This window comes from Streptomyces sp. NPDC059009 (genome assembly GCF_042740175.1).
In the GTDB taxonomy this organism is placed as follows: Bacteria; Actinomycetota; Actinomycetes; order Streptomycetales; family Streptomycetaceae; genus Streptomyces.
Map to the genome: position 1 here is coordinate 125,416 of NZ_JBHYJB010000016.1, position 55,349 is coordinate 180,764.

The following is a 55,349-nucleotide window of genomic DNA, read 5'->3' on the forward strand; positions in this document are numbered from 1 at the left end:
CCTTTTTTTGGGGTCCCCCCCCTTGCCCCCTTTGCGCCTTCCGCGCCTTGTCCCTACCCCGCGGCGGGGGGGGGGGGGGGGGGGGTTTGGGGGTCGGGGGGGTAGGGGGGGGGCGGCGCTGCACACCTCGTCCACGGGCATCGGACGGGCTCAGTCCTCTACGCTCACCACCTTCGACTTGCCCTTCGCGTCGAACACCTTCACCTTCAGCAACTTCCCGTCCGGGCCCGGGTCGTCGTCGTCCTGCACGAACCACCTGTCCGTGGCGCCCTTCGCCCTCGACAGAGGAGGCTCCGCCGTGCCTCCGTCGTACTCGAATGAGACGTCCTTCACCTTGGGACCCACATGCCCGACGGTCAGATGGCGGCCCTCTACCGTGACCCGCGCCGCCTCATATCCCAGGCCGTCGTCTCCCTTCGTCTGCTTCTCCTGGAAGCCGAAGGATGTCGGCTGCCTCTTGCCGTCGACGGTCACCATCACGACGTGCCAGGACCGGCCCTCGGCGGCCGTCGGATCCGTCTCGCGTGCCGTCCAGACGCCCGCCTGGATCATCCGCTTCTTCTGCTCCTTCGCCTCGGCGTCGGTCAGCGGTGCGCCCCAGACCTGGAGCTCCGCCTTGCCCTCCTCCTCCGCGTTCTCGTCGTAGAGGTCCGTGAGGATGGTGAACTGCGGGATGTACACATGCCGCTCCTCCGGCGTCCCGTCCCGCGACGCCACCTGCGACTGCTCCCGCCCGTCCACCACCGCCAGCGCGATCGTCCCCGTGGAGCCCGCGAGGGCAAGCGCCGTCGCCGCCCCGACCGCCCAGCGGCGCGCCCTGCGGCGGCGGCCGCCCCGCATCACCGCGGCGTAGGGGGGTATGCCGACCTCCACCTCGTCCGCCGCCTCGGCCAGGCGGAGGGCGATGTCGTGGTGTGCCATGTCCTGTTCACTGATCATCGGTTCACCGGTCATTGGTTCACTTCTCCCCTCGGGCGGCGACCGTCGCGGTCAGTACCGGTATGGCGCGGAGTTTGGCGATCCCCTTCGCGGCGTTGCTCTTCACCGCGCCGACCGAGCAGCCCATGGCCTCGGCGGTCTGGGTCTCGCTCAGGTCCTCCCAGTAACGCAGGACCACCGCTTCGCGCTGGCGCAGCGGGAGTTGGGACAGGGCCTGGAGCAGGGCCGCCCGGACGTCGGACTGGGCCATGCGGTCGCCCTGCTCGGGTCCGTCGGCCGCCTCGAATATCGGGGCCGAGTCCTGGAAGGAGAGGAACTCCTTCAGCTTTCTGCGGTGTTTGCGCGCATGTGCGTTGATCATGATCCGGCGCACGTACGCGTCCGGGTCACCGGCCGCGGTCACCTTGCGCCAGGACACGTACGTCCGCTCCAAGGACGACTGCACCAAGTCCTCGGCGGCGTGCTGCTCCCCCGTCAGAAGGAATGCCGTGCGCATCAGCTGTGGCCAGCGGTGCACGACGAACCCCTGGAACTCTTCGTCCAGAGTCTGCTTTCGCTCCCCCATGAGTACCTCCTTGCATAGGGGAGTCCATGGGGGTCGAAAACCGTTGCCTCGAATCCCGGGGAGGGAGAAGGAAACCCAGGGGAGAGAGCCGAAATCGGCGAGCCGGGCCGTTCAATTCCCTTGTCAGGGGCGAGAGTTCACCTTTTGTCCGGGCATCCACACCAGCAGCACCACAACCGCCACCAGCAGGATGAATCCACTCGTACGGAACGCCATCGCGTACCCGGCCGTCAGCGCCTCCGGGCTCGTCGAGCCCGCCATCTTCGACGCCGCCACCGTGGAGAGCACCGCGAGGCCGAGCGCGCCGCCCATCGTGCGGGACGTGTTGACCAGGCCCGAGACCAGGCCCGCGTCGCCCGGGGCCGCGCCCGACGTGGCCAGGGAGGCCAGCGGGGTCGTGGCGAAGCCCGCGCCGAACATCATCACGATGCCGGGGAACAGGATCGACGTGACGTAGGAGCCGTCGGCGGTCATCGTCGACTGCCAGCCGAAGCCGGCCGCCGCCACCAGGACGCCGAGCACCGAGACGTTCTTCGCGCCGATCACCGGCATCACGCGCGGCGCCAGCTTCGAGCCGAGGACGATCGTGAGGGAGGAGGGGATGAGCGCCAGGCCCGCCTTGAGCGGGGAGTAGCCGAGGACGTTCTGCGCGTACAGCGTCATGAACATCCACATCGCGAACATGCCGCCGCCGCACACGAACATCGCGGCGTTCGCCGCCGACACCGAGCGCACCTTGAACAGCTTCAGCGGCATCAGCGGCGCCTTCGTCCGCGCCTCCACCAGGAGGAAGAGGGCGAGGAGGAGCAGGCCCGCGGTCAGGGGGAACAGGGTCTTCGCCGCCGTCCAGCCCTCCGCCTCCGTCTGCACGATGCCGTACGCGAGGGTGGCGAGCCCGGCCGTCACCAGGACCGCGCCCGGCAGGTCGATCCGGTGCCGCTCGCCCGCGCGGCCCTCCGTCAGCCACAGCGCCCCGGCGGCCAGGACGAGCGCGCCGATCGGCACGTTGATCAGGAGCACCCAGCGCCAGGAGAGCAGGTCCGTGAGGACCCCGCCGACCAGGCCGCCCGCCGCGCCGCCGCCCGCGCCGACCGCCGCCCAGGTCCCGATGGCCCGCACCCGCTCCGGGCCCTCCGGCACCGCGGAGGTGAGGATCGTCAGCGTCGACGGCGCGAGCACCGCGGCGCCGAGCCCCTGCACGGCGCGCGCCAGGAGCAGCTGCCACTCGGCCTGGGCGAGGCCGCCCGCGAGGGACGCCGCGGTGAAGAGCCCGAGGCCGACGAGGAACATCCGCTTCCGCCCGAAGAGGTCGCCCGCGCGGCCGCCGAGCAGCATGAACCCGGCGAACGCGATCGAGTAGGCGTTGACCACCCATTGCAGCCCGGTCGCGCTCATGCCCAGGTCGGCGCGCATGGAGGGAAGTGCCGTGTTCACCACGGACACGTCCAGGACGACCAGGAACTGGCCGGCGCAGGCGGTGAGGAGGACGGCCCACAGCGGCGCGGCCTTGCGGGCGGCGGCGCCGGGCGTGGGTATGTACGTGTCGGTCGAGCTTGAGGGCATGACGGACATCCTCTCAGCCACCGGATGCCCCGTACATGGGATTTTGGCCCGAGGGAGCTCGGCCGCCAGACCTAGGTCGGCTACGACCTGTCCGGCGGATCTTGCCGCGGTCGCGGGCTGTGGCACGCCGATCTGCGGCGGACGGCACAGCTCGGAATCATGCGGCCTGATCCGCCGGACAGGCCCTAGGCGAGCGGACCGAGAGGGCCGCCCTTGCGCGCGATCATGTACGCCTGCTCCGTGCGCTCCATCGGCCCCGCGGGTGCTCGTACCAGCCGGGAGTCCACCGTGAACCCGGCCTCGGCCAGCTGTCCCTCGAGGCGCTCCGGCCGCATCCGGTGGAAGTCGATGCCGATCTCGTGCCCGAACGCCTCCGTCAGGTGGAGGGACTCGTCGCCTACCTGGAAGGCGAGCAGGAGCAGCCCGCCGGGGGCCAGGACCCGGGCGAATCCGGCGAGCACGTCCGGCACCTCCGCCGGCGCGATGTGGATCAGCGAGTACCAGGCGACGATGCCTGCGAGCGAGCCGTCCGCGAGGCCGAGCGACGTCATCGAGCCCTCGTCGAAGCGCAGCCCCGGGTGGTCACGGCGCGCCTCGGCGAGCATCCCCGGCGACAGGTCCACGCCGAAGACGTCCACACCGAGCCCGTCCAGGTGCGCCGTCACACGCCCGGTCCCGCACCCCACATCGGCCACCCGTGCGCCGGCGCCGGCGCCGTCGAGGAGCTCGGCGTACGTGGCGAGCACGGCCCGGTCGTACGGGCTGGCGACGGGCTCGGCGCGGAAGTTGAAGTGGTCGTTGTAGTGGGCGGCCATGACGTCGTACGCGGCGCGGGCGGTCTGGATGTAGGCGGCTTCAGTCATGGACCGGGACCCTAGCCGCGCCCACTGACAACGGCGGCGTCAGCCCCACCGGCTCTCCACCGGCTCCCCGCCGGCACCGGCGGGATCAGCCCCGCCGCAGCAGCGTCACCACCGCCGCGCCCCCCAGCCCGATGTTGTGCGCGAGCCCCACCCGGGCCCCCGCGACCTGCCGGGCGTCTGCCTCGCCGCGCAACTGCCAGGTCAGCTCGGCGACTTGGGCGATGCCGGTGGCGCCGAGCGGGTGGCCCTTGGAGATCAGTCCGCCGGAGGGGTTCACCACCCAGCGGCCGCCGTACGTCGTCGCGCCGCTCTCCACGAGCTTGCCGGACTCGCCCGGCGCGCACATGCCGAGCGCCTCGTAGGTGAGGAGCTCGTTGATGGAGAAGCAGTCGTGCAGCTCGACGACGTCGACGTCCTCGATGCCGAGCCCCGACGCCTCGTACACCTGGCGCGCGGCCGCCCGGGACATGGGCCGGCCGACGACGTCGATGCAGGAGCCGGAGTCGAAGGACTCGCCGGTGTCGGTCGTCATGGCCTGCGCCGCGATCTCCACGGCCTTCGCCTCCAGGCCGTGCTCCTCCACGAACCGCTCCGAGACCACCACCGCCGCCGCCGAGCCGTCCGAGGTCGGCGAGCACTGGAGCTTGGTGAGCGGCTCGTGGATGGGCTTGGCGGCGAGGATCTCGTCGACGGTGTACGCGTCCTGGAACTGGGCGTACGGGTTGTTCACCGAGTGCCGGTGGTTCTTGGCGCCAACGGCCGCCAGCTGAGCGGCTGTTGTGCCGTACTTCTCCATGTGCTCGCGGGCCGCGTTGCCGAAGATCTGCGCGGTGGGCGGGGACATCTCGAAGCCGTGCTTCGCCGCCATGACGCCGTAGTGGCGGGCGACGGGCGAGGTCTTGAAGTCGCCGCCGTCGCTGCCGCCGCCCAGTGAGCCGCGCGCCATCTTCTCGAAGCCGAGCGCCAGCACGCAGTCGTTCAGGCCGCCTTCGACGAACTGACGGGCCATCATCAGTGCGGTCGAGGCGGTCGCGCAGTTGTTGTTGACGTTGTAGACGGGGACGCCCGTCAGGCCCAGTTCATAGGCGGCGCGCTGTCCGGCGGTGGACGCCTGGAAGCAGTAGCCGACCGGGACCTGCTCCACCTTCTCGTACGAAATCCCGGCATCCTCAAGGGCGTTGGTGCCCGCCTCCTTCGCCATGTCCCAGTACTGCCAGTCGCGCGTCTCGGGCTTCTCGAACTTCGTCATGCCTACGCCGACGATGTACGCCTTCATGGTGTCCCTTTCCGTGATGGGTCAGTCGCGGGGCAGGCCGAGGATGCGCTCGGCGACGACATTGAGCTGGACCTGGGTGGTGCCGCCCGCGATGGTCAGACAGCGGGACATGAGGAATCCGTGCAGCGCCCGCTCCCCCGTGCCCTCGCGCACCGCGCCGTCCGGTCCGAGCAGCTCCAGGGCGAGTTCGGCGACCTTCTGCTGGTGCGGGGTCTGCACGAGCTTGCGGATGGAGGCGCCCGCGCCCGGCTCGGCGCCCGCCACCTGCTGGGTGGTGGTGCGCAGGCCGATGCAGGCGAGGGCGTGCGCCTCGGCGGCGAGGGCACCGATCCGGGCGCGGGTCGCGCCGTCGAGGTCGGCGGCGCGGGCGATGAGCGCTTCGAGGCCGGTGTCGAAGGTCAACTGGTCGGCCATGTGGACGCGTTCGTTGCCGAGCGTGTTGCGGGCCACGCGCCAGCCGTCGTCGACCGTGCCGACGACGGAGTCGGCGGGCAGCAACACGTCGTCGAAGTAGACCTCGTTGAAGAGGGAGTCCCCGGTGATCTCCTTCAGCGGCCGGATGTCGATGCCGGGCCCCTCTGTGGAATGCGCGGCCTTCATGTCGACGAGGAAGTAGGTGAGCCCCTTGTGCTTGGGGGCTTCGGGGTTGGTGCGGGCCAGCAGGATGCCGTGGTCGGCCCACTGCGCGGCGCTCGTCCACACCTTCTGGCCGCTGACCCGCCAGCCGCCCTCGGGGGTGCGCTCGGCCTTGGTGCGCAGCGAGGCGAGGTCGGATCCGGCGCCGGGCTCGCTGAACAGCTGGCACCACAGGAGTTCACCGCGCAGGGTGGGCCCGAGGAAGCGCTCCTGCTGCTCCTGGGTCCCGTACGCGATGAGGGACGGCACCACCCAGGTGGCGATGCCGAGGTCGCTCAGCTTGACCCCGGCGGCCGCCAACTCCTGCTGCACGGCGAGCTGTTGGACCGGTCCGGCGCCGAGCCCGTAGGGCGGCGGCAGGTGCGGGGCCGCATAGCCGGTGGGGGCGAGGGCGGTGCGGGCGGCGGCGGGGTCGAGGCCGCGCGCCTTCTCGATGACCGCGCGCGCCTGCTCCCGGTACGTCTGCGCCTCCTCGGGCAGTTCGATGCGGAGCTCGCGGCGCGCGCCGTCGGCCGCGAGCCGCACGGCGCGCAGCCGGTGCGCGTCCCCGGCGCCGAGGAGCTGCCGGGCGACGACGGCCCGCCGCAGATACAGATGGGCGTCGTGCTCCCAGGTGAAGCCGATGCCGCCGAGGATCTGGATGCAGTCCTTGGCGCAGGAGTACGCGGCGTCGAGCGCCGTCGCGGCGGCGAGCGCGGCGGTCAGCGCGCGCACGTCCGGCGTCACCGCCTCGTCGGCGGCGCGGGCCGCGTCCCAGGTGAGGGCGCGGGCCTGCTCGACGCGCACGAGCATGTCGGCGCACAGGTGCTTGACGCCCTGGAACTGCCCGATGGGCCGCCCGAACTGCTCGCGCACCTTGGCGTGTTCGGCGGCGGTGTGCAGCGCCCAGGCCGCAGTGCCGCAGGCGTCGGCGGCGAGCACGACGGCGGCCAGATCGCGGACGGCCGCGGAGTCCACGGCGAGGATCCGGCCGGCCGGGACCCGCACACCGTCGGCGCGCACCTCGGCGGTGGGCCGGGTCGGATCGGCGCTCTCGTGCGTACGGAGGGTCAGCGCGCTCGTGTCGACGGCGACCCAGACGGCGCCCTGGGCCGCCTGCGCCGCGAGGATCACCAGGTCCGCGTCGGCTCCGCCGAGCACGGGCGGCGCGGTCCCGTCGAGGGTGAGGCCGTCCGCGTCCACGACGGCGGTGAGACTGCCGGGGCCGAGGGCGACGGCCCCGATACGCGCGCCGCTCGCGAGATCGGCCGCGAGCGCGCGGGCCCCGGCGCGGTGCAGCACGAGGGAGGCGAGGCCGCTGGCGAGGAAGGGCCCGGGCAGCGCGGCCCGCGCCGCCTCCTCCACGACGACGGCCAGGTCGACCAGGGTGCCGCCCCCGCCCCCGTACTCCTCGGGCAGGTGCGCCGCGAGCAGGCCCTGCTCGGCGAGCCCGTCCCAGTAGGCGGGGCGACCGCCGCCGGGCGGGGCGTCGAGCAGCTTGCGGACCTCTTCGGGGGGCATGGCGCGGGTGATCCAGCCGCGCGCGGCCGCCGCCAACTCCCGTTGTTCTTCGGTGATTCCGATCCCCATGCGCGTCCGTCCTCGCCGGTAGCAGCTTCCGGAACGGCGTCAGAGTAGAACACGTTTCAATCTGACGGAAGGTCAGATACATCGGACGCGGCCGGACGCGGCCTCCGGTTCGGCGGAGAATCGCTGCTCCCCACGGGCCCGCCAGGCGTCCTGGTTAACAAAAGGTCAAGACTTCCCCTGGTACGACACTCGTCGGAATAGTCGCCCGGGGAAACAAGTTCAACCTGCACGTACCCGTGCCCACGCACACCTGCCAAGAACCACTTCCGCACCGGAGGCCCCCCGTAATGTCGCAGTCGACGACCCCCATACGCGGCTCCCGCACCCGCGGCACCCGCGGAGTCGTCCCCGTACTCGCCTTCGCCGGGATCGTCGTCGCCGTCATGCAGACGCTGCTCGTCCCGGTCATCAAGGACCTGCCGACCCTGCTGAGCACGGCGCCGTCCAACGCCACCTGGGTCATGACCGCGACCCTGCTCGCGGGCGCCGTCGCCACCCCGATCATGGGACGGCTCGGCGACCTCTACGGCAAGCGGCGGATGCTGCTCACGAGCCTGGCCGTCATGGTCGTCGGCTCCCTCGTCTGCGCGTTCACCGACGACCTCCTCGTGATGATCGTCGGCCGCGCGCTGCAGGGCTTCGCGATGGGCGCCATCCCGCTCGGCATCGGCCTGATGCGCGACGAGCTGCCCCGCGAGAAGCTCGGCTCCGCGATGGCCCTGATGAGCTCCTCCATCGGCGTCGGCGGCGGCCTCGCCCTGCCGCTCGCGGCGCTCACCGCACAGCACGCCGACTGGCACGCCCTCTTCTTCGGCTCCGCCGGACTCGGCACCCTCTCGATCATCCTGACCCTGATCTTCGTACCGGAGAGCAGGGTGCGGGCGGAGGGCACCTTCGACGTGCTGGGGGCGCTCGGCCTCTCCGCGGGCCTCGTCCTCTTCCTCCTGCCCATCACCAAGGGCAGCGACTGGGGCTGGAGTTCGGGCACCACGCTCGGCCTGTTCGGAGCGGCGGCCGTCGTCCTCGTCCTCTGGGGCGTGCTGGAACTGCGCATGACGGCGCCGCTGGTGGACCTGCGCACCACGGCCAAGCGCTCGGTGCTCTTCACCAACCTCGCCTCGATCATGGTCGGCGTCGCCTTCTACGCGGTCTCGCTGGTCCTGCCCCAGCTCCTCCAGCTGCCGACCTCGACCGGCTACGGCCTCGGCCAGTCGATGGTCGTCGCGGGTCTGTGCGTGGCGCCGCTCGGCCTGACGATGATGCTGATCGCCCCGGTCTACGCCCGCCTCTCCGCGAAGTACGGCCCGAAGCTCACCCTCATCCTCGGCATGCTGGTCATCGCCATCGGCTACGGCGCGGGCCTCGGCCTGATGAGCGCCGCCTGGCAGACCGTGGTCATCGCGGTGGTCCTGGGCGCGGGCATCGGCCTCGCCTACTCCTCGCTTCCGGCCCTGATCATCGGCGCCGTCGACCCGTCCGAGACGGGCGCGGCCAACGGCCTCAACACCCTGATGCGCTCCATCGGTACGTCGGTGTCGAGCGCCGTCATCGGCATGGTCCTGGCGAACACGGCCAACCACGTCGGGCCGGTCGCGGTGCCCACGATGCACGGGTTCCGGGTGTCGTTCCTGATCGCCACGGGGGCGGTGGCGGTGGGGCTGCTCTTCGCGCTGCTGCTGCCGTCGCGGGGGCGGGCGGCGGCCACGGCGTCTCAGAAGCCGCAGCTGCGGGCGAGCAGCGAGGAGGACGCGGCGCTGGAGCGCGCCACGGAGGCGCTGTCGCCGGCCGGTTTCCACGGGCGGGTGCTCGACCCGGCCGGGGCGCCGGTCGCGCGGGCCAAGGTCACGCTGATCGACCCTCGCGGGCGGCAGGCGGGGGCTGCGCTCACCGACCACGAGGGGCACTACGCACTCGCCGTGCCGGGGGACGGGAACTATGTGCTGGCCGCGACGGCTTCGGGGCATGCGCCGCGGGCTTCCTCTGCGGTGCATCCCGGGGCGGATGCGGCGGTCGAGGTGGACTTGGCGCTGCCGGGGGAGAGTGGCGTTCCGGCCTGACTCCTTCTTTTCCCCAGTCCCGCCCCTTCCCGAATACGGCGACTCCGTCGGCCCTGGGGCACCCCCCTATCGCCGCTGACGCGGCTCGTCCTCAAGCGCCGGACGGGCTTCTCTATGGGCGGGTGGGCCGGCGCTTGAGGACGAGGCCGTCCAGGCCGAAAAAAGGGGGTCTAGGGGCGAAGCCCCAGGAAGCCCGCCCCAGGGCCGACGGAGTCGCCGTATTCGGGTAGGGGCGGGATTGGGGAAAGGAAAACCCGTACGGCACCATGAGCCGCCACGGCCCGCACATACGTACCCCCCCCCGGAGGAACCCCATGGAGCCCACCTCGGAACCCAAGCCCGAGACCCTCGCCGCCTTCGAGGCGGCGAAGGGCTTCATGCCGCTCACCGAGGGCCTCGCCCTCTACACCGCGGCAACCGAGGCCGCCCGCCTCGGCCTCCCCCTCCTCGAGGTCGGCACCTACTGCGGCCGCTCCACCATCCTGCTCGCCGCCGCCGCCCGCGAGGCATCCGTGAGCGCGCTCACCGTCGACCACCACCGCGGCAGCGAGGAGCAGCAGCCCGGCTGGGACTACCACGACCCCGAGACCGTGGACCCGGAAGTCGGCCTGATGGACACGCTTCCCACCTTCCGCCGCACCCTGCACAAGGCGGGCCTGGAGGAACACGTGATCGCGCTCGTGGGCCGCTCGCCGAAGGTGGCGGCGGCATGGGGCGGCCCCCTCGGCCTCGTCTTCATCGACGGCGGCCACACCGACGAGCACGCGACGGCCGACTACGAGGGCTGGGCCCCCAAGCTCGCCGAGGGCGGGCTCCTCGCCATCCACGACGTCTTCCCGGACCCGGTGGACGAGTGGACGGGCCAGGCCCCGTACCGCATCTATCTGCGGGCCCTGGCCTCCGGCGCGTTCACGGAGGTGTCGGCGACCGAGTCCCTCCGCGTCCTGCGGCGAACGGGAGCGGGCATCTGACCCGGCGGTTAGGCTCGCTGACGTGTCGTACGTAGGTCCGGAATTCGAGCCCGCGGATCCGTCAGGGTCCCCCCGCCGTCGCCGCTTCGGCGGCCGTCCCCTCACCGTGGCGGCCGCCGCGCTGGTCCCCGCATGTCTGGCGGGCTGGCTGATCTGGGACGCGACGGCGGACGACGGTGGCAAGGACTCGCAGGGCGCCCCGCCCGCGTCGAGCTCCTCGGCGTCCTCCGATCCGGACGGCAAGGGCGAGACGGGACCGGACAAGGAGAAGGAGAAGGGGAAGAACGACAAAGGGCACGGATCGAGCTCCAAGCCGTCCGATCCGTCCGCGCCGTCCACGTCCTCCAAACCTTCACACTCCTCCCGCCCCGCCGCCTCCGGCCCCCTCAAGGGCAAGGTCGTCGTGATCGACCCCGGCCACAACTCCGGTAACTTCCGCCACACCACCGAGATCAACCGACCGGTGGACATCGGGACGAACCAAAAGGAATGTGACACAACGGGCACATCCACCAACAACGGCTATACGGAAGCCCAGTTCACCCTCGACGTCTCCCGTCGCCTGCGCACCCTGCTCGAAAAAGAAGGCGCAACGGTCAAGTTCACGCAGGACGGCGACCGGCCCTGGGGCCCCTGTGTCGACGAGCGCGCGCAGATCGGCAACAAGGCCCACGCGGACGCCGTCGTCTCGGTGCACGCGGACGGCTCGGCCGCCGGAAATCGCGGCTTTCACGTCATTCTCCCCGCGAAGGTGCAGTCGGGTTCGGCCGATACCTCCGGAATCGTCGCCCCGTCACGGGAGTTGGGCGAACGCATCGCCGGGAAGTTCCTGCGGGTGACGGGCAGCGCGCCCTCCAACTATGTGGGCGACGGCACGGGTCTCGATGTCCGCAAGGACCTCGGCGGCCTCAATCTCTCGACCGTCCCCAAGGTGTTCATCGAATGCGGCAACATGCGGGACGCCAAGGACTCCGCCCAGCTCACGAGCGGCGCGTGGCGGCAGAAGGCGGCGCAGGGGATCTCTGAGGGAATCGTGGGGTTTCTGCGGGGGTAGGTCACAGCTGCCTGTGATCTCTTTATCCCGAGCAGACACCCCACCCGCATGGACGATATTGTCCTCCGTACGATGAGGGGCCACCCCCGCGCTTCGCGCACCGCGACACGACCGCGACTACGGCGACAGCGACGCCTCCACTGACGAGACGACTGACGAAGGACCTGAAGTGAATTTCCGCTCCCTCACTCGAGGCGACGGCGTGGTGATCGGAGCAGCGGTGTTGCTCTTCATCGCCTCGTTCCTCGACACCCTCGACATCGACGGCGCCCCCAGCGACAAGCTGCCCAACGCCTGGGAAAACGGCAACCTGCTGCTGAGCGTGTACCTGCTCGGCATCATCGGTGCCGCGCTGATCGTCTTCGGCCGCGCGCTGCCCGCGCAGACCAAGGTCGTGGGCCTCGACCTGGGGCAGGTCGGCGCCGCCTTCACCGTCGGCTCCGCGTGGAGCGCGCTCGGCGCGATCTTCGACACCGACCAGTCCTATGGCTTCTTCTTCGACAGCTCCGTCGGCGGCGGCAAGTCGCCGGACGCCGGTGTCGGCCTCATCCTCGGTCTGATCGGCGCCCTGGCGCTCGCCGCCGCCGCCGTCGCGACCAACCTCGTCCCCGCCCTCAAGGCCCCCCTCATGGGCGGCCCGAAGCCCGCGGCCCCGCAGCCCTACGGCGGTCAGCCGCAGGGCGGTTACGGCTACCCGGGCGCCCAGCAGGGTCAGCCGCAGCAGCCGTACGGCGCGCAGCCGGGCCAGCCGGGTCAGCCGCAGGGCGGCCAGCCGGGTCAGCCCTACGGTGCGCAGCCGCAGGGCGGTGGCCAGACCCCGCCGCCGCAGGCGCAGCAGCAGGCCGCCGCTCCGGCCGGGGACTTCTCCCCGTTCTGGTTCGCCGTGCCGGTGCCGCGTCCGCTGTACGCGGAGGACGGCTCGCCCACGCCGATCGCCGAACTGGCGCCCGGCACCTGGTACTTGGCCGTCGAGCAGCGCGGCCAGAGCCTGGTGGCCCAGACGCAGGACGGCCGTCGCGGCGTCCTGCAGGACACCACGGGGATCCAGCGCGGCTGAGGTCACGCCCCCGACAGCACATCGCACGGCCCCTCGCCCTTCCGGGCGGGGGGCCGTTGTCGTACAGTCGCCCTCCTGCCGGTAACTGACGTACTGTCAGATACGGGATACGGCGTCGGAAGATCTCTGGGAGGCACGCCATGCGGCTCGGACTCGCACTCGGCTACTGGGGGCGCGGACCGAGCGCCGAGCACGTGCCCCTCGCGCAGGAGGCCGAGCGCCTCGGGTACGACTCCGTGTGGACCGCCGAGTCCTGGGGCTCGGACGCCTTCACGCCGCTGACCTGGATCGCGGCGCAGACCTCAAGGATCAGGCTGGGCACGGCCGTTGCCCAGATGGCGGCCCGCTCCCCCACCACCACCGCCATGCACGCCCTCACCCTCGACCATCTGTCGGGCGGGCGCATGATGCTGGGGCTCGGGCTGTCCGGGCCGCAGGTGGTGGAGGGGTGGTACGGGCGGCCGTTCCCGAAGTCGCCGCTGACCGCGACCCGGGAGTACGTGGACGTCATCCGGCAGGTGCTGCGGCGCGAGGGGCCGGTGGAGGTGGCGGACGGGCGCTTCCATCCGCTGCCTTATCGGGGGGAGGACGGGACGGGGCTCGGCAAGGCGTTGAAGCCGATCACTCATCCGTTGCGGGCCCGACTGCCCGTCCTGCTGGGCGCGGAGGGGCCCAAGAACATCGCCCAGACCACGCGGATCGCGGACGGATGGCTGCCGTTGTACTGGTCGCCGACGCGGACCGACGTCTATGAGGCGTCGCTCACCGATCTGCCCGAGGGGTTCACCATCGCCCCCATGGCGCGGGTGAAGGTCTGCGACGACGTGAGTGAGGGGCTGTTGCCCGTCAAGGCGATGCTCGGGTTCTACATCGGGGGGATGGGGCACTCCGCGCGGAACTTCCACGCCGACCTGATGGCGCGCATGGGGTACGAGGCGGAGGCCCGCCGCATCCAGGAGCTGTTCCTGGAGGGGCGGCGGGAGGAGGCCGTGCTCGCCGTGCCGGACGCGTTCGCCGATGAGATCTCGTTGGTGGGGCCGCGTGAACGGATCGCCGAGCGGCTGGAGTTGTGGCGCAAGGGTCCGGTGACCGATCTGTTGGTGCTGTCGCCGGACCGGGAGACGTTGCGGGTGCTGGCCGAGCTCAACGGGTAGGGCGTGATCCACGCGACCGGCTCTAGCCCTTCGCCAGCTCTCCCGCCGACGGCACCTTGTCCTTGACCTCCGCGCCCGCGCTCTTGCCCGCGTCCTTCACCGAGTTGATGATCCCGTCGAAGGAGTTCACCACCGAGTCCGTGGAGTCGCCCTTGCGGAGCTTGGAGGGGAGGTCCTTCAGCGCGTCGATGCCCGCGGACAGCGGGGCCACCGCCTTCGCCAGGGTCGGGTCGCCCTGCGCGTTCTTCACCGCCGCCTTCAGGCGGTTGTAGGTGAAGGCGCCCGCCAGGCCCGCCTTGACCAGGGCGAACTTGCGGCCGTCCGCGCCGTTCTTGAACTTGCCCGCGCGGAACGGCTTCACGATCCACTGGTACGTCGCCCCGGCGGCGAGCCCCGCGTTGGTGACGAAGCGGGTCTTCGCGAACTTCTGCTTCTCGGCGGAGCTGGTGCCGCTGGGCGTGGCCGCCGAGTCCTTGTCGTCGTCATTGCAGGCCGTCGCGCCCACGAGCAGGGTGCAGCAGAGAGTGAGGGACACTCCGGCACGGCGGATGGATACAGCAGATATCGGTGTTGCCACGGCTGCGGCCTCCAGAGAGGTGGGCGGTTCTCACCGCAGCCTCACCCCCGCCACCGGGTGCCGCCACCCGGGCGAGCCCATCCGGGGACGGGCCCCGGAGTCACCCGGGGTTTCGACGCGCTCACGTCAGGTACCCGTACGCCATGTCTCCGACTTCTCTGCGACATCGCTACGGCAACAACGAAGCAGCCAAGGTCATCGTGGTCGTCACCGACGTGCTGGCCCTGATCCTGGGGCTGTGGATCCTGATGTACCTGCTCGACGCCAACCGAGCCAACGACCTCGTCCGGGTCGTCCACGGCGCGGCCCGGTGGCTGGCGAGCTGGTCCCACGACCTGTTCACGTTCGACGACGCCTGGGCCCGGGTCGTCGCGGGCTACGGCCTCGCCGCGGCGGTCTACCTCGTGGCCGGCCACCTGATCGCGGGCCGTCTGCGCCGCCTCAACAAGTAGGTAGGGCTAGGTGCAGCAGTCCGGGCGCAGGCCCGTCGGCAGCCGCTCCCCCGAGAACACCGCGCACGTCGCCTCGTCCCCGCCGAGCGCCGCCACCGCGAGGAGCAGTGAGCCCGCCGTCCAGGTGGTCAGCTCCTCCGGCCAGATCGCCTTGTCCTCGTAGACGTATCCCGTCCAGTAGAGGCCCGAGTCCGCGTCGCGCAGGTGCTGGATCGACTGGAGGATCTCCAGGGCGCGGTCGGACTCGCCCAGGATCCAGAGGGCGAGGGCGAGTTCGGCGCTCTCGCCGCCCGTGACCCACGGATTGGGGACGACGCAGCGCACCCCGAGTCCGGGGACCACGAAGCGGTCCCAGCCCTCCTCCATACGGGACTTGGCCGCCGTCCCGGTCAGGGCGCCGCCGAGGACCGGGTAGTACCAGTCCATCGAGTAGCGGTCCTTGTCCAGGAACCGCTCGGGGTGGTGGCAGACCGCGTGGGCGAGCGCGCCCGTCGCCAACTCCCAGTCGGGCTGCGGCTCTTCGCGCTGCTCGGCGAGGGCGAGGGCGCAGCGCAGAGCCTGGTGGACGGAGGACGAACCGGTGAGGAGCGCGTCCGTGACCGGGGTGCCGTCCGGCTCGCGCTTCCAGCCGATCTGGCCGCCGGGCTGCTGGAGCGCCAGGACGAACTCGATCGCCGCGACCACGACCGGCCACATGCGGTCGAGGAACGCCTCGTCGCCCGTGGAGAGGTAGTGGTGCCAGACGCCGACGGCGATGTACGCGCAGAAGTTGCTCTCCTGGCCCCGGTCGGTGACCGCCTCCGCGTCGCCGTCCGCGTAGGCCGCGTACCAGGACCCGTCCGGGTTCTGGTGGCGCGCCAGCCACTCGTAGGCGCGGGCGGCGGCCTGGTGCTCGCCCGCCGCGTCCAGGGCCATGGCCGCCTCGGTGTGGTCCCACGGGTCGAGGTGGTGGCCCCGGAACCACGGTATGGCGCCGTCGGGGCGCTGGACGGCCAGGATGCCGCGGACGGTGGCGGCGGCCTCGGCGGCGGTCAGCACGCCGGGCAGGACGAGACGTTCGGTCCGCTCGGGGCTCGTCACTTGGCGGCAGCCCGGGTCGTCTTCTTGGCGGCAGCGGTCTTGGTGGCGGCGGTCTTGGTGGTCGACTTCGCGCCAGCCTTCGCGGGCGTCTTGGCGGGCGCCTTCGCGGGCGCCTTCTTGGCCGCCGCCTCGGTCGCCGCCGCCTCGGTCGCCGCCGCCTCGGTCCGCGGCAAGTGCGGCTTGGTGGCGTACGCGACGAAGCTCTTGCCCACGACCGGGTTCAGGAGCTGCTCGGCGACCCGCGTGGCCAGGGGCTTCTTCATGATGTCCCAGACCAGGAGCTTGTGGTACGCGCGGACGGGCAGCGCCTTGTCGTTGTCGACGCCGAACGCGCACTTGAGCCACCAGTAGGGAGAGTGCAGCGCGTGCGCGTGGTGCGTGCCGTACGGCTTGAGCCCGGCTTCCTTCATCCTGCCGAGGAGCTCGTCCGCCCTGTAGATGCGGATGTGGCCGCCCTCGACCTCGTGGTACTCGTCGCTCAGCGCCCAGCAGACCTTCTCCGGGCCGTAGCGCGGGACGGTCACCGCGATGCGGCCGCCCGGCTTGAGCACGCGGACCATCTCGGCGAGCACACCCTTGTCGTCGGGGATGTGCTCCATGACCTCGCTGATGATCACGACGTCGAACGACTCGTCCGGGAACGGGAGGTTGAGGGCGTCGCCCTCCATGGCGGTGGCCGTCGCGCCCGCCGGGGCCTCGCCCGCCTCCTTCATCGCCGCGAACCACTTGGCGACCTCGCGGATCTCCTCGCCGTTCTGGTCCAGGGCCACCACCTGGGCTCCCCGCCGGTAGCACTCGAAGGCGTGCCGGCCCGCGCCGCAGCCCAGATCGAGCACGCGGTCGCCTGCGGCGAGCGGGAAGCGGGTGAAGTCGACGGTCAGCACGTGCTCCTGCTTTCGTGGTGGGGGCCTGCGGCTTCGACAGGTTCGGCGGGGCCTGCGGCTCCGGGGGCACCGTGGGGCGCGGAGCGGCCCGACTCGATGGCCGCCCGGTACCGGGCCACCGTGCCCTCCGCGGCTCGCGCCCAGGTGAACTTGGCAAGCACCCGCTCCCGCCCCGCCGAGCCGAGCCGGGCCCGCAGGGCAGGGTCACCCAGAAGCCGTCCGAGGCCGGCGGCCAGCGCGCCCGCGTCGCCGGGCGGCACCGCCAGGCAGGTCTCGCCGTCGGGGCCCGCGACCTCGGGGATGGCGCCGCCGGTCGTGGCGACCAGGGGCGTCCCCGTGGCCATCGCCTCCGCGGCGGGCAGGGAGAAGCCCTCGTACAGGGAAGGGACGCAGGCGACCTGGGCCGAGCGGACCAGGTCGACCAGCTCCTCGTCCGAGATGCCCTTGACGAACTCGACGGCGCCCTCGAGTCCGTACCGCTCGATGGCCGTCGCGACGGGGCCGTCCTCGGGGCGCTTGCCGACGACGACGAGGTGCGCGGCGGTGTGCTCGGTGCGCACCTTGGCGAGCGCCTCGACGAGGTGGACCAGGCCCTTGAGGGGGACGTCCGCGCTGGAGGTGGTGACGATGCGGCCGGGGACCTCCGCGACCGAGGGGTCCGGGGAGAAGAGGTCCGTGTCGGCGCCGATGTGCACGACGTCGATGCGGCCGGGGCGGACGCCGAGGTGGTCGATGATCTCCTGGCGGGACGTGCCGGAGACGGTGAGCACGGAGGGGAGGCGGCGGGCGACGCGCTTCTGCATGCGCGTGAACGCGTACCAGCGGCGGACGGAGGCGCGGCGCTTCCAGTCGGGCGCCGCCTCCAGCTCCAACTGCCGGTCCACGGTGATGGGGTGATGGATCGTCGTGACGAGCGGTGCGCCCAGGTCGCCCAACAGCCCGTAGCCGAGGGTCTGGTTGTCGTGCACGACGTCGAACTCGCCGCGCCGGGAGCGGAGATGACGGCGGGCGCGCAGGCTGAACGTGGCGGGCTCGGGGAAGCCGCCGGTCCACATCGTCGCCACTTCGAGGGCGTCGACCCAGTCGCGGTACTCGTCCCGCTTCGGCGTGCGGAAGGGGTCCGGCGAGCGGTAGAGGTCCAGGCTCGGCAGCTCGGTGAGCCGGAGACCTTCGAGGCCGGGGCCCTCGTCGAGCACCGGATAGGGCTGGGCGCCGATCACTTCGACGCTGTGGCCGAGCCGGGCCAGCTCGCGCGAGAGATGGCGGACGTAGACGCCCTGGCCCCCGCAGAACGGGTTCCCCTTATACGTGAGGAGAGCGATGCGCAGCGGGCGGTCCCCCTGGGCTCCTCCCGGTCCGTCCGACCCCTCTCGGGGGCCCGCCTCCACGGCCTCAGCGGTCACTCTCGGCCCCCTTCTCCCTGCAGTTGTCCGCGAGGTTACGCCGGGACGGTAATCTAGAACAAGTTTCAGACTTGATCGCTCGATGCGCTTTGAATCTACCGGCAGGTAGTCGAGCTGTAAGGCCCGGATCAGGTGATTCGCGCCACGGCGCAGGCCCTGCCATGCTGTGCGATCCCGGGGGAGCTTCCCCGGTTCGGGACAACGGGAGCAGGTTCGGGACAACGGAACCTGGTTCGGAACAACGGGACTTACGGGATTTACGGGATTTACGGGGACTGACGCGACTTATGACAGCGGACGCGAACACAGGCACTCCGGCGTCGCCGCCCCTCACCGAGCGCCAGGAGGCGCGCCGCCGCCGCATCCTGCACGCCAGCGCCCAGCTCGCCAGCCGGGGCGGCTTCGACGCGGTGCAGATGCGTGAGGTGGCCGAGTCGTCGAGCGTCGCCCTCGGCACGCTCTACCGCTACTTCCCGTCCAAGGTCCATCTGCTGGTCGCCACCATGCAGGACCAGCTCCAGCACATGCACACCACGATCCGCAAGCGCCCGCCCGGCGGCGAGAGCCCGGCCGAGCGGGTCGCGGAGACGCTCATGCGGGCCTTTCGCGCGCTGCAGCGGGAGCCGCACCTCGCGGACGCGATGGTGCGGGCGCTGACCTTCGCGGACCGCAGCGTCAGCCCCGAGGTGGACACGGTCTCGCGGCTCACCACGGCGATCATCCTGGACGCCATGGGCCTCACCGAGCCGCCGACCGCCCAGCAGCTCTCCGCGGTCCGCGTCATCGAGCACACCTGGCACTCGGCCCTGATCACCTGGCTCTCCGGGCGCGCCTCGATCGCCCAGGTGAAGATCGACATCGAGACGGTCTGCCGGCTGATCGACCTGACGACGCCGCCGCCGAAGACGGGCCCCGCCCAGTAGCGAGGACCGGCCCGCCCCGTCGCACGGGCGGGTGCGCGGGGGCGCACGCCCGCGCGGCCGATGCGCCCCGTGCCCCCTCTTGGCCTCCCCTTGGCCGGATCTCTGCGTCCATGGCGCCGGTGGCGCCGCTATGAATGTTCTGGCGTGCTTGGGGACCCGTTCGGCCAGACCCTCCGGGCGGGGCCCATACGAGGCAAACGGACCGGAAAATGCGGAGCTGGAGGGGCAGAGCGTGATCCGGGTACTACTCGTGCACGATGCCTGTCTGTTGCGATCGGCTCTGGCGGAACGACTCGCCCGCGAGCCTGACTTGGAGGTGTTTCACGCTCCGTGGCGCGGAGCGCGGGGTCACACCACTGCGGTACGCCCCGACGTCTGCGTGGCGGACCTGGACTGTGAGACGACGTACGGAATCGCCCCGCTGGGCGAGCTCATGAACGGCGCGCCGGGCCGAGGGGGCCCACCGCTGCTCGTGCTCGCCAGCACGCACCGTCCCGGGCTGCTGCGGCGGTCCATGGAGGCGGGGGCGCTCGGCTACGTCGACAAGGCGAGTCCGCCGGAACGGCTGCTCATCGCGATCCGACAGGTCGCGGCGGGCGCGCGCTTCGTGGACGAGTCACTGGGTTTCGGATTCCTGAAAGCGGCTGACATGCCTCTGACCCAGCGGGAGTTGAGCGTGCTCTCACTCGCCGCCGGGGGTGCGTCGATCGCGGACATCGCGCGCCGGCTCCATCTGTCCAACGGGACGGTGCGCAACTACATGGCCGCGATCACCCGGAAGACCGGGGCGCGCAACAGGATCGACGCCATACGGATATCCCAGGGGGAGGGCTGGGTGTGAGACCGCCGCCGTGGCCTGCGGGGACCAGTTCCCCGCGAGGTCGCGGTAGAGCGGGGACCGCTCGATGAGTTCGCCGTGCCGCCCACACAGGGTGCGGGGCCCGTCCATCACCAGGACGCGCCCTGCACGGCGGGCCGAGCTGATGCGGTGCGCGATCACCACGAGGGTGGACCCCGGCCGGGCCGCGAACGCCCGCTCGGCGCGGGCCTCCGCCACCGGGTCCAGATGACAGGTGGCCTCGTCGAGCAGGACGAGGGCGGCACGGGACACGTACGCGCGGGTGAGGGCTATCAACTGCCGCTCCCCCGCCGAGAGTTCCCCGGGCTCGACACTCCCTTCGAGCCCCCCGAGCCGCCGCACCAGGTCGCCCGCCCCGATGAGCTCGGCGGCCGCCTCGAGTTCCCCGTCGGGCAGCGGGTCGCGCTCGGCCCGCAGATAGCGCAGGTTGTCGCCGAGGGTGCCGCTGAAGACGTACGCCTCCTGCGGGATCAGCACCCGTCGCCCCACCGCGTCCGCCGAGCGCGCCTCCCGCCCCTCGACCCGCACGCTCCCCGCCCCCGGCACGAGCAGCCCCGCCACGAGCCCCGCCAGGGTGGACTTCCCCACCCCGCTGGGCCCGACGACGGCCAGGTGCTCACCCCGCGCGACGGTGAGGTCGAGGTCCCGTACGACGGGTTCGGCGCGGGGCCCGTAGGCGAAGGTCACGGAGGTCAGCCGAACGGCAGGAGTTGGCGCCCCCGTCTCCGAAGGAGCAGGTTCCGAACGGGAGTTGGGGAGTTCGGGCCGTCGCGACGAGGTGTCCGCCGTCAGCCGCCGCAACACGATCACCAGCCGCGATCCCCCCGCCCCCAGCCCGTGCACCAGGTTGTGCAGCGCCGGGAGGAGCGCCTGGGTCAAGTAGGCGAGGGCGCCCGCCAGATCGCCGGGCGTCACCTGGTGGTCGAGCAGCCACGGTGCCGTCACGAGGAGCAGGACGATGGGCAGCTGGCCGCCGACGGTGAGGGCGAGCAGGCGCAGGACGCCCCAGCGGGCCAGGGTGCGGGCCGTGCGGGCCTCCGTCGCGATGGACGCGTTCAGCGCGGTGGCCGTCTGCTCCTCGGCGCCCGCCGCCGTGACGTCCCGCAGCCCCGGGCAGACCTCGCCGAGCCGGGCCGCGAGCTCCTCGTCCGCGATCAGGAACTCCTCCTGGCGGCGGGCCAGCGGCGCGAGCGTCAGGGCGAACAGGAGGAGCCCCGCGAACAGCGGCGGGACCACGATCAGGAGCAGGGCGGGAGAGAGCTTGAACAGGCCGATCAGGGCGCCCGCCGCGGTGAAGACGAAGGAGCGGGAGACCATGACGAGGCCCGCGAAGGTGTCCCGGGCGATCTCCACCTGCTGGGTGAGCCGGGAGACCGCCGCCCCGTCCGCGTCCCGCAGGCCGCGCGCCACCACCCGCCGCGCGAGGGCGTCCCGCAGCGGCTCCACGAGCCGGGCCACCGCCCGGTAGACCCGCCCCGTCCCGTACGCCGCCGCGAGCACCCCGAGCGCGGCGGCGCCGAGCCAGCCGAGCCCGGTCTGCTCCCGGCCCGCGAGGAACCCCTCGTCGAGGGCGCGCGCGAGGGCGTACCCGGTGAGGAACGTCTGGCCCGTCTCCAGGACCGACCAGAAGGCGAGCTGGGCGACGACCCACCGGCGGGCCCAGAGGAAGCGCATGCCTGTGCGGTACGTGCCTTCGGCCACGCTCACGCCTCCCCCGTCCACTCCGGCTCTCCGGCTTCGTCTGCCTCCTCCGCCTCCCCGAACACGGCCCGGTACGCGGGGAGTTGCCACAGTTCCGCGTGCGCCCCCATCGCCCGGATGCGGCCGCCGTCGAGCCAGGCCACCAGGTCGGCGCGGGCCGCCGTGGTGGCCCGGTGGGCGATGATCAGGCGGCTGGACTCGGGGGTGTGGCGCAGCAGCGACTCGGCGATGCGGTGTTCGGTGACCGTGTCGAGGCTGGACAGCGCGTCGTCGAGGACGAGCAGCCGCCCGCCGCGCGCGAACGCCCTTGCCAGGCCCAGGCGTTGGACCTCGCCCCCGGAGAGCGGGGCCTCGGTGCACGGCGTTGCGTACCCCTCGGGCAGGCTGCGCACGAAGGCATCGGCACAGGCGGCGCGGGCGGCCGCACGGATGCGGGTGGAGCCCTTCGGGCCCGCTTGGCCCGGCGCCGGGAGCCCCAGACCGATCGTGCCCTCGATGGTGGCGCCGAGCAGCGCGGGCCGTTCGAAGGCGTAGCCGACGGCACGGCGCAGCTCCTCGTGGCCGAGCTCGCGCAGGGGCACGCCGTCGAGGAGCACGGTGCCCTCGTCGGGGTCGGCGAGGCGGCCCACGAGGGCGGCGAGCAGTGACTTGCCCGCCCCGGAGCGGCCGACGACGGCGAGGGTGTGTCCGGCGGGCACGACGAGGTCGACGCCGTCGAGGACGGTGCGCTCCCCGCGGCGCGCCGTCACGCCGCGCAGCTCCACCTTGCCCTTTCCGGCCGGGAGTTCGGATGTCCCGTATGCCGTGACGGGTTCCGTGAGGACCTCGTCGAGGCGCCGTCCGGCGGTCCTGGCGCGCACCAGGGTGGAGAGCTGGCCGACGAGGACGCCGATGCCGGTGGCGAGCATGGCGTAGCGCGAGGCGGCCAGCACGTCGCCGAGGGAGACCCGGTGGTTCATGAGGAGGTGGCCCGCGACGGCGAGGACGCCGAGCTGGAGCAGGGGCGCAACCGCGAGGGCCTGGGCCTGGGAGCGGCCCTGGACCCGCCACATCCGGTGGCCCTGGCGGGAGAGTTCGGGCAGCGGCCGCAGCACGCGGGCCTCTTCCTTGGTGTGGGTGTGCGCGGCGGCGATGGTGCGGGCGCCGCCGATCGCCTCGGTGAGCAGCCCCGCGATCTCGCCCTGGGTGTGCTGGTAGCGGGCGACGCAGTCGGTCGAGGCGCGGGTGAACGCCTTGAGGACGAGGGCCAGTACGGGCGCTCCGCCGAGGAACACGGCGGCCAGCCAGGGGTCGATGAGGCCGAGCGCGACGACGGCGCCGAGCGGGCCGACGAGGGCGGCGAGCAGCGCGGCGAGGGTGGCGGGCGCGGCGCCCGCCTGGTTGGCGTTGCCGATGAGCCGGGCGACGAGGTCGCCGGGGGTGAAGCGGGCGGTGGCGCGCGGCCCGGCGCCGCACACCTGGCGCACGAGGCGCTCGCGCATCCGGGCGGTGGTGCGGGCGTTGGTGGTGCCGGTGAGGACTTCCTCGCAGCCGTCGAGCAGGGCCATGCCGCCGACGAGGGCCGCGCAGGCGAGCACCCAGCGGGTGGCGTCGGCGCCGGCGACCAGGCGGTCGAGGGCGTGCCCGATGGCGAGCGGGAGGATCAGGTTGGCGCCCGCGACGGCGACGGTGAGCAGGCACAGGACCGCACAGCGGCGCGCGCTCGCCCGCAGCTCGGTGCGCACCATGTGGTCGGGGCCGACTGGGGGGTCCACCAGAGGAGTTGCCATAAGCGGTCGGGGGCCTCGCGTCCGGGGTGGGGAGACGGTGGCGGGGAGACAGGAACCGGGCGGACCTCCTGGGGGAAGTGCCGCCCGGACCCGTCGTCATGACGGCGCGTCAGCGCAGTGGACGCCGCGCGTCGATGGCGCTACAGCGGTGGTTGTCGGTCAGAGGCACAGGACGACGCTGGCCGCGCTCCAGCAGAGCAGCAGGCTCGCGACGCTGCCGCCGCCACCGCCGCCGCCACCGGTGACCTCTTCGGTCTCCATCGTCTGCAGGTCCAGAAGCGACATGGTGTTCCCTTTCTCGATGTGAAGCGTGCGGTTGCGGTTCAGAGACAGACGGTGACGCTGACGGCGCTCCAGCAGAGCAGCAGGCTGGCGACACTGCCGCCGCCACCGCCTCCGGTGACCTCTTCGGTCTCCATCGTCTGCAGGTCCAGGAGCGACATGGTGTTCCTCTCTGTTCGGGGATGCGGGGACGTTCCGTGCGGTGGTGCGGTCACGACTCCGCGGCCCCTGGACCAGGGGTGCGGAGCCGGTTCTGGGGCCGCTCGGGCGGCGGCAGGAACGGCACGTGCGGGGTGTGCGGGCCGTCGCCGAGCGTCGCGCCGAGCGCGAGCAGGCAGCCGGCCGTCCCGGTGTGCAGATCCATGGAGAGGCGCATCATCTGGTCGCCGGGGAAGGCGAGTTGGCCCTGGTACGGCATCGTGAACCAGCCGAGCGCCTCGACCTGCGCGGCGACCTCGCCGGACGTGACGTCCGGCGTGGTGGTGCGGCCCAGGTGCAGCAGGAGCCCGGCCCGCCCGCGGAACAGCCCGGGCTGCACACAGAACCGGGCGCGCGCGGCGGCGAGGATGTCGGGGCGAGCGGCCTCGAAGCGTTCGTCGGGCCGGTGGGCGAGGTAGTCGTCGAGGACCATGCCGATGCCGACGCTGCCGTCGCCGAGGTAGGGCAGGGTGCGCCGGCCCTCGTCCACGGCGAGGCTGCCGTCGCGCTGCGGCACGCACCGGTCGAGGTCGGTGTGCAGGGCCCGCGCGGCCAGTTCGAGCAGTGCGGGGTCGCCCTCGCTCTCGTACAGGCGCAGGAAGAGCAGAGCGGAGCCGGTGGCGCCGTGCAGGAGTCCGGCGCGGGGGCGCTTCGGCGGGTCGGCGGCCGCCTGGTCGAGGCGTTCGCCGAGGATGTGCGCGGCCCGCAGGGCGTGGTCGCGCAGGGTGGGCTCGCCGGTGGTGTCCGCGAGGCCGTGCAGGACGAGGCCGAGGCCCGCGAGTCCGCCGTACAGGTGGGAGGGGAGCCGCTGCCAGTTCTCCCGGAGGATGACGTCGACGAGGTCGAGGGCGCGGCCGCGGTGACCGAGCGCGGCCAGGACGTGGGCGATGCCCGCGGCCCCGTCGTACAGGCCGAAGGGGGTGCCCTGCGGCACCGGGTCGGTGTGCCCCAGGAGCCAGCGCTCCCCTTCTTCGTAGGGCTCGGCCCCGGTCTGGTGGAGTGCGAGCAGGACCCCGGCGGCACCATGGGCGATGCCCAGTCCTCCCCCCTCGCTGAACTGGGCGATGTCGCCGGGGAAGAGGCGGTCGTCGCGGTCCGGTGTGGCCGCGGCGAGGATGGCCCTGACCATGGAGTCCCGGCTCGCGGGCCAGTCCCCCGGCTCGACGGGGGGACGCTCCCAGCTCACGGGCGAGGCGGTGGGGGCCGTGGGCGCGGCGCCGGGCCGCTCGATCTCGCGCACGGCCTCGTCGAGGAACTCCTTTGGTACGTCCGGGAATTCGGCGGCGACGAGCCGGGCGAGGTGTGCGGCCTTGCCCCGGTCCACGGAGAGCAGCGTGGTGAGCGGCAGGAACAGCGCGAGCCGCAGACAGGCGAGGGCGTACCGGTCGACGTCGGGTCCGGTGCGGTCGGCGGGCGCCACGAAGCCGGGGTGGGCGACGACCTGGCGGCCCGCCTCGCCGCCGGTGGTGGCGGCCTCGAAGTCGAGCAGCGCCACGGTCTTCTCGTCGGGGGCGACCATGATGTTGAACAGGTGCAGGTCGTTGAAGACGACGCCCCGTTCGTGCACGGCCGTGACGGCCTCCTCGACGGCGCGGTGCATGCGCAGCGCCCACTGGGTGTACTCGGCGACGTCGGCCGGGTCGGGGTCGCCGACGCAGAGCGGGTGGCGCTCGGCGTAGAAGGAGTTGAGGGTGCGGCCCTCGAGGAAGTCCATGACGAGGAAGCGGTGGTCGCCGAGGAGGAACCAGTCGCGCACCTCGGGTGCGACGCCGAGCCCCGACAGGGCTTCGAGGGCGTCGCGTTCGCGCTCCAGGCGGGTGACAGCGTCGGCCCCGTCGGCGGCGAGGCCCGCGTGCGGGCGGCCCTCCTTGAGGACGACCTTGCGGCCGTCGCGGGTGTCGGTGCCCACGTAGACGCCGCCGCCGTTGGAGAAGTGCAGCGCCTTCTCGATGCGGTACGGCAGGTCGGTCACGGTCGTCGTGTTGCGCGCGGCCAGGTGAGGTTCGAGGAACGGCGGCAGGGTCACCCAGGCGGGCACCTTGAAGACGGGGTCCCTGGTGTCGGGCACGAGCCGTCCCTCGCCGTCCTCGACGGCGGGCACGAGGTTGCCCTTCTCGTCGGCGCAGACGCGGCGCGTGAAGGCGCCGTAGCGGACGTACAGCGGGCCTTCGCCCCAGCGCAGGTCGGTGAGGATGTACGGGCCTTCGAAGCCCTCCAGGATCCTGCCCAACTCCCTCAATATCTGGTGGAGTTGGTCCTCGTCGGCGGGGTAGACCGTGACGGCCTTGCCGCTGCCGTCGCGGCCCGCGTACTTGCTGTTGCGCAGGTGCAGCAGCTGGCGGCTCGGCACGAACTTGAAGGGCACGGCGCGCGGCACGCAGTAGTCCCATACGGCGGCGGCGATCGCGTCCGCGTTGCCCAGGGTGGCGCTGACGTGCACCTTCCAGCCCTGCTGCGGGCCGGGCCTGGGCTCACCGGCGTCGTCGAGCGGGACGAGGGTGAGCCAGTCGCCGGCGCGCCGCTGCCGCCAGCCGGGCGGAACCGGCCTCTCAGCGGTGGCGAACTCCCCGGTGACGGAGGTGTTCTGGGTGCGCGAGGGGACGGAGAGCCGGTCCGGGGTCTCGTAGAAGTGCCTGTCGGCCAGACAGTAGACCTCGTACCGCTTGTCCATGGTGTCCCCTCCCTGCACGGCGTCGGGAGAGAGATTTCCAGGGCGCAAAGGGCGGGGACAGTCACGGCTGTCATCAGATCACCGTGCGGAACGCACGGGTAAAGTCGCGTTCGCCCGCGTTCGAGCGCACATCGAGCGCACGATGTTCACAATTCGCATACACATCGCAAACACCCAACGCCCCGAACGCGGGCGTGACTTGAACATGCCCCGGGCCAACTCAGGCTGACCGAAAGTCAGTCCTCCGGCGGGAACACCACTTCACCGCTGCCCAGAAGCGTGATCGTGATCGCCTCGACAGGGCAGCCCTCGGCCGCTTCCAGCACCTTTTCGTTGGCGTCGATCTCCGGGTCCGTCGGGTGCGACTGCCGGGCGGAGTCCAGCGAGAAGCGGCCCTGAGCCGTGCTCACGCACATGCCCGAGCCGATGCACACGGACCGGTCGACCTCCACGTGCCAGCGGTCCCCCATCAGGCACCCGCCCCGTCGTAGCCCGCCGGCAGGTGGATCATCTTGTGCTCCAGGTACGCACCGAAGCCCTCGGGCCCGAACTCCCGCCCCAGACCGGAGTTCTTGAAGCCGCCGAAGGGGCCCATCATGTCGAGGCTGAAGGTGTTCACGGAGTACGTGCCCGTGCGCACCCGGCGCGCAATGTCGATGCCGCGCTCGGTGTCGCCGGTCCACACGCTGCCGCTCAGTCCGTAGTCGGAGTCGTTGGCGATCTTCACGGCCTCCTCCTCGTCCCCGTACGGGAGCAGGCAGATGACCGGGCCGAAGATCTCCTCGCGGGCGATCCGCATCGAGTTGTCGACGCCGCCGAAGAGCGTCGGCTCGACGTACCAGCCGCGGTCGAGCCCGTCCCCCGTCGGACGCCCGCCCCCCGTAAGGATCTTGGCGCCCTCCTCCTGCCCGATGCGGATGTAGTCGAGCGAGCGCTGCTGCTGGCGCTGGGCGACGAGCGGGCCGAGCTCGGTGGCCGGGTCCATCGGGTCGCCGACCTTCAGGGCCGAGGCGGCCGCCGCGAACGCCTCCGCGAACTCGTCGTAGCGCGAGCGCGGCACGAGGATGCGCGTCTGGGCCACGCACGCCTGGCCATTGATCATCCACGCGAAGGGCACGATGCCCGCGACGGCGCCCGCCGCATCGGCGTCGGGCAGGACGATCGCGGCCGACTTGCCGCCCAGCTCCAGGGTGACCCGGGTGAGGTTCTTCGCGCAGACCTCCATGACGCGCTTGCCCGCCGCCACGGACCCGGTGAACGACACCTTGTCCACACCGGGGTGCCCCACGAGGTACTCGCTGACCTCCCGGTCGGCGCACAGGATCGAAAGCACCCCCTCGGGAAGTCCGGCCTCCCTGGCCATCTCGGCGAGGAGATAGGCGTCAAGGGGCGCCTCGGGCGAGGTCTTGAGGATCACCGGGCACCCGGCGAGCAGCGCGGGCGCGAGCTTGGCGGCGGCGGTGAACTGCGGGACGTTCCACGGCACCACGGCCGCCACGACCCCGACCGGCTCGCGCCGCACGAGCAGCTTGCCGAGGACGCCGTCGCGCGGCTCCTCGTAGGTGAAGTCGCGGGCGATGGCGATGGCCGCGTCCCACACCATCATCGAGGAGAGCGCCTGCACCATGATGCTGGCAGTGAAGGGGGTGCCGTTCTCGGAGCTGATGGTGCGCGCGATCTCCTCGTGCCGCGCCGCGAACAAGTCCTTTATTTTACTGATGACTTCGATGCGCTCCTCGACGGTCATCCGCGGCCACGGACCCTCTTCGAACGCCTTGCGCGCGGTGGCCACGGCCCGGTCCACATCGGCCGGGGCGGCGTGCGGCACCCGCGCGAAGACCTCGCCGGTGTGCGGCGAGACCACCTCGATGACGTCCCGGCCGAGCGGATCGACCAACTCCCCGCCGATGACGAGCTGTCCGTATTCCTTGATGTCCGCGCGTTCCGTCATGGTGACTGCCTCCTGCGGCCCGTGCCGCTGCTGACGCCGTCCTACGCTGTCTGACACTGTTTCAGAACTGATACCAGTTCTAGTTATAGTGAGCAATGGCCGCGCGGCCACCGTGAGTTGACAACGAGAGACGGGGGCACCCCATGACAGAGGTGACCGGACCGCAGGTGACCGACCACGGCGGGGGCGTGTGGAGCATCAAGGTGCCCATCCCGGACAACCCCCTCGGCCACACCCTGGTCCACCTCGTCGACACCGACGCGGGCCCGGTCCTCGTCGACACCGGCTGGGACGACCCGGACTCCTGGGCCACCCTCACCGCCGGGCTCACCGCCTGCGGCGTGGCCGTCGAGGAGGTGCACGGCATCGTCATCACCCACCACCACCCCGACCACCACGGCCTGTCCGCGAAGGTCCGCGAGGCGTCCGGGGCCTGGATCGCGATGCACGAGGCGGACGCGGCGGTGGTGCGCCGGATGCGCGAGTACCCGGTCCAGCGCTGGTACGGGTACATGGCCGACAAGCTGCTCGCGGGCGGCGCCCCCGCCGAGCACGTCGCACCGCTCCTCGCCGCCCGCGACGCGGGCCGCACCCCGAGCCTCCCCGGCGCCCGCGCCGCGCTGCCCGACCGCGCCATCACCCCCGGCGAGCTGCTCACCCTGCCCGGCCGCAGGCTGCGCGCGATCTGGACCCCGGGCCACACCCCCGGCCATGTCTGCCTCCACCTGGAGGAGGACCACCCCGCCCAACTCCCCGGCCACGGGCGCCTGTTCAGCGGCGACCACCTGCTGCCCGGCATCACCCCGCACATCGGCCTGTACGAGGACCCGGACGACGAGACGGTCACCGACCCCCTCGGCGACTACCTCGACTCCCTGGAGCGCGTCGGCCGCCTGGGCGCCGCCGAGGTGCTCCCCGCCCACCAGCACGCCTTCACCGACGCGCAGAGCCGGGTGCGCGAGCTCCTGGCCCACCACGAGGACCGGCTGCGCGACCTGGCGACCCTCCTTGCCACCCCGCTCACCCCGTGGCAGCTCGCCGAGCGCATGGAGTGGAACCGGCCCTGGGAGCAGATCCCGTACGGCTCCCGCAACATCGCCGTCTCGGAGGCGGAGGCTCATCTGCGGCGGCTCGTGAAGCTCGGCCGGGCGGAGGCCGTGGTGGGGAGCGACCCCGTCACATACGTGGCGGTGTAAGGAGCGGGCAACGGAGGGGCGGCGTACGGGCCGGTAGAGTGGGCCCGTCGTCATCATGCCCGTACGGGGGGAAGCCGGTGGAAATCCGGCGCTGACCCGCAGCCGTGAACCGTGTTCCGCACAGTGAGCCGGAATGCCTCGTACGGAACGTGACCGGCTCGCGCCATCGGGACGTCCGATGGCCGGCACCGTCGAGGCATACGGAGCCGGAGCCGCCCGGAGCCCGTGTCCGCACGCGCCCGTGCTGCCCCGCTCCCCGCAGGGAGAGGCAACCCGCCGCATCATGAACGTTCGCCGCAGCTCAGCGGTCCTGGCCGCCGTGGCCGCAGCTGTCGTCGTCGGATCGGCCGCTGCGCCGGCCGCCGTCGCGGACAGCGCGAAGCCCTCGCCCTCCACCGCCCCGCTCCCGTCCGGTCTGTACGGCAAGGGCGACCCCAAGGCCGACGGCGTCTTCCGCCAGTCGTACGCCCTGCTCGCCCAGGACACGGCGGGCGTCAAGCCCGCGGCGAAGGCCGTGGACTGGCTCACCGGCCAGCAGTGCGCGAGCGGCGGCTTCGCGGCCTTCCGTGCCGACGTCTCCGAGCCCTGTGACGCGAAGACGCCGGTCGACAGCAACTCCACCGCCTCCGCCGTGCAGGCCCTCGCCGCGCTCGGCGGGCAGGACAAGACGGTGAAGAAGGCCATGTCCTGGCTGAAGTCGGTGCAGAACCAGGACGGCGGCTGGGGCTACAACCCGGGTCTGAAGAGCGACGCGAACTCCACCAGCCTGGTCATCGGCGCCCTCGCGGCGACCGGCGAGAAGCCCGCGTCCACGAAGTCCCAGGACGGCAAGTCCCCCCTGGACGCGCTGGCGAAGCTGGCGATGGACTGCGGCAAGGACGGCGGCGCCTTCGGTCTCGCCGACTTCAAGACCGGCAAGCTCTCCCCGAACGCGGACGCGACGGCGGCGGGCGTGCTCGGCGGCCTCGGCCAGGGCCTCGTCGTGAAGCCCGGCGCCAAGCAGGACTCCGCCCCCAAGTGCGCCAAGGCGACCGACTTCGGGCAGGCCACCGTCAACGGCACCGGCTACCTCCTGAAGACCCTCGCCGAGGACGACCACCTGACGTCCACGCTGCCGGGCTCCGAGGACCAGCCGGACTACGGCAACACCGCGGACGCCGTGGTGGCCCTCGCCGCCGCCGGCCAGCAGGAGCAGGCGAAGAAGTCGGCCGACTGGCTGGCGAAGAACGCCGCGGACTGGGCGGAGAAGTCCGGCAGCCCCGCCGCCTGGTCCCAGCTCGTCTTCGCCGCCCACGCCGCCGGCCTCGACCCGCGCGACTTCGGCGGCACCGACCTCGTCAAGGCGCTCAACGCGACGGGCCCGGCCCCGCAGGCCGACGCGGGCTCGGCCGACAGCGACAAGAAGAAGGACAGCGACGACGACGGCGTCAGCGTCTGGTGGATCGTCGGCGTCGGCCTGGTCTTCGGCTGCGGCATCGGCTTCCTGATCAGCGGCCGCAACAAGAAGAACAAGCTGTGACGACGGCGCGGAGCACGGCGACTCGGGCCACGGCGACGCGGGTCACGGCGACGCGAGCCGCGCGGGTCACTGCCGCGCGGGTCACCGCGTTCCTCGGGGCGCTGCTCGCCGCGGCCCTCGTGCTGCTCACCGCCGCGCCCGCCGCCCAGGCCGCCGGGTACCGGTACTGGTCGTTCTGGGACCGCGACGGCAAGCAGTGGGCGTACGCCACCCAGGGGCCCTCGACCGCGCGGCCCGACGACGGGGACGTGCAGGGCTTCCGGTTCGCCGTCTCCGCCGACTCCAAGGACGACGCCGCCCAGCCGCGCGGCGCCGCCGACTTCGCCGCGATCTGCGCGAAGACGCCCGCCGAGGACGGCCGCAAGCGGATCGCGCTCGTCCTGGACTTCGGCACCCCGGGCGACGCCCCCGGCGGTGAGACGCCGCCGAAGCCGCGTACCGCCTGCGCCCGGGTCGCCGAGGACGCGACGACCGCGGAGGCCCTCGCTGCGGTCGCGAAGCCGCTGCGCTACGACAACAACGCGCTGCTCTGCGCCATCGACGACTACCCGAAGAAGGGCTGCGGCGAGCAGGTCTCCGGCGACGGCCGTAAGGACTCGACGAAGCCGGCCGCGGCGGACAAGAGCGGCAAGGACGACGACGGCGGCCCCTCCGTGGGGCTCATCGCGGGCGGGGCGGCCGTCGTGCTGCTCGGCGCGGCCGCGATCTGGCAGGCCCGCCGCCGCCGCGGCTGACGCGGGCGCCCAGGACACGCACGATGACAGCTGTGGCCCGTGACCGCCGCGTCCGCGGGATGCTCGCCCCCGAGGCGCACCGGAGCAACTCCCTGCATCCGGGCGCCTGGTGGGTGTGGGCGCTCGGCCTCGGCACGGCGGCGTCCCGCACCACCAACCCGCTCCTGCTCGGCCTCCTCATCGGCGTCGCCGGGTACGTGGTCGCGGCGCGCCGCACCTCCGCGCCGTGGGCCAAGTCGTACGGGGCGTTCGTGAAGCTCGGGCTCGTCGTGATCGGCATCCGGCTGCTCTTCGCGACGGTGCTCGGCTCCCCGATCCCGGGCACGCACATCCTCGTCACGCTCCCCGAAGTGCCGCTGCCCGACTGGGCGAAGGGCGTGCGGATCGGCGGCCGGGTCACCGCGGAGGGCCTCACCTTCGCCCTGTACGACGGGGTGCGCCTGGCCGGGCTGCTCATCTGCGTCGGCGCGGCCAACGCGCTCGCGAGCCCGGCCCGTCTCCTCAAGTCGCTGCCGGGCGCCCTGTACGAGGCGGGGGTCGCCGTCGTGGTGGCCATGACCTTCGCCCCGAACCTGATCGCCGATGTGCAGCGCCTGCGGGCCACCCGCCGCCTCCGCGGCCGCCCCGACCGGGGGATCCGGGGCCTGCTCCAGGTCGGACTGCCGGTCCTGGAGGGCGCGTTGGAGCGGTCGGTGGCGCTGGCTGCGGCGATGGACGCGCGGGGCTTCGGGCGCGCGGCACAGGTTCCGGTACGGGTCCGCAGGACCACGGCGGCCCTCACGCTCGGCGGCCTGATGGGCGTGTGCGCGGGCACGTACGGCCTGCTCTCGGCACAGGGCGCGGGCTACGGCCTGCCGGTCCTGCTGGCGGGGCTCCTCGCCGCGCTCGCCGGGCTCCGGCTCGGCGGCCGCCGCTCGGTGCGCACCCGCTACCGGCCCGATCCGTGGGGGTGGCGGGCGTGGCTGGTGGCCGGGTCGGGGGCGGCCGTGGGCGGCCTGACGATCTGGGCCTCGACGGTGGACTGGACGGCACTGTACCCGGGCGTCATCCCGCTGGTCGCGCCCTCCCTCCCGCTCTGGCCCGCGGCGGCGGTCCTGATCGGACTGCTCCCGGCGTTCGTGGCACCGGTGCCCGCGGCGGAGCAGCGCCCCGGCGGCGTGCCGGAGGCCCCCGACGCACGGCCCGCCGAGCCCGCTCCCCCGGTCCCTCCGGTGCACCGCCTGCGCCACTCCGCCCCGCCCGCCGACGCCCCCTCCGAGGAGACCTCCCGATGACCGCCATGATCCGGTTCGAGGATGTCTCGGTGACGTACGAGGACGCTCCGGGCCCGACCGTCCAGGGCGTCGAACTGACGATCCCCGAGGGCGAGTTGGTCCTCCTGGTGGGCCCTTCGGGAGTCGGCAAGTCCACGCTCCTGGGCACGGTGAGCGGTCTCGTCCCGCACTTCACCGGGGGCACCCTGCGCGGCCGCGTGACCGTGGCGGGCCGCGACACCCGCACCCACAAGCCCCGCGAACTCGCCGACGTCGTGGGCACGGTGGGCCAGGACCCGCTCTCCCACTTCGTGACGGACACGGTGGAGGACGAGCTCGCGTACGGCATGGAGTCGCTGGGCCTGGCCCCCGAGGTGATGCGCCGCCGCGTCGAGGAGACCCTCGACCTCCTGGGCCTCGCGGGCCTGCGCGACCGCCCGATCGCCACGCTCTCCGGCGGCCAGCAGCAGCGCGTCGCGATCGGCTCGGTGCTGACCCCGCACCCACAGGTCCTGGTCCTCGACGAACCCACCTCGGCCCTGGACCCGGCGGCCGCCGAAGAGGTCCTCGCCGTGCTCCAGCGCCTCGTCCACGACCTGGGCACCACGGTCCTGATGGCCGAGCACCGCCTGGAACGCGTCGTCCAGTACGCCGACCAGGTCCTCCTCCTCCCGTCCCCCACCACACCCCCCGTCCTCGGCGCCCCCGCCGAGCTGATGGCGATCTCCCCGGTCTACCCCCCGGTCGTCGGCCTGGGCCGCCTCGCCGGCTGGTCCCCCCTCCCCCTGACGGTGCGCGACGCACGGCGCGGCGCGGGACCACTGCGGGAGCGCCTGGCGAAGGCGGCGGAGCCAGGCGACCACGGCTCTCTCGGCGGCACCCAGCCGGACACGACGCCGACAGAACAACCGGCCACCCCCACCGACCCGCAGCCGCGGAACCGGCCTGGGGCGGGGACGCGGCGGTATGTCCGCCCGCAGTACAGCAACGAACCCACCACAGGCAAGGGTGTACAGAGAGAGCACCGCAGGCGTTTCGAGGACGGACATACCGCCGCGTCCCCGCCCCACCCCACGGCGACCGGGCGGCCCGAACCACCGGCTGCACCCTGGTGGTCCCGACTGCTCGGCCGTCGCCGGGCGGCAGCCCCGGCGGAAACAAGCCAGCCCACGGGAACGGGCCGACCGGCGGGAGCGGACCAGCCTCCACAAGCGGACCGCCCCGGCACCCCGCCACCCACCACGCTCCCCGCCCACGTCCAGTCCCTCGCCCTCCGCCGCGGCCGCGTCGAAGCCCTGCGCCGGGTCGATCTCCGTGCCGCGCCCGGCGAGACCATCGCGGTCATGGGCCGTAACGGGGCCGGGAAGTCCACCCTGCTCTCCGCTCTCGTCGGGCTGCTCGCGCCCACGGCGGGCAGCGTCCGCGTCGGCGGCGCCGACCCGCACCGGACGAGTCCGCGCGAGCTGCTGCGGCACGTCGGCCTCGTACCGCAGGAGCCGCGCGACCTCCTGTACGCGGACACGGTGGGCGCCGAGTGCGCGGCCGCCGACCGGGACGCCGACGCCGCGCCCGGGACCTGTCGCGCCCTGGTCTCCGAGCTGCTCCCGGGCATCCCGGACGACACCCACCCCCGCGACCTGTCCGAGGGCCAGCGCCTCACCCTCGCCCTGGCCATCGTGCTGACGGCCCGCCCCCCGCTGCTCCTCCTCGACGAGCCGACCCGCGGCCTCGACTACGCGGCCAAGGCCCGCCTGGTCACGGCCCTGCGCCGGCTCACCGCCGAGGGGCACGCCATCATCCTGGCCACCCACGACGTGGAGCTGGCCGCCGAGCTCGCGCACCGCGTGGTGATCCTCGCGGACGGCGAGGTCGTCGCGGACGGGCCGACGCCGGACATCGTCGTCTCCTCCCCTTCCTTCGCCCCGCAGGTCACCAAGATCCTGGCGCCGCAGCAGTGGCTGACCGTCGCCCAGGTGCGGCGGGCGCTGGGGGTGCCGTCGTGAACACGCCCTCCCCCGAGAAGGGAAGCCCCTCCCTAAAGAAGGGAAGGCCCTGCCCAGAGAAGGGAAGGGCAAAGACCGCGACGGCCCAGGCTCAGGCCCAGGCCCGGCCCATCCGCCTCGGCAAGCGCTCCGTCGCCGCCCTCGCCCTCGTCAGCGCCGTCGGCGTGGTCGCCTTCGGGTGGCCGCTGCTCGCCGGCCCCGACTCGGGCCTGAACGCGCACGCGCAGGACGCGCCCTGGCTGTTCGCCGCGCTGCTCCCCCTTCTCCTCGCCGTCGTCGTCGCGACCATCGCCGACGTCGGGCTCGACGCGAAGGCCATCGCGATGCTGGGCGTGCTCGCCGCGGCGGGGGCGGCGCTGCGGCCGCTGGGCGCGGGCACCGCGGGGATCGAGCCGATGTTCTTCCTGATGGTGCTGAGCGGCCGCGTGCTCGGCCCCGGCTTCGGCTTCGTGCTCGGCGCCCTGTCGATGTTCGCCTCCGCGCTGCTGACGGGGGGCGTCGGGCCGTGGATGCCGTTCCAGATGCTCTCGATGGGGTGGGTGTGCATGGGCGCGGGCCTGCTCCCGGGCCCGAACGTCCTGCGCGGGCGGCGCGAGCTGTGGCTGCTCGCCGCGTACGGAGCGGTCTCCTCCGTCCTGTACGGAACGGTGATGAACCTCCAGGGCTGGCCCTACCTCGGCGGCCTGGCCACCGGCGTCTCCTTCGTGCCCGGCGACCCGCTCGCCGACAACCTCGGCCGTTTCATCGCGTACTGCCTGACCACCTCCCTCGGCTGGGACCTGCCGCGCGCGGTCGTCACGACCCTGCTCAGCCTCGCCCTCGGCCCCGCCGTCCTGAAGGCACTGCGCCGGGCGACCCGGCGCGCGGCCTTCGAGGCGCCCGTCACATTCGAGCCCCCGAAGCCGTGAGCGGCGACCACCCCTCCGTGACGAAAAGGGTCCCGGCTCCGTGAGGCGGCCCACAGGACCTTGGTCCTCTACTAAGCACCCACGTAGCGGGCTTCCTTTGATGCGCACGCGTCAAAACCCTATCTGACCTGCACATTGAGACCCTCGTCACATGAAGGACATTCCGCGCGAGTGCGACTCCCACTAGTAAAAGGGGTCATTGCGGCGGGGTAACAGCCCTGCTTCTCTGGATGAGTCGCACGGCGCCGACGAGCCCACCCGGGCCTCGGCGCCGCCGCATGTCCCCCACGTCCCCCGTGTTCCCCGGCGTGCCCGCGACCGCCCTGTCCCCGACCGGAAGGTCCCCTGTGTCCGCCTCGCTCCTCCGCCGCATCGCTTCCCCGAAGAAGGCCCTCACCGGTGCCGCCGTGGCCGTCGCCACCACCGTCATGGTCCTCGCCGCGGCCCCCGCTCAGGCAGCCACCCCCACCGTCGCCAAGGCCGCCCCGGCCGCGGCTCCGGCCGCCGCCCCCACCTCGGCGCAGGCGATCGCGCAGCAGATGATCCCGGACCCGGCCCAGTACGCGGCCTTCTCCAAGATCGTCTCCCACGAGAGCGGCTGGAACGTCCACGCCTCGAACGCCTCCTCCGGCGCCTACGGCCTGGTCCAGGCCCTGCCCGGTTCGAAGATGGCCTCGCACGGCGCCGACTGGCAGAGCAACCCGAAGACCCAGATCTCCTGGGGCCTCGACTACATGAACTCCCGCTACGGCAGCCCGGTCGGCGCGTGGAACTTCTGGCAGTCCCACGGCTGGTACTGAGCCGGCCACCGAGGCCGAGCCGCGCCACAGCTGACGCACGGCGGCACCCCGCACACGAGGGGTGCCGCCTTCGTCGTACGTGACGGCAGGTCAGCGCACCGCCGCGAACCACCGCGCGATCTTCGGCGCGGCCACCTGCACGGACCCGAAGTGATCCACGTCCCCCTGGTTCACGACGGGCGCCCGCACCCCGTTCCTCGCCAGGCCGGCGGCGCAGCTGCGCGCGTTCCCGATGGGCACATCGGTGTCGGCCGCCCCCGCGTACAGCCGCACCGGCGCCTCGGGCTTCCAGTCACAGGCGCCGTCGTTCGCGTCGAGCGCCTCCTTCAGCCCGCCCTCCGGGTGCTTCATCCGCTCGTAGAAGGCGGGCGTGAGGAGCTGCTTCACGTTCTTCGGGAGCACCTTGAAGACGTCCTCCTCGCCGTGCCGCCCGTCGTACAGCGCCTCGACCCGGTCCGCGTACGGGGCGCGGAAGACCTCCGCCGGGTCCTTGTAGATGGGGTGCAGCCGGTTCTGGGCGACGAGGAAGTACGAGAAGTAGAGCACCCCGCTGGTGTCGTTGATCCGCCCGTCGTAGAGCGCGGGGATCTCCTGCCCGGCGAGGTCATAGGGCCCGCTGACGGGCGCAAGGGCCCGCACACGGTACCCGTACCCACCGCGCCCGCCGTGCTGGTCGTGCCCGCCCAGCTCCCGCCCCAGGGCCATCGCGACCTGCCCGCCCTGCGAGAACCCGGTCAGATAGAGATCACCGGTGAGCGGCCTGCCCTGGGCCGCCGCGGCCGGGCGGGCGGCGCGCAGCATGTCGACGGAGGCGGTCACGGCGGAGGCCGTGTCCATGTACGGGTGCAGGCCCGGCCCCTTGCCGAGCCCCAGGTAGTCGGGGGCGGCGACGGCCTTGCCCGCGGCGGCGTGCAGGAAGGGACTGAGGCGGCCGAAGTCCTCGGCCGTGGAGGGTGCGTAGTCGCGGTGGACCATGGTCCCGTGCGTGTCCGAGACCAGGCCGAGCCGGTGGGCGCCGCCCTTGGGGAGCACCAACAGGCCGGTGGCGGTGGTGGGTCGGCCGTGTGTGTCGACGGTGCGGTAGGTGAGGCGGTAGGCCCGCACTCCGTGGCGGACGGTGTCCGTGCCGATGTCGCCCTTCTTGAGGAAGGCGGCGACCTGGGTGCGGGTGAGGTCGGCGACGGGGGTGACGGCGAGGAGGGTGCCGCGCGCGCCGCTCTCGTGGACCGCTCTGTGGGGAGCGGTCCCGTCCGTCCCGTCCGTCCCGACCGCGGCGGCGGTTGCGGGGGCCGCCGCGGCGAGGGCGGTGAGCAGGGTGAGGGCAACGGCGGTGCGGCGCTTGGTGGTTGTCGTCATACGGGAAACGCTAGAAAGGGAGCGCCCTGTTCAGTATCCGCCCACCCCCCGAACCCAGGGTGTACTTCTCCCCACCCCCGCCCCTACCCGAATCCCGCGACTCCGTCGCCCGGGGGCGCCCGTCCTGGGGCTTCGCCCCTAGACCCCCTCTTCGGCCTGAACGGCCTCGTCCTCAAACGCCGGACGGGCTGAGAGGCCAGCCCGTCCGGGGGTCTGGGGGCGGAGCCCCCTGCGCGCGCGGAGCGCGCCAATAGATGCAGCCGGGAAGGGGCGGGACTGGGGAAAGAACCGCCGGAGGCAGAAGGACGCCTGACGCCCCACCCCTACAGCCGCTGAATGATCGTCCCCGTAGCGACAGCACCCCCCGCACACATGGTGACGAGCGCGAACTCCTTGTCCCGCCGCTCCAGTTCGTGCAGCACCGTCGCGATCAACCGCGCCCCCGTGGCCCCCACAGGATGCCCCAGAGCGATCGCCCCACCATTCACGTTCACCTTCTCCAGGTCCTGCTCGAAGACCTGCGCCCAGCTCAACACCACCGAGGCGAACGCCTCGTTGATCTCGACCAGGTCGATGTCCTTGAGGGACATGCCCGCCTTCCCCAGCACCGCCCGCGTCGCGTCGATCGGCCCGTCCAGGTGGTAGTGCGGGTCGGCCCCCACCAGCGCCTGCGCCACGATCCGCGCCCGCGGCTTCAGCTTCAACGCGCGCGCCATCCGCTTCGACGCCCACATCAGGGCCGCCGCACCGTCCGATATCTGCGAGGAGTTGCCCGCCGTGTGCACCGCCGTCGGCATGACCGGCTTGAGCTTGGAGAGGCCCTCCATCGTGGTGTCGCGCAGCCCCTCGTCGCGGTCCACGAGCCGCCACATGCCCTGCCCGGCGGCCTGTTCCTCCTCGGTCGTGGGGACCTGGACCGCGAACGTCTCGCGTTTGAAGCGCTCCTCGGCCCACGCCACGGCGGCCCGCTCCTGCGAGATGAGACCGAGGGAGTCGACGTTCTCTCGGCTCAACCCCCGGTTGCGCGCGATGCGTTCGGCCGCCTCGAACTGATTGGGGAGGTCGACGTTCCACTCGTCCGGGAAGGGCTTCCCGGGTCCGTGCTTGCTCCCCGACCCCAGCGGCACCCGCGACATCGCCTCGACGCCGCAGCTGATGCCCACGTCGATGACGCCCGCCGCGATCATGTTGGCGACCATGTGGCTGGCCTGCTGGGACGAGCCGCACTGGCAGTCCACCGTCGTCGCCGCCGTCTCGTACGGGAGGCCCATGGTGAGCCAGGCCGTGCGCGCCGGGTTCATGGACTGCTCGCCCGCGTGGGTCACGGTGCCGCCGACGATCTGCTCGACGCAGTCGGCGTGGATGCCGGTCCTGCCGAGGAGTTCGCGGTAGGTCTCGCCCAGCAGATAGGACGGATGGAGATTGGCGAGGGCGCCCCCGCGCTTGCCGATGGGGGTGCGTACGGCTTCGACGATGACAGGTTCCGCGGCCATGAGCAGGTCCTCTCCATCCACCACCCGCAGGACGCCCCGGCGCGGCCCGCAGAGAACTAGTACGCGTTCTAGTTCTGTCCCGCAGTCTGCTGACCCGGACCCCACCGCCGCAAGGGTCTTGCACGGACCTTCCCCCCGACCTGCACGGAACAGACCCAGTCACGGGCCTTGCCACTTGTAGAACCCGTTACTACCTTGCGAGGCATCTCCTGATGGACCGTCAGACATAGACATGGAGCACTGATGCCCTGTCCCGCGCTGCCCGACGGGTTCGACTTCACCGACCCGGACGTACTCCAAGACCGCGTTCCCCTCCCGGAGTTCGCACAGCTGCGGCAGACCGAGCCGGTCCGCTGGATCGAGCAGCCGCACGGCATATCCGGCTTCGACGACGCGGGCTACTGGGCCGTGACCCGGCACGAGGACGTCAAGTACGTGTCCACGCACCCGGAACTCTTCTCCTCGAACACCAACACCGCCGTGATCCGCTTCAACGAGTCGATCCAGCGGGACCAGATCGAGGTCCAGAAGCTGATCATGCTCAACATGGACCCGCCCGAGCACACCCGGGTCCGCCAGATCGTGCAGCGCGGCTTCACCCCGCGCGCCATCCGGTCCCTGGAGGACGCGCTCCGCGACCGCGCCCGCTCCATCGTCGAGAAGGCCCTCGCGGGCGCGAACCCGGACGACGGCAGCTTCGACTTCGTCACCGACGTCGCCGTCGAACTCCCCCTGCAGGCCATCGCCGAGCTCATCGGCATCGAGCAGGACGACCGGGCCAAGGTCTTCGACTGGTCCAACAAGATGGTGGCGTACGACGACCCGGAGTACGCCATCACCGAGGAGGTCGGCGCCGAGGCGGCCATGGAGATCATCGGGTACGCGATGAACCTCGCCGCCGCCCGCAAGGAGTGCCCGGCCAAGGACATCGTCAGCCAGCTGGTGGCCGCCGAGGACGAAGGCAGCCTCTCCTCCGACGAGTTCGGCTTCTTCGTGATCCTGCTCGCGGTCGCGGGCAACGAGACCACCCGCAACGCCATCACCCACGGCATGCACGCCTTCCTCACCCACCCCGACCAGTGGGAGCTCTACAAGCGCGAGCGCCCCGAGACGGCGGCGGAGGAGATCGTGCGCTGGGCCACCCCGGTGGTCTCCTTCCAGCGCACCGCGACGCAGGACACCGAGCTCGGCGGCGCGCAGATCAAGCAGGGCGACCGGGTCGGGATCTTCTACTCCTCGGCCAATAACGACCCCGAAGTATTCGAGGAGCCGGGGACGTTCGACATCACCCGCGACCCCAACCCGCACCTGGGCTTCGGCGGCGGCGGTCCGCACTTCTGCCTCGGCAAGTCCCTCGCGGTCCTGGAGATCAACCTCATCTTCAACGCGATCGCCGACGCGATGCCCGGCCTGCGCCTCACCGGCGACCCGCGCCGGCTGCGTGCGGCCTGGCTCAACGGCGTCAAGGAGCTTCAGGTCAGCACCCGCTGACCTGCCTCATGGGAGGCAGGGGCAACACCTCCCACGCCCGGCCCCTGCCTCCCCCTGAGGATCACCGCCGCTGGTTCCCCCACCAGCGGGCCCGATCCGGTCAACTTTCTTTACGGAACCAACGTTTCCGTTGCGTATCGCGTCCGAAGTGGTGAACCTTCCTGTTTCAGGCGTCGAACAGAAATGGTGGCCGTGGCCTCTGCCGAGCTCTCTCTCGTCCCGTCCGGCGGCAGCGCGGCCAGCGGGTGGAAGGAGTCCTTCCGAGGCTTTCGGCGGCGCCACCGCATAGCGCTCATCGCCGTCGGCGCCACGCTCCCCCTGTACGTGATCTGGTGGGCCTTCCTCGCCACCGGGGGCGGCGACCTCGCCGCCCAGGAGGCTTGGGCCCGGTTCGCCGCGGACCACGGCAAGTCCGCGTACAACCTCTTCTGGTACGGCGGCATGCACACCGCCAACTACTCGCTGATCTCGCCGTATCTGATGGCGGCCGTCGGCGTGCGGACCGTGACCGCCCTGTCCGGGGTCGCGGCCGCCTGGCTGGTGTCCGAACTCCTCGTCCGTACCGGGATTCGCCGACCGCTGTGGCCCGCGCTGCTCGCCTCTCTCGCGGTGTGGTGCAACGTGGCGTCGGGGCGCACCACCTTCGCGCTCGGCGTCGCCTTCGGCCTCGCCGCCTGCCTCGCCCTGGTGCGGGAGCGGCGCCTGACGGTCGCGGTGCTGTGCGGGGCCCTGTCCACGATGGCCTCGCCGGTCGCGGGGCTCTTCCTGGTGGTGGCGGGCGCGGGCTACTTCTTCGTACGGGACTGGCCGCGCGCCGCCGCGCTGCTGGCCCCGCCGGTCCTGATCGTGGCGACGACGACGGTGCTGTTCCCGTTCAAGGGCGAGCAGCCGATGCCGTACGACCGGGTCTTCCCGCCGGTGCTCTTCAGCGCGGCGCTGATCCTGGCGGCGCCGCGCGGGTGGCGGGTGCTGCGGTGGGGCGCGGGCGCGTTCGCGGTGGGCACCGTTCTGACGTATCTGATCGCGAGCCCGATCGGGACGAACGTGGAGCGCCTCGCCGAGCTCTTCGCCCCGGCCGCGCTGCTCGCCGCCCTGCTCGCCACCCCCGCCCTGGCCAGGCTCCGCCGGCTCCTGCTGGCCGTCGCCCTGGTCCTTTCGTCGGCGTGGGTGGTCAAGAAGACCGCCGACGACCTGGTGGAGTACACGGCGGTGCCCAAGTGGGCGGCCGACACCAGCGGCGTGGTGCGGGAGCTGCGGCGGCTCGGCGCCGACCGGGGGCGGGTCGAGGTCGTCCCGGCCCGCGACCACCGCGAGGCCGCGGCCCTCTCCCCGTACGTGAACATGGCGCGCGGCTGGAACCGCCAGCTGGACGTGGAGCGCGGGCGCCTCTTCTACGACGGCACGTTCTCGTCCACCACCTACCGGGCCTGGCTGGACCAGTGGGCCGTGGGCTTCGTGGTGCTGCCCCTGGGCAAGCCGGACGGGCCCGCGCAGGCCGAGGCGAAGCTGGTGGCGAGCGGCCCCGCGTGGCTGGAGCCGGTGTGGCAGGACGCGCACTGGAAGGTCTTCAAGGTGAAGAACGCGGTGCCGCTGGTGTCGAAGCCGGCGAAGGTGGTCCGCTCCTCGGGCTCGGACGTGGTGCTGCGGGTACCCCGGCGCGGTCCGGTGACGGTGCGGCTCGTGTACTCGCCGTGGCTCCGGGCGGAGGGCGGCGCGTGCCTGAAGCAGCACGGCGAGTTCACTCGGCTCTGGGTGCCCAGGCCGGGCACCTACAAGATCAGCTCGGGGTACGGTCCTGCGCGGAGCCGTCCTTCGTCGTGCTGATCCGGGCGGGCCCGCCCGGATCGCCGGTGGCCGCGGCGGGCACGGGGCCCCCGGCTCCTCCGGTGGCGAGCTGCAACGGCGTACGGACGCGGGGCCCCGCCAGCAGATGGCCGAGGCCGAAGCCCGCGCCGACGACCGCGGCACCGCCGACCGCGTCGAGCACCCAGTGGTTGCCGGTCGCCACGATCGCGGAGACCGTGAAGAGCGGGTGCAGCAGGCCGAGGGCCTTCATCCACCACTTCGGCGCGAGGACCAGGATGGTCACGCCGCACCACAGGGACCAGCCGAAGTGCAGCGAGGGCATCGCCGCGTACTGGTTGGTGAGCTGGGTGAGCGTGCCGTAGTCCGGCTTCGAGAAGTCCTGCGGGCCGTGCACCGTGTCGATGAAGCCGAGGTCCGGCATCAGGCGCGGCGGGGCCAGCGGGTAGGCCCAGAAGCCGATGAGCGCGAGGACGGTCGCGAAGCCGAGCGCGGTGCGCGCCCAGCGGTACTCGGCGGGGCGGCGGACGTAGAGCACCGCGAGGACGGTCAGCGGCACCACGAAGTGGAACGACGTGTAGTAGAAGTTGAAGAAGTCCTTGAGCCAACCCACCTGGTACACGGCGTGGTTGACCCAGTGCTCGATGTCGATGTGGAGCGCCGACTCGACGGCGTGGATCTGCGCGCCGTGGTGCTCGGCGGTGGCGCGGCCCCCGGATATCGTGCCGCCGGTCGCGGCGAGGCGGACCTGCTGGTAGGCGGAGTAGCCGACGCGGATCAGGAGCAGTTCGAGGATCAGGTTCGGGCGGGCCAGGACGCGGCGCCAGAACGGCAGCAGCGGCACCCGCGACCAGCGCGCCGGTACGGGCTGCGCGTACGGGGCGGGCAGCGGCTTCTGGTAGTGCGGCGAGGTGCGGGACAGGAACGGCACCGCGCAGGCGGCGGCGAGGGCCGCGATCAGCACGATGTTGTCGCTGACCGGCTCCAGGCCCGCCAGGTTGGGCAGCAGCATCTTGGGCGGCAGCGTCAGCGCGAGGACGACGAGGACCGGCCACATGTAGCGGTCCGAGGTCCGCCTGCCGACCCGGCCGACCACCGCGAGCAGCACCCACAGGAGCTGGTGCTGCCAGGTCGTCGGGGAGACCACGACCGCCACACAGCCGGTGACGGCGACGGCGAGCAGCAGCTGGCCGTCCTTCGCGTACGTCACGGCGCGGCGCAGGCCGAGGACGGTGACGGCGGCGCTCAGCACGAGGAACAGGCCGATCTCCAGCGGCCCTTCGAAGCCGAAGCGGAGCAGGACGCCGTGCAGCGACTGGTTGCTGAGGGCGGCCGGGCTGCCGCCGAGGCCGACGCCGCCGAGGTGGTGCAGCCAGTACGTCCACGAGTCGTGCGGCATCGCGGCCCAGGCGAGCGCGGTGGCGGCGGCGAACGTGCCCCCGGACGCCACGGCGGCGCGCCTGCGCCCGGTGCACCAGAGCAGCGGTGCGAAGAGCAGCACGGTGGGCTGGAGGGCGGCGCCGACGCCGATGAGGACGCCACTGGACCGCTCCCCGCGCACCGCGAAGCAGCCGAGCAGCACGAGCAGGACCGGCATGATGCTGGTCTGGCCCAGGAACATGGTGTTGCGCACCGGCAGCGACAGCATCAGCAGGCTGACCGCGATGGGGGCCGCGAGCAGCGAGGTGCGCCGGGACACGGGCTTCGGCAGGGCGCGCGCCGCGACCAGGCCGAGCACGACGACGAGGCCGAGCGTCCCGAACGTCCAGGCCCAGCCGAGCGCCTGCTCGGCCGATCTCGCGAGGGGTTTGAGGACGAGTCCGGAGAACGGGGTGCCGGTGAACTTGTCGGTGTCGTAGAGCGAGCCCTTCACATGGAGGACACCCTCCGGACCGACCCAGGTCTCCAGGTCCGTCAGCCGCTCCCCCTCAGGGGTCCGCAGGACGACGGCCGCCTGCCGTGCCGCGAGGACGGCGGCGATCAGCCAGAGGGCGATGCGCATCGCCGCGATCCGCGCCCGGTCCGCGCCGGTCGCCGCCGTCCCGAAGGCATGTCCCGGTCCGCTGTGCTCCGCGTTCGCCACGCCTCGTCAGCCCTCCGCCCCCGATCCGCCCGGACGGTCCGGGCGTTTCAGCCCCGCGGGGACGCAGACGCCCCCTGAAAAGGGACGCACGCAACCCTCATGTCACCTGACGGCCATTTCGCTTTCTCTCGGCCATTTGTGCGCACAGTTCCACGATCCGGCCGCGACAAAGATCACACAGCGCGCATACCGGCCACACCGAGAGAAGGCGTGTTTGGCCTGTATAGCAACCGTTTCAGCGCATTGCGCGGTTGGCCGAACACCACCCGTAATGGTGCCCCTTGCACCTAAGGTCGCTTGCGGCCGTCTCGTCCCCGACGGCCCCGCCCGTGCCCCCGTCCCCGAAAGCAGGCGAGCGAACTCTTGGCGAGCGCCACCTCCGTCGCCCTCCGCAAGGAGCCCGCCGGCCCCCTTGCCCCGGACCGCCAGGACGTCACCGTCGCCGACCCCGTGCTGGTCAAGCGCGCGGTGAAGGCGGCCGCGCTCGGCAACGCGATGGAGTGGTTCGACTTCGGCGTCTACAGCTATATCGCCGTGACGCTCGGCAAGGTCTTCTTCCCCTCGGGCAACGCCACCGCCCAGCTCCTGTCCACCTTCGGCGCCTTCGCCGCGGCCTTCCTGATCCGCCCGCTCGGCGGCATGGTCTTCGGCCCGCTCGGCGACCGCGTGGGCCGCCAGAAGGTCCTGGCGCTGACCATGATCATGATGGCGGCGGGCACGTTCGCGATCGGCCTGATCCCGTCGTACGCGACGATCGGCGTGGGCGCCCCGGTGCTGCTCCTCCTGGCCCGCCTGGTGCAGGGCTTCTCGACGGGCGGCGAGTACGCGGGCGCGGCGACGTTCATCGCCGAGTACGCGCCGGACAAGAAGCGCGGCTTCCTCGGCAGCTGGCTGGAGTTCGGCACGCTCGCGGGCTACATCGGCGGCGCGGGCCTGGTGACCCTGATGACGGCGCTCCTGTCCGCCGACGACCTGGTCTCCTGGGGTTGGCGCATCCCCTTCCTGATCGCGGGCCCGATGGGTCTGATCGGCCTCTATCTGCGCATGAAGCTGGAGGAGACCCCGGCGTTCGCGGCGGAGCTGGAGAAGGCGCACCAGGACGAGCAGTCGCGTCCGAAGGTACGCCTGCGCGAAATGATCACCGGCCAGTGGAAGGCCCTGCTCCTGTGCATGGGCCTGGTCCTGGTCTTCAACGTCACGGACTACATGCTGCTCTCGTACATGCCGAGCTACCTCACGAGCGAGCTCAAGTACGACGAGACGCACGGGCTGCTCGTGGTGCTCGTGGTGATGGCGCTGATGATGTGCGTCCAGCCGTTCGCGGGGGCGCTCACCGACCGGGTGGGGCGCCGCCCCGTCATCGCGGCGGGCTGTGCGGGCTTCCTCTTCCTCTCCGTTCCCGCCCTGCTCCTGATCCGGCAGGGCTCGCTGTGGGCGATCGGCCTCGGCATGGCGGCGCTCGGCCTGCTCCTGGTCTGCTTCACGGCGTCCATGCCGTCGACCCTCCCGGCCCTCTTCCCCACGAAGGTCCGCTACGGCTCGCTCTCGATCGGCTTCAACATCTCGGTGTCGATCTTCGGCGGGACGACTCCGCTGGTGGTGACGGCGCTGATCGGGGCGACGGGGAACATGATGATGCCCGCGTACTACATGATGGCGGCGGCTGTGGTGGGCGGGGTCGCGGTGTGGTTCATGAGCGAGTCGGCGGGCCGCCCACTTCCCGGCTCACCGCCGGCGGTGGAGCGGTAAGGGTCCCTTTCCCCGGTCCCGCCCCTTCCCGAAGCGGCCGTCGCCGCGGGCTACGGACAGCCCGTCCGGCGATTGAGGACGAGGCCGTCCAGGCCGATACGGGGGTCTAGGGGCGCAGCCCCAGGAAGGGCGCCCCAGGGCCGCGGGAGCGGCGGATTCAGGAAGGGGCGGGATCGGGGAAAGAAAAACTCAACCGGCCACCGGCCTACCCCCCTGCCACCCCACAAACAACGGCACCCCCAACTCCCCCTCCCCCGCCACCACAACAACCCCGAACGGCCGCTCAAAAGCCACCCGCTCCACCCGCCGGACAGGCGGCGGCGCCCCACCCGGCGCCATAGGCACGGCAGTGACGGCCGCAGCCTCAACCCCCGCCTCCCCCACCCGCACCACCGCCTCCTGCACCACCTCCGACACAGCAAGCCGCTCCGGCGACATCAGGGAGAAGTCCGCCCGAGCCCCCAGCACCGCCCCCGCCCCCAACTCCCCCAGCTGATCCGTCACATCCACCCGCGCCCGCAGCACGAACCGCGGCAAGGCCAGCGCCACCACATCCGCGTCCAGCGGGGCACACCGCTCGGGCCCGGCGGCCCACCCCAGCGGCAGCACCTCCTCCGCCCCGGCCCCCACCGCCCCCAGCACCAACCGCACCCGCACCGACGAAGCCCCCGCGCACCGCAGCTCGACGACCGTCGCCCGGCCGCCGTCCACCGACCACGCGTCCCCCACCGGCACCGTCCGATGCATCGTCGGCACCCGATGCCGCACCCCCGCCCCGTCCACGAAGTCCGCGTCGCGTGTCGCCGCGCCCTCGAAGGGGACCTCCCAACGCGCCTTCAGGACAAGCGCGTTGACCAGCACCAGCAGCATGTCCGGGGTCAGCTCCACCGGGAGCCGGTCGATCAGCCCTCCGGTGACCTCCCGCACCCACGCGTCCACCTCCTCCTGCCCGCCCGGGCCCCCCGGCCCGTCCGGCGCCAGCGGACCGAAGCCCACATCCGGGAGCGCCTCCCGATAGGCGCGGTAGACCGGGACCTTGCTCCACACGCGTGTGGCGACCCCCAGCGCGTCCTCCCCCGCGAACGCCCGGCCCACCTCCGTGACCGCCCGCGCGGCGTCCGGCCCCGCGGCCCCGAGCAGCCGCCGCAGCTCCTCGGCCGTCTCACCCCGCGCCCCCGCCGCGACCGCCGTCAGCGCGAGCCAGAGCCCGGCGGGCGAACACACGAAGTCACCGACGCCGGAGCCATCGCCAGGCCCGTCCCCACCGCCGCTCCCCGCCGGCTTCCCCCTCGCCCCCGCCGCTCCCGGCTTCTCCTTCGCCCCCGCCGCCACCAGCGGCACCCACCGCTCCGCCAGCCCGCGCATCGCCCCCGCCGCCGCCCCCGACGGCCCCATCTGGTCCGTCTGGTCCGTCTGGTCCGTCTGGTCCGTCTGACCTGCCCCGTACGCCACTTGGCCCCCGCTTCCCGTCCGCGCCGTCTCCACGTCGCTCCACCCGCCACCAGCACGCCCAGTATGCGAGGCGCCGCTGACAATCCGCCGCGCACCAGCTAGGCTCCTTAGCGAAACTAACTAGGCATGTGAACGGAACAGCGCACCACAGAACCAGCGGGCCACAGAACCAGCGGGCCACAGAACCAGCGGGCCACAGCGCCGGCAGGCCACAGAGCCGAAGAGGAGCCATGACCGACCAGCAGTCGCAGCAACAGCAGCAGTGGAACGACGTCGACAGCTACTTCGCCGACCTCCTCGCCCCCGCCGACGAGGCCCTCGCCGCGGCCCTCGCCGACAGCGACGCGGCCGGGCTGCCGCAGATCGCCGTCGCACCGAACCAGGGCAAGCTGCTCCACCTCCTCGCCCAGATCCAGGGCGCCCGCCGCATCCTGGAGATCGGCACCCTCGGCGGCTACAGCACGATCTGGCTGGCCCGCGCCCTGCCCGCCGACGGCAGCCTCGTCACCCTCGAGTACGCCGCCCGCCACGCCGAGGTAGCCCGCGCCAACCTCGCCCGCGCCGGGGTCGACAAGAGCGTGGAGGTCCGCGTCGGGCCCGCCCTCGACTCGCTCGCCGCGCTCGGCGCCGAGGGCGTCGACCCCTTCGACCTGGTCTTCATCGACGCGGACAAGGCCAACAACCCGCACTACGTGGAGTGGGCGCTCAAGCTGACCCGGCCCGGCAGCCTGATCGTCCTCGACAACGTCGTACGCGGCGGCGCCGTCGCCGACGCCACCAGCACCGACCCGAGCGTGCGCGGCACCCGCGAGGCGCTCGGCCTCTTCGCCTCCCACCCGCGCCTGGAGGGCACAGCAGTGCAGACGGTCGGCGTGAAGGGCTACGACGGGTTCGCCCTCGCCCGCGTGCTGGACTGAGCGAAGCCCGTAACCCCGTAACCCCGTGAGCCCGTGAGCTCGTAACGCCTCTCAACTCTCGTGGTAGAAGCCCACGTTCACGCTGCGCGGCCCGGAGCGGTCCTGGATGATCACCTCGCCCGAGCCGCCCCGGGGCAACGGCGCCGTCCCTCCGTACAGGAGGGGCTGCGCCGCCCCGGCGACGTGCAGGCGGACCTCGGACGCCGGGTCGGGCTGGGAGCCGCGCAGCCAGACGACGGCCCAGGACCCGTCGGGGCCGCAGCGGAACTCGAGGTGGGTACGGGATATGAACAGCCAGTCGTCGGGGGTCACCAGGCGGCACACACCGCGGTCCCGGCCCACGCGCAGGACCGCGCCCGGCTGGCTCGGCGCCTCGGCCATGAGCATGCCCGCGGTCGCGCCCGCGTCCGCGCCGGACATCGAGGCCATGGTGAGCTCCAGCACGTGCGCTCCTTAGGTCGGCTGGTTCAACACGGCTGAATCTAATGGAGGTTCGGCGTCTGCGACGGGAGGTTCGGCGTCTGCGACCATGGATCCATGACGGAGCGCAAGCCACCCGGGGTCGACTTCGAGTCGTGGGTCGACAAGCAGATCCGTGAGGCGGAGCAGCGCGGCGACTTCGCCGCCCTGCCCGGCGCGGGCAAGCCCCTTCCCGGCGGCACCGACACGACGTACGACGAACTGTGGTGGGTCAAGCAGAAGATGGCCCGCGAGGGCCTCTCCCCGCTGACGCCCACCCTCGCCCTGCGCAAGGAGGCCGAGGACGTCCGGGCGGCCGCCGCCGACGCGCCCTCCGAGAGCGCGGCCCGGCGCCTGGTCACGGAGCTGAACGAGAAGATCCGTGAGGCCCTGCGCGTGGCACCGCCGGGCCCGCCGCTCGGCCTGACGCCCTTCGATGTGGAGGAGGTCGCCCGCGACTGGCGGGAGCGCCACCCCGGCCGGTAGCCGGTGACCGGTAATCCGCGTAATTCGCTTGCGGGGCACGGTCGTACGGGTCCGAGAATGACCCCATGACCCGCATGACCAGCGTTCAGCACCAGCCCGCCGGCGTATGGACCGTGGCTCCGGAACCGTCCGGCTCCCCCGTCGCCCTCGCCCTGTGGCGGGCGTACTACACGGAGGTCAGCGACCGCTGGTTCCGGCTCCACGAGGGGCGGGACACCCCGCCCGACGAGCTGGAGCGGGAGGTCGTCGCGGCGGAGGACGGCGCCACGCTGGTGCCGCCCGCCGGGGTGCTGCTGCTCGGCCGGTACGGGGACGAGCCGCTCGGCATGGCCGGGGTGCGCCTGATCGACGCGGAGACCGCCGAGCTGAAGCGCGTCTTCGTACAGAAGGAGGCGCGCGGCACGGGCGGCGGCCCCGTCCTCCTGGCCGCCGCCGAGGACGCGGCGCGGGGGCTTGGCGCCCGCCGGATGGTCCTCGACACCCGCAGCGACCTGGCGGAGGCGTGGTCCCTGTACGAGCGGAACGGCTACGTACGGACCGAGCCGCACAACGACGAGGAGTACGCCGAGCGCTGGTACCGCAAGGAGCTCACGGAGTCCTGAACCTCCCTGGACCTCCCTGGATCTCTTCGGGTGCGCGGCTCAGGCCGCCAGGCCCCGGGGCGACGGCGGTGAGCCGTCGGGGCGCGGGCGTTCGCTGTCCGAACCGCACAGCTCGCCGCTGAGCTCCTCGACGAGCTGCATCAGGTCCGTGGGCCGGTCGGGTCCCCACCAGTCGCCGAGCAGCTCGGACAGGGACTCCTCACGGGCCTTCGCCAGCTTCGCCGCGACGCCCCGGCCCGCCTCCGTCAGGACCAGGTCGAGCCCCTCGCGCACCGCGAGGCGCCGCTCCTCGACCTGCCGGGCCGCCTGGGTGATCACCGAGAGCGGCACCACGCTGCGCTCGGCGAGCACCGCGGGCTCCACCGAGCCGTGCCGGCTGATCCGCAGCAGCAGCCAGCTCGCCGCCGGGTGCAGGTCGTAGCCCGCCCGCTCGGTGATCCGCTCGTAGATCGCGCGGCGCCCCTCCCGCGTGCCGAGCACCGAGAGGGCCCGCGCCACCTCGTCGTACGAGGAGCGCTCCACCGGGTTGCTGGCCAGCGTCTGGGTGGTGTCGGGGGCCGTGACGGAGCCGCGCAGCTTGTCCTCGCGCAGGAACCAGGAGAGGGCGAAGGCGAGCAGGGCGACCGGGGCCGCGTACAGGAAGACGTCCGTGATCGACGAGGCGTAGGCGTGCAGGACGCCGGGGCGCAGCGCCGCCGGGAGCTCCGCGATGCCGCGCGGGTCCGCCTTGAGCGAGTCCGGGCTGACACCGGGCGGGAGCTGCTGCCCGGAGAGCGCCGAAGCCAGCTTGGTGCTCAGCCGGTTGGCGAAGATCGTGCCGAAGATCGCGACGCCGAAGGAGGCGCCGATCGAGCGGAAGAAGGTCGCGCCGGACGTGGCGACGCCCAGGTCCTCGTAACTGACCGCGTTCTGCACGATGAGCACGAGCACCTGCATGACCAGGCCGAGCCCGAAGCCGAACACGAAGAAGTAACCGCTCATCTCCGCGGTGCTGCTGTTCTCGTCGAGCTGGTGCAGCAGGAGCAGCCCGAGCGTGGTGACCGCCGTACCGGCGATCGGGAAGACCTTCCAGCGGCCGGTGCGGCTGACGATCTGGCCCGACGCGGTCGTCGAGATGAGCATGCCTGCCACCATCGGCAGCATGTGCACACCCGACATCGTCGGCGTCACGCCCTGCACCACCTGCAGGAACGTCGGCAGATAGGTCATCGCGCCGAACATCGCGAAGCCCACGACGAAGCTGATGACGGCCGACAGCGTGAAGGTCCTGATCCGGAACAGCTTCAGCGGCAGTACGGGCTCCGCGGCCCGCCGCTCCACCGCCACGAACACCACGGCGAGCACCACGCCCGCCACCGCGAGCCCGACGATCTGCGCCGAACCCCACGCCCAGGTGGTGCCGCCGAGCGAGGCGACGAGGACCAGACAGGTCGCGACCGAGGCGATGAGGAAGGTGCCCAGGTAGTCGATGGTGTGCCGGGTGTCGCGGCGCGGGATGTGCAGGGTGGTGGCGATGACGGCGAGGGCGATCACGCCGACGGGCAGGTTGATGTAGAAGACCCACCGCCAGCTCAGATGCTCGGTGAAGACCCCGCCGAGCAGCGGCCCCAGCACACTGGTCGCCCCGAAGACCGCGCCGAACAGCCCCTGGTACTTGCCTCGTTCGCGCGGCGGGACCAGGTCACCGACGATCGCCATGGACAAGACCATGAGCCCGCCGCCGCCGAGCCCCTGCAGCGCCCGGAACCCGATCAGCTGCGGCATGTTCTGCGCCATCCCGCACAGCGCCGAGCCCACCAGGAAGATCACGATCGCGGTCTGGAAGAGCTTCTTGCGCCCGTACTGGTCGCCGAGCTTCCCCCACAGCGGGGTCGCGGCGGTCGAGGCGAGCATGTACGCGGTGACGACCCAGGAAAGATGCTCGAGGCCGCCGAGATCGCTGACGATGGTCGGCAGCGCCGTCGACACGATCGTCTGGTCGAGGGCCGCGAGCAGCATCCCGAGGAGCAGCGCCCCGATGGAGACCAGGACGCCGCCCTGGACGTGCTCCGAGGGGGCTCGGCCGTGTGTGCCCCTCCGCGCGCCTGTCACGTCGCCCTGGTGTGCGCCCGTCACGTCGTCCTGGTGTGCGCCCGTCACGTCGTCCTGCGTCATCGGCACCTCCTGAGGCTCCCGCCGGGACTCCCGGCCAGGCAGTCCTGGGGACCCTTCTCACACCCCATCCTGGTCCGGATGTCCTGTTATGGCCTGTTGAATCCTGCGGGCGCCCTGGGAAGGGGCGGCGGGCGTCTGCATAATCGCTGGAGTCTCCGGGGGGAGCGCACGCGCAACGAGGGAGAGGATGCACACAGTGACCGGAGCGAACGTCCGGGACGGCGGGCACGGCGACCGCGGCGGGCCCGTATGCCCCCGCTGCGGCGCGGCACGCGAGCTCGGCACGGCACCGGACTGCGGCTGCGCCGAGCGGGCGGGTGAGGCGGCGCGGGACACGCGCTCGGCGGCCGCGGCGGCCGCCGAGGACTTCGATCCACTGCGGATCCGCCCGTACGTGTCCCTCCCGGAACCGGGGCCGGAGCCGGGCTCGGACTCAGGCTCGGACTCGGGCTCGGGCTCGGGCTCGGGCTCGGGCTCGGCTGATCCGGGGGACTCGACCGTGCGGATGCCGCCGGTGCCGTCGGCGGGACTGATGCCTTCGGGTTCGGCTTCGGCTTCGGGTTCGGCTTCGGGTTCGGCTTCGGCTTCGGCTTCGGCTTCGGCTTCGGCTTCGGCTTCGGCGGCATTGGACCCGATGGATCCGGTGGATCCGGGAGTGGGCCCGGCCCCCGAGGACGACTTCGCACCCGGCCGTCCACCGCGACGGCGTCGCGTCGCGGTGTTCGCCGGGGCCGGAGCGGCGGCCGCGGTGGCAGTCGTCGCGGTCTTCGCCACGGGGCTGTTCTCCTCCGACACGGAGGCGGGACCGGGCTCGGGCGGAGGGGCGCGCAACGACCGCGCGCTCTCCGACGCGGCGACGAGGTCGGGGCCGGGGACTGACTCCGGCCTGTCCCCGGCCCCGGCCTCGTCCACGGCGAAGCCCTCCCGCTCGGCCACGGCCTCGGCCTCGCACCGCGCGAGCGCGTCCCCGTCCCGGTCCGAGACCAGGGCCCCGCTCACGCCGTCCGCGACCGCGCCCCCGTCGACGGCCCGGGCCACGGGTTCGGTGGAGCCCCCCGCGTCCCGCCGCCCGCCGGAGCCCGCGGGCACGCTCCGCACGGGCGACTCCGGCCGGGACGTACGCGAACTCCAGCAGCGCCTGGGGCAGTTGTACCTGTACATGGGTCCGGCGAACGGGCGCTACGACGCGGAGGTCGCGGATGCGGTGGCCCGCTATCAGTGGGCGCGGGGGATCGACGCGGACGAGAAGGGTGTGTACGGGCCGACCACGCGGCGGAGCCTGGAGTCGGAGACGAAGGACCCGTAGGACCGGCAGGACCGGTCTCAGCCGATGGTGAGCTGAAGCTCGCCGCCGGGGAGGGCCTGGACCTGTACGTGGGTCAGGTCGGGCACCTGCACGGTGGGGTGGTAGGCGGCCGCGCGGGGGCCCACGCCGACGACGCGCATTCCGGCCGCGAATCCGGCGGCGATGCCCGCCTCCGAGTCCTCGAAGACGATGCAGTCCTCGGGGGCGACGCCCAGTTCGGCGGCGCCCTTCAGGAAGCCCTCGGGGTCGGGCTTGCTGGCGCCCACGCTCTCGGCGGTGATGCGGATGTCGGGCAGGCCGAGTCCGGCGGCGGCCATGCGGCCGGTGGAGAGCGGGACGTCGGCGGAGGTCACGAGGGCGTGGGCCCGGCCTTCGAGGGAGGCCATGAAGGCGGCGGCGCCGGGGACGGGGACGACGCCGGTCATGTCGGCGGTCTCCTCGGCGAGCATCTGCCGGTTCTCGGCGTAGTTCTCTTCCATGGGGCGGTCCGGGAGCAGCACGGCCATGGAGGCGTAGCCCTGCCGGCCGTGGACGACCTTCAGGACCTCGACGGGGTCGAGTCCGTGGCGTGCGGCCCAGCGGTGCCAGCAGCGTTCCACGACGGCGTCGGAGTTGACGAGGGTGCCGTCCATGTCGAGAAGGAGGGCGCGGGCGGTCAGGACAGTGGTGGCCGTCATCGGCGTTCTCCAGAGCGCAGGGGGGATCAAGGCGGCCCCGCCCGCCGGTCAGGGAATACGGGCGGAGCCACTTTGTTCCCCCACGATACAAAACGGTTCCCCGTATTGGCCAACCGCCCCCTGCCCTGCCGCGAGGTGCTGCTGGTGGGTGGTGGGGTCGGGGCGGGGTCGGGGCGGGGTCGGGGCGGGGACGCGGCGGGGACGCGGCGGGGACGCGGCGGGGACGCGGCGGGGACGGGGCGGGGACGCGGCGGTATGTCCGTCCTCGAAAAGCCGGGGGCGCCGGACGACTACACGAGTACTGGCCTGGGCGGCTTGCTGTACTGCGGGCGGACATACCGCCGCGTCCCCACCCCTTACGCCGTCGCCCGCCCGCGGGCCGTCTCGCCTTGCCGCGCTTCCTCGCGTCCCCATCTCTCGGCCGTCACGCGTCTACAGGCCGCCCCACCTTCCC

The 55,349-nt window shown here is 72.4% G+C and carries 44 protein-coding genes, 2 pseudogenes and 1 riboswitch; of the genes and pseudogenes, 22 read left to right on the forward strand and 24 right to left on the reverse strand.

Translation table 11 applies throughout. The features are described 5' to 3' along the window. Positions 1-150: 150 nt before the first annotated feature. From ACFWYM_RS18235 to ACFWYM_RS18260, 6 genes are all read right to left on the reverse strand, one after another. Complete coding sequence (locus tag ACFWYM_RS18235) at positions 151-954, reverse strand: hypothetical protein (protein ID WP_384837476.1); 804 nt, start codon at positions 952-954, stop codon at positions 151-153. A gap of 4 nt (positions 955-958) precedes the next feature. Beyond that, the gene (locus tag ACFWYM_RS18240; RefSeq protein WP_384837479.1) at positions 959-1,504 is read right to left on the reverse strand and encodes a SigE family RNA polymerase sigma factor; all 546 of its coding nucleotides are present in this window, start codon (positions 1,502-1,504) and stop codon (positions 959-961) included. A gap of 123 nt (positions 1,505-1,627) precedes the next feature. Then, a complete protein-coding gene (locus ACFWYM_RS18245; protein WP_384837604.1) occupies positions 1,628-3,076 on the reverse strand; it encodes an MFS transporter in 1,449 nt (482 codons plus the stop codon). Positions 3,077-3,252: 176 nt separating this feature from the next. After that, positions 3,253-3,930: a class I SAM-dependent DNA methyltransferase gene (locus ACFWYM_RS18250; RefSeq protein WP_384837482.1), complete on the reverse strand. Its 678-nt coding sequence runs from the start codon at positions 3,928-3,930 to the stop codon at positions 3,253-3,255. 85 nt (positions 3,931-4,015) lie between these two features. Continuing rightward, complete coding sequence (locus tag ACFWYM_RS18255; RefSeq protein ID WP_384837485.1) at positions 4,016-5,206, reverse strand: lipid-transfer protein; 1,191 nt, start codon at positions 5,204-5,206, stop codon at positions 4,016-4,018. A 21-nt stretch (positions 5,207-5,227) separates the two neighbouring features. Further along, positions 5,228-7,411 carry an acyl-CoA dehydrogenase gene (locus ACFWYM_RS18260; protein WP_384837487.1) on the reverse strand — a complete coding sequence of 728 codons (2,184 nt, stop codon included), beginning with the start codon at positions 7,409-7,411 and terminating at the stop codon, positions 5,228-5,230. A 287-nt stretch (positions 7,412-7,698) separates the two neighbouring features. Between ACFWYM_RS18260 and ACFWYM_RS18265 the strand changes: the two genes are divergently transcribed. The 5 genes from ACFWYM_RS18265 to ACFWYM_RS18285 all read left to right on the forward strand — a co-directional run bounded on the left by ACFWYM_RS18265 (position 7,699) and on the right by ACFWYM_RS18285 (position 13,704). Beyond that, complete coding sequence (locus tag ACFWYM_RS18265) at positions 7,699-9,468, forward strand: MFS transporter (RefSeq protein WP_384837490.1); 1,770 nt, start codon at positions 7,699-7,701, stop codon at positions 9,466-9,468. 314 nt (positions 9,469-9,782) lie between these two features. After that, positions 9,783-10,439, forward strand: coding sequence for a class I SAM-dependent methyltransferase (locus tag ACFWYM_RS18270; RefSeq protein ID WP_384837493.1), 657 nt, complete (start codon positions 9,783-9,785; stop codon positions 10,437-10,439). Between the two features lie 22 nt (positions 10,440-10,461). Beyond that, complete coding sequence (locus ACFWYM_RS18275) at positions 10,462-11,493, forward strand: N-acetylmuramoyl-L-alanine amidase (RefSeq protein ID WP_384837496.1); 1,032 nt, start codon at positions 10,462-10,464, stop codon at positions 11,491-11,493. Between the two features lie 169 nt (positions 11,494-11,662). Then, positions 11,663-12,550: a hypothetical protein gene (locus ACFWYM_RS18280; protein ID WP_384837499.1), complete on the forward strand. Its 888-nt coding sequence runs from the start codon at positions 11,663-11,665 to the stop codon at positions 12,548-12,550. A gap of 140 nt (positions 12,551-12,690) precedes the next feature. Then, positions 12,691-13,704 (forward strand): LLM class F420-dependent oxidoreductase, encoded by a 1,014-nt coding sequence (locus ACFWYM_RS18285; RefSeq protein WP_384837502.1) that lies wholly within the window; start codon positions 12,691-12,693, stop codon positions 13,702-13,704. A 22-nt stretch (positions 13,705-13,726) separates the two neighbouring features. Here ACFWYM_RS18285 and ACFWYM_RS18290 read toward each other — a convergent pair whose 3' ends face one another. Then, positions 13,727-14,239 (reverse strand): hypothetical protein, encoded by a 513-nt coding sequence (locus tag ACFWYM_RS18290; protein WP_384837504.1) that lies wholly within the window; start codon positions 14,237-14,239, stop codon positions 13,727-13,729. A 185-nt stretch (positions 14,240-14,424) separates the two neighbouring features. On the opposite strand from ACFWYM_RS18290, the gene ACFWYM_RS18295 reads away from it, so the two are divergent. Then, a complete protein-coding gene (locus ACFWYM_RS18295) occupies positions 14,425-14,733 on the forward strand; it encodes a hypothetical protein (RefSeq protein WP_384837507.1) in 309 nt (102 codons plus the stop codon). Positions 14,734-14,739: 6 nt separating this feature from the next. Here the strand turns inward: ACFWYM_RS18295 and ACFWYM_RS18300 are convergent, their stop codons facing one another. From ACFWYM_RS18300 to ACFWYM_RS18310, 3 genes and pseudogenes are all read right to left on the reverse strand, one after another. Beyond that, entirely contained in the window at positions 14,740-15,813 is a 1,074-nt protein-coding gene (locus tag ACFWYM_RS18300) for a prenyltransferase (protein ID WP_384837510.1), read from the reverse strand. Positions 15,814-15,968: 155 nt separating this feature from the next. Beyond that, positions 15,969-16,697: pseudogene (locus tag ACFWYM_RS18305) on the reverse strand (methyltransferase domain-containing protein); the annotation flags it as partial. Then, complete coding sequence (locus ACFWYM_RS18310) at positions 16,691-18,100, reverse strand: glycosyltransferase family 4 protein (RefSeq protein WP_384837513.1); 1,410 nt, start codon at positions 18,098-18,100, stop codon at positions 16,691-16,693. The pseudogene ACFWYM_RS18305 and the gene ACFWYM_RS18310, both read right to left, overlap by 7 nt. 287 nt (positions 18,101-18,387) lie before the next feature. On the opposite strand from ACFWYM_RS18310, the gene ACFWYM_RS18315 reads away from it, so the two are divergent. Beyond that, positions 18,388-19,023 (forward strand): TetR family transcriptional regulator, encoded by a 636-nt coding sequence (locus tag ACFWYM_RS18315; protein ID WP_384837516.1) that lies wholly within the window; start codon positions 18,388-18,390, stop codon positions 19,021-19,023. 514 nt (positions 19,024-19,537) lie between these two features. Then, positions 19,538-19,780: pseudogene (locus tag ACFWYM_RS18320) on the forward strand (LuxR C-terminal-related transcriptional regulator); the annotation flags it as partial. On the opposite strand, the gene ACFWYM_RS18325 reads toward ACFWYM_RS18320, so the two are convergent. From ACFWYM_RS18325 to ACFWYM_RS18355, 7 genes are all read right to left on the reverse strand, one after another. After that, on the reverse strand, positions 19,706-21,556 hold the full coding sequence (locus ACFWYM_RS18325; protein ID WP_384837607.1) for an ATP-binding cassette domain-containing protein: 1,851 nt from the start codon (positions 21,554-21,556) through the stop codon (positions 19,706-19,708). The pseudogene ACFWYM_RS18320 and the gene ACFWYM_RS18325 overlap by 75 nt on opposite strands. 29 nt (positions 21,557-21,585) lie before the next feature. After that, entirely contained in the window at positions 21,586-23,352 is a 1,767-nt protein-coding gene (locus tag ACFWYM_RS18330; protein WP_384837518.1) for an ABC transporter ATP-binding protein, read from the reverse strand. A gap of 159 nt (positions 23,353-23,511) precedes the next feature. Then, positions 23,512-23,637, reverse strand: coding sequence for a SapB/AmfS family lanthipeptide (locus tag ACFWYM_RS18335; protein WP_384837521.1), 126 nt, complete (start codon positions 23,635-23,637; stop codon positions 23,512-23,514). Positions 23,638-23,675: 38 nt separating this feature from the next. After that, positions 23,676-23,795 carry a SapB/AmfS family lanthipeptide gene (locus ACFWYM_RS18340; protein ID WP_384837524.1) on the reverse strand — a complete coding sequence of 40 codons (120 nt, stop codon included), beginning with the start codon at positions 23,793-23,795 and terminating at the stop codon, positions 23,676-23,678. A 50-nt stretch (positions 23,796-23,845) separates the two neighbouring features. Further along, positions 23,846-26,503 (reverse strand): class III lanthionine synthetase LanKC, encoded by a 2,658-nt coding sequence (gene lanKC / locus ACFWYM_RS18345; protein ID WP_384837527.1) that lies wholly within the window; start codon positions 26,501-26,503, stop codon positions 23,846-23,848. 236 nt (positions 26,504-26,739) lie between these two features. Next, positions 26,740-26,973 (reverse strand): ferredoxin, encoded by a 234-nt coding sequence (locus ACFWYM_RS18350; RefSeq protein ID WP_384837530.1) that lies wholly within the window; start codon positions 26,971-26,973, stop codon positions 26,740-26,742. Next, entirely contained in the window at positions 26,973-28,454 is a 1,482-nt protein-coding gene (locus ACFWYM_RS18355; RefSeq protein WP_384837533.1) for an aldehyde dehydrogenase, read from the reverse strand. The genes ACFWYM_RS18350 and ACFWYM_RS18355 overlap by 1 nt, the downstream gene beginning before the upstream one ends. A 143-nt stretch (positions 28,455-28,597) precedes the next feature. Between ACFWYM_RS18355 and ACFWYM_RS18360 the strand changes: the two genes are divergently transcribed. The 7 genes from ACFWYM_RS18360 to ACFWYM_RS18390 all read left to right on the forward strand — a co-directional run bounded on the left by ACFWYM_RS18360 (position 28,598) and on the right by ACFWYM_RS18390 (position 36,867). Further along, positions 28,598-29,650, forward strand: a complete 1,053-nt coding sequence (locus ACFWYM_RS18360; RefSeq protein ID WP_384837536.1) for an MBL fold metallo-hydrolase — start codon at positions 28,598-28,600, stop codon at positions 29,648-29,650. Positions 29,651-29,718: 68 nt separating this feature from the next. Further along, positions 29,719-29,788: riboswitch (cobalamin riboswitch) on the forward strand. A gap of 145 nt (positions 29,789-29,933) precedes the next feature. Then, positions 29,934-31,169 (forward strand): prenyltransferase/squalene oxidase repeat-containing protein, encoded by a 1,236-nt coding sequence (locus ACFWYM_RS18365; protein ID WP_384837539.1) that lies wholly within the window; start codon positions 29,934-29,936, stop codon positions 31,167-31,169. A gap of 101 nt (positions 31,170-31,270) precedes the next feature. Beyond that, the gene (locus ACFWYM_RS18370; RefSeq protein WP_384837610.1) at positions 31,271-31,903 is read left to right on the forward strand and encodes an SCO2322 family protein; all 633 of its coding nucleotides are present in this window, start codon (positions 31,271-31,273) and stop codon (positions 31,901-31,903) included. A 23-nt stretch (positions 31,904-31,926) separates the two neighbouring features. Continuing rightward, positions 31,927-33,177, forward strand: a complete 1,251-nt coding sequence (locus ACFWYM_RS18375; RefSeq protein ID WP_384837542.1) for an energy-coupling factor transporter transmembrane component T — start codon at positions 31,927-31,929, stop codon at positions 33,175-33,177. A 5-nt stretch (positions 33,178-33,182) separates the two neighbouring features. Then, a complete protein-coding gene (locus tag ACFWYM_RS18380) occupies positions 33,183-35,159 on the forward strand; it encodes an ATP-binding cassette domain-containing protein (protein WP_384837613.1) in 1,977 nt (658 codons plus the stop codon). Then, entirely contained in the window at positions 35,156-36,067 is a 912-nt protein-coding gene (locus ACFWYM_RS18385; RefSeq protein ID WP_384837545.1) for an ECF transporter S component, read from the forward strand. Before ACFWYM_RS18380 ends, ACFWYM_RS18385 begins: the two co-directional genes overlap by 4 nt. Before the next feature lie 347 nt (positions 36,068-36,414). Next, positions 36,415-36,867, forward strand: coding sequence for a transglycosylase SLT domain-containing protein (locus ACFWYM_RS18390; protein WP_384837548.1), 453 nt, complete (start codon positions 36,415-36,417; stop codon positions 36,865-36,867). A gap of 90 nt (positions 36,868-36,957) precedes the next feature. On the opposite strand, the gene ACFWYM_RS18395 is transcribed toward ACFWYM_RS18390, so the two are convergent. Both ACFWYM_RS18395 and ACFWYM_RS18400 read right to left on the reverse strand, forming a co-directional pair. Further along, a complete protein-coding gene (locus ACFWYM_RS18395) occupies positions 36,958-38,223 on the reverse strand; it encodes an alpha/beta hydrolase (RefSeq protein ID WP_384837551.1) in 1,266 nt (421 codons plus the stop codon). 323 nt (positions 38,224-38,546) lie between these two features. Then, entirely contained in the window at positions 38,547-39,716 is a 1,170-nt protein-coding gene (locus ACFWYM_RS18400; RefSeq protein ID WP_384837554.1) for a steroid 3-ketoacyl-CoA thiolase, read from the reverse strand. Between the two features lie 243 nt (positions 39,717-39,959). Between ACFWYM_RS18400 and ACFWYM_RS18405 the strand changes: the two genes are divergently transcribed. Further along, positions 39,960-41,207 carry a cytochrome P450 gene (locus tag ACFWYM_RS18405; RefSeq protein WP_384837557.1) on the forward strand — a complete coding sequence of 416 codons (1,248 nt, stop codon included), beginning with the start codon at positions 39,960-39,962 and terminating at the stop codon, positions 41,205-41,207. 183 nt (positions 41,208-41,390) lie between these two features. After that, complete coding sequence (locus ACFWYM_RS18410; RefSeq protein ID WP_384837560.1) at positions 41,391-43,031, forward strand: hypothetical protein; 1,641 nt, start codon at positions 41,391-41,393, stop codon at positions 43,029-43,031. Here the strand turns inward: ACFWYM_RS18410 and ACFWYM_RS18415 are convergent. After that, a complete protein-coding gene (locus tag ACFWYM_RS18415) occupies positions 42,985-45,093 on the reverse strand; it encodes a bifunctional glycosyltransferase 87/phosphatase PAP2 family protein (protein WP_384837563.1) in 2,109 nt (702 codons plus the stop codon). The genes ACFWYM_RS18410 and ACFWYM_RS18415 overlap by 47 nt on opposite strands. Positions 45,094-45,456: 363 nt before the next feature. On the opposite strand from ACFWYM_RS18415, the gene proP reads away from it, so the two are divergent. Further along, positions 45,457-46,842, forward strand: a complete 1,386-nt coding sequence (proP, locus tag ACFWYM_RS18420; protein WP_384837566.1) for a glycine betaine/L-proline transporter ProP — start codon at positions 45,457-45,459, stop codon at positions 46,840-46,842. Positions 46,843-47,031: 189 nt separating this feature from the next. Here the strand turns inward: proP and ACFWYM_RS18425 are convergent, their stop codons facing one another. Beyond that, positions 47,032-48,237, reverse strand: a complete 1,206-nt coding sequence (locus ACFWYM_RS18425; protein ID WP_384837616.1) for a serpin family protein — start codon at positions 48,235-48,237, stop codon at positions 47,032-47,034. 287 nt (positions 48,238-48,524) lie between these two features. Between ACFWYM_RS18425 and ACFWYM_RS18430 the strand changes: the two genes are divergently transcribed. Beyond that, positions 48,525-49,211, forward strand: a complete 687-nt coding sequence (locus ACFWYM_RS18430; protein WP_384837569.1) for an O-methyltransferase — start codon at positions 48,525-48,527, stop codon at positions 49,209-49,211. Positions 49,212-49,262: 51 nt separating this feature from the next. Here the strand turns inward: ACFWYM_RS18430 and ACFWYM_RS18435 are convergent, their stop codons facing one another. Next, positions 49,263-49,655: a hypothetical protein gene (locus tag ACFWYM_RS18435; protein ID WP_384837571.1), complete on the reverse strand. Its 393-nt coding sequence runs from the start codon at positions 49,653-49,655 to the stop codon at positions 49,263-49,265. Positions 49,656-49,748: 93 nt separating this feature from the next. On the opposite strand from ACFWYM_RS18435, the gene ACFWYM_RS18440 reads away from it, so the two are divergent. Together ACFWYM_RS18440 and ACFWYM_RS18445 are read left to right on the forward strand one after the other, a co-directional pair. Beyond that, positions 49,749-50,156: a DUF1992 domain-containing protein gene (locus ACFWYM_RS18440; RefSeq protein ID WP_384837574.1), complete on the forward strand. Its 408-nt coding sequence runs from the start codon at positions 49,749-49,751 to the stop codon at positions 50,154-50,156. A 74-nt stretch (positions 50,157-50,230) separates the two neighbouring features. Continuing rightward, positions 50,231-50,758 (forward strand): GNAT family N-acetyltransferase, encoded by a 528-nt coding sequence (locus ACFWYM_RS18445; protein ID WP_384837618.1) that lies wholly within the window; start codon positions 50,231-50,233, stop codon positions 50,756-50,758. Between the two features lie 39 nt (positions 50,759-50,797). Here the strand turns inward: ACFWYM_RS18445 and ACFWYM_RS18450 are convergent, their stop codons facing one another. After that, on the reverse strand, positions 50,798-52,912 hold the full coding sequence (locus ACFWYM_RS18450; RefSeq protein ID WP_384837577.1) for an MFS transporter: 2,115 nt from the start codon (positions 52,910-52,912) through the stop codon (positions 50,798-50,800). A 187-nt stretch (positions 52,913-53,099) separates the two neighbouring features. Here ACFWYM_RS18450 and ACFWYM_RS18455 point away from each other — a divergent pair, with 187 nt between their 5' ends. Beyond that, positions 53,100-54,218, forward strand: a complete 1,119-nt coding sequence (locus tag ACFWYM_RS18455; protein WP_384837580.1) for a peptidoglycan-binding protein — start codon at positions 53,100-53,102, stop codon at positions 54,216-54,218. Between the two features lie 17 nt (positions 54,219-54,235). Here the strand turns inward: ACFWYM_RS18455 and ACFWYM_RS18460 are convergent, their stop codons facing one another. Then, the gene (locus ACFWYM_RS18460; protein WP_384837584.1) at positions 54,236-54,895 is read right to left on the reverse strand and encodes an HAD-IA family hydrolase; all 660 of its coding nucleotides are present in this window, start codon (positions 54,893-54,895) and stop codon (positions 54,236-54,238) included. Between the last annotated feature and the right edge of the window lie 454 nt (positions 54,896-55,349).

Excerpts from the sequence above, each read along its gene's own strand:
- ACFWYM_RS18235 (WP_384837476.1), bottom strand. The coding sequence starts at position 954 with ATGACCGGTGAACCGATGATCAGTGAACAGGACATGGCACACCACGAC.
- ACFWYM_RS18240 (WP_384837479.1), bottom strand. The coding sequence starts at position 1,504 with ATGGGGGAGCGAAAGCAGACTCTGGACGAAGAGTTCCAGGGGTTCGTC.
- ACFWYM_RS18245 (WP_384837604.1), bottom strand. The coding sequence starts at position 3,076 with ATGTCCGTCATGCCCTCAAGCTCGACCGACACGTACATACCCACGCCC.
- ACFWYM_RS18250 (WP_384837482.1), bottom strand. The coding sequence starts at position 3,930 with ATGACTGAAGCCGCCTACATCCAGACCGCCCGCGCCGCGTACGACGTC.
- ACFWYM_RS18255 (WP_384837485.1), bottom strand. The coding sequence starts at position 5,206 with ATGAAGGCGTACATCGTCGGCGTAGGCATGACGAAGTTCGAGAAGCCC.
- ACFWYM_RS18260 (WP_384837487.1), bottom strand. The coding sequence starts at position 7,411 with ATGGGGATCGGAATCACCGAAGAACAACGGGAGTTGGCGGCGGCCGCG.
- ACFWYM_RS18265 (WP_384837490.1), top strand. The coding sequence starts at position 7,699 with ATGTCGCAGTCGACGACCCCCATACGCGGCTCCCGCACCCGCGGCACC.
- ACFWYM_RS18270 (WP_384837493.1), top strand. The coding sequence starts at position 9,783 with ATGGAGCCCACCTCGGAACCCAAGCCCGAGACCCTCGCCGCCTTCGAG.
- ACFWYM_RS18285 (WP_384837502.1), top strand. The coding sequence starts at position 12,691 with ATGCGGCTCGGACTCGCACTCGGCTACTGGGGGCGCGGACCGAGCGCC.
- ACFWYM_RS18295 (WP_384837507.1), top strand. The coding sequence starts at position 14,425 with ATGTCTCCGACTTCTCTGCGACATCGCTACGGCAACAACGAAGCAGCC.
- ACFWYM_RS18315 (WP_384837516.1), top strand. The coding sequence starts at position 18,388 with ATGACAGCGGACGCGAACACAGGCACTCCGGCGTCGCCGCCCCTCACC.
- ACFWYM_RS18325 (WP_384837607.1), bottom strand. The coding sequence starts at position 21,556 with ATGCGCTTCCTCTGGGCCCGCCGGTGGGTCGTCGCCCAGCTCGCCTTC.
- ACFWYM_RS18330 (WP_384837518.1), bottom strand. The coding sequence starts at position 23,352 with ATGGCAACTCCTCTGGTGGACCCCCCAGTCGGCCCCGACCACATGGTG.
- ACFWYM_RS18335 (WP_384837521.1), bottom strand. The coding sequence starts at position 23,637 with ATGTCGCTTCTGGACCTGCAGACGATGGAGACCGAAGAGGTCACCGGT.
- ACFWYM_RS18340 (WP_384837524.1), bottom strand. The coding sequence starts at position 23,795 with ATGTCGCTCCTGGACCTGCAGACGATGGAGACCGAAGAGGTCACCGGA.
- lanKC (WP_384837527.1), bottom strand. The coding sequence starts at position 26,503 with ATGGACAAGCGGTACGAGGTCTACTGTCTGGCCGACAGGCACTTCTAC.
- ACFWYM_RS18350 (WP_384837530.1), bottom strand. The coding sequence starts at position 26,973 with ATGGGGGACCGCTGGCACGTGGAGGTCGACCGGTCCGTGTGCATCGGC.
- ACFWYM_RS18355 (WP_384837533.1), bottom strand. The coding sequence starts at position 28,454 with ATGACGGAACGCGCGGACATCAAGGAATACGGACAGCTCGTCATCGGC.
- ACFWYM_RS18360 (WP_384837536.1), top strand. The coding sequence starts at position 28,598 with ATGACAGAGGTGACCGGACCGCAGGTGACCGACCACGGCGGGGGCGTG.
- ACFWYM_RS18365 (WP_384837539.1), top strand. The coding sequence starts at position 29,934 with ATGAACGTTCGCCGCAGCTCAGCGGTCCTGGCCGCCGTGGCCGCAGCT.
- ACFWYM_RS18375 (WP_384837542.1), top strand. The coding sequence starts at position 31,927 with ATGACAGCTGTGGCCCGTGACCGCCGCGTCCGCGGGATGCTCGCCCCC.
- ACFWYM_RS18380 (WP_384837613.1), top strand. The coding sequence starts at position 33,183 with ATGATCCGGTTCGAGGATGTCTCGGTGACGTACGAGGACGCTCCGGGC.
- ACFWYM_RS18395 (WP_384837551.1), bottom strand. The coding sequence starts at position 38,223 with ATGACGACAACCACCAAGCGCCGCACCGCCGTTGCCCTCACCCTGCTC.
- ACFWYM_RS18400 (WP_384837554.1), bottom strand. The coding sequence starts at position 39,716 with ATGGCCGCGGAACCTGTCATCGTCGAAGCCGTACGCACCCCCATCGGC.
- ACFWYM_RS18405 (WP_384837557.1), top strand. The coding sequence starts at position 39,960 with ATGCCCTGTCCCGCGCTGCCCGACGGGTTCGACTTCACCGACCCGGAC.
- ACFWYM_RS18410 (WP_384837560.1), top strand. The coding sequence starts at position 41,391 with ATGGTGGCCGTGGCCTCTGCCGAGCTCTCTCTCGTCCCGTCCGGCGGC.
- ACFWYM_RS18425 (WP_384837616.1), bottom strand. The coding sequence starts at position 48,237 with ATGGGGCCGTCGGGGGCGGCGGCGGGGGCGATGCGCGGGCTGGCGGAG.
- ACFWYM_RS18430 (WP_384837569.1), top strand. The coding sequence starts at position 48,525 with ATGACCGACCAGCAGTCGCAGCAACAGCAGCAGTGGAACGACGTCGAC.
- ACFWYM_RS18440 (WP_384837574.1), top strand. The coding sequence starts at position 49,749 with ATGACGGAGCGCAAGCCACCCGGGGTCGACTTCGAGTCGTGGGTCGAC.
- ACFWYM_RS18445 (WP_384837618.1), top strand. The coding sequence starts at position 50,231 with ATGACCAGCGTTCAGCACCAGCCCGCCGGCGTATGGACCGTGGCTCCG.
- ACFWYM_RS18450 (WP_384837577.1), bottom strand. The coding sequence starts at position 52,912 with ATGACGCAGGACGACGTGACGGGCGCACACCAGGACGACGTGACGGGC.
- ACFWYM_RS18455 (WP_384837580.1), top strand. The coding sequence starts at position 53,100 with ATGCACACAGTGACCGGAGCGAACGTCCGGGACGGCGGGCACGGCGAC.
- ACFWYM_RS18460 (WP_384837584.1), bottom strand. The coding sequence starts at position 54,895 with ATGACGGCCACCACTGTCCTGACCGCCCGCGCCCTCCTTCTCGACATG.